Source organism: Fusicatenibacter saccharivorans (genome assembly GCF_027667425.1).
Classification (GTDB): Bacteria; Bacillota; Clostridia; order Lachnospirales; family Lachnospiraceae; genus Fusicatenibacter; species Fusicatenibacter saccharivorans.
Map to the genome: position 1 here is coordinate 115,343 of NZ_JAQEGR010000010.1, position 43,050 is coordinate 158,392.

Sequence of the window (43,050 nt, forward strand, 5' to 3'; positions counted from 1 at the left end):
ATACGGAAGAATATTCTGACGGTTTTTGCTCAAATTTGTTTTTGCCAGTCTGGCATACAGCAGATTATTCATCCCGTTCACCACCCGTCGCAAGAATTGTCAGCGTATCGGAGATCTTCTGATACATTTCATCGCGCCCTAAAGAACCGCGATACAGCTGGTGGAAGACCTCGCCATCCTTGATGAACAGCACACGCTTCGCCGAGCAGGCCGCCTTCACACTGTGCGTTACCATAACAATCGTCTGGCCCTCCTCGTTGATCTCCCCGAACAGTTTCATGAGGCCATCCGCTGCATGGGAATCGAGCGCGCCGGAAGGCTCATCCGCAAGAACCAGCTCCGGATTGGTAATCAGCGCACGCGCAACGGCTGCACGCTGCTTCTGTCCGCCGGACACCTCATATGGGTATTTATTGAGGATCTGGGTGATGCCGAGTTTTTTCGCAATCGGCTCTGCCCGAAGACTCATCTCCTCGTATTTTTTTCCTTCCAGCACGAGCGGCAGATAAATGTTGTCACGCAGGGAAAAGGTATCGAGCAGGTTGAAGTCCTGGAACACGAAACCTAAGTTTTCGCGGCGGAATCCGGCAATCTCCTTCTCTTTTAATTCGCCGAGATTTTTTCCATTTAACCGCACCTGTCCGCCGGTTGGCTTGTCGAGTGCCGCGAGCAGGTTCAGAAGCGTCGTTTTTCCGCTTCCCGATTCGCCCATGATTGCAACAAATTCGCCCCGTTCCACTGTAAAATTAACGTCTTTCAACGCTTCCACCCGGTTGCTGCCAAGGCGCGTGGTATATGTTTTTTTCAGATGTTCTACTTCCAGAATTGCCATGTCACATTTTCCTTTCTGTCTGAACTGTTTTTTTAATTGACAAGGCTTATTATACCCGTCCGCGCTCTCTTCTGCCTTAGGATCATCTTACAAAAAGACCGGCAACCTTACATTTCTGTAAGATTCCCGGCGAAGCTCTCTATGTACTACAGGGATACGGTATCCAGCCCAAGATACACCTTTGTTCCCGCTCCCATCTCCGACTCGATGCGGATGGTATGCGAAAGTTTCTCCATGATCTGGCGGCACAGATACAGTCCGATGCCCGTTGACCGCTTGTCTGCGCGGCCGTTGCAGCCCGTGTAGCCTTTTTCGAAAATCCGCGGCAGATCCTCCGGCGCAATGCCGATGCCGGTGTCCTCAATCACCAGCGTTTTTGGTGCATCCGGTAACAGATAGATGTGAATGCTGCCACTTTTCGTGTATTTCAGCGCATTTGACAGAATCTGCTCCAGCACAAAAACGAGCCATTTTTCATCTGTCAGCACCTCGCAGTGCACCGGCTCGTAGGAAAGGATAATTTTCCGGCGGATAAAAAGCGGAGCATATTTCCGCACAGCCTGGCGGATCAGCGCATCCAAATCGCACCTTGCAAAGACAAGATCCGATGTCATTTTTTCCATGCGCAGGTACTGCAGCGCCATCTGCACATACTGCTCCGTCTGGAAAAGTTCGCTCTGCATTTCACGCGAAAGCGGCGTATCCTCCTCCTGCAGAAGCAGCCGCATTGCCGCAATCGGCGTTTTGATCTGATGGGTCCACATCGTGTAATACTCCATCATATCGCGGTATTTCTGCTCCATCTTAATCTGTTCTTCCTGAAACTGCCGCTCGTAGGATGCGATGATCTGCTGGTAATCCCGCGCCAGAAGCCCGTCCGCCTCCGGAAGCGCTTCTGTTTTGCCCTGCGGTTCGGCGGCAAGGAGTGCTAAGACCAGATGATGTTTCCGGTACTTCCCATAATGAAAGCAAAAACCTGCGGCTCCGACAGCAGCCATCAGCACGATCATATAAACGGTGACATCCTGCGGCACATTGCGCAGAAAACAGAGGAGTGAAAATACTCCTATAAAAGCGGCAATCCGCACGGCCGATGCAAGATGCTCTTTCAAATACCAGTTAAGAAGCATAAACTCCTGCCGGATTCCCTCCTTCTGTTGTTCCATCCTTTTTCTCCTGTTCTGCTTCCGTCATGCGATCAGGTAGCCAACACCCTTTTTCGTCTGGATAAAGTCTGTAAGTCCTGCCTCCTCCAGTTTTTTCCGCAGGCGCGTGACGTTGACGGTCAGCGTGTTGTCATCTATAAAGCTGTCCGACTCCCACAGATGCATCATCAGCATATCGCGGCTGACGGCTTTTCCTTTATTTTCGAGAAGGGACTGCAGAATGCGCCACTCATTTTTTGTCAGCTCAATCCGCTTTCCCCGGTAATTCAGCACACCACTTCCCGTATCGAGCATGGCACCACGGTGCTCGAGGAAATTCGTTTCTCCGGCAAATTCGTAGGTACGGCGGAGCATCGCCTGGACTTTGGCGGTCAGGACACTTAAATCAAACGGCTTCGCGATAAAGTCATCGCCACCCATATTAACGGCCATAATGATGTTCATGTTGTCCGATGCAGAAGAAAGAAAAATTACCGGCACTTTAGAGACTTTTCGAATCTCCTGGCACCAGTGAAATCCGTTAAAAAAGGGAAGATGAATGTCCATCAGCACTAATTGCGGATTTTTCACGGCAAATTCGGCGAGAACGCCGGAAAAATCCTGTACGCAGAACGCATCCATGCCCCAGGAAACCAGGCTCTGCTGCACGGCGCGGGCGATGACTTCATCATCTTCTACAATCATAATTCGATACATGGCTGTTCCTCTGTTGTCTCTAGCAAAGCGGATATTCGCAATCCGCTTCGCTACTTGCTTGATTCGGTTAAAAATATGGACTCCGGGCGGGTGTTTTCAACGCACAGCCGCTCCCGGAGCCGTTTTCGCAGATGATTATACTCTTACAATATAATCTGATTTTCTTTCTTTTGCCTCTGGGTACTCACAGTCGCGATAGCCGAGGATGCAGTGGCCGATTCCAACATAATTTTCGGAAAGTCCCCACTCTTTTAAGAGGGCTTTTCCCTCCGGGCTCGCGAACTCTTCTTTTGCACGATGGATCCAGCAGGAATCCACACCAACGGCATGTGCTGCCAGCATCAGATTTCCCATGACAAGAGAGCCGTCCTCCACATAAGTTCCGCGCTCCGGGTCAGCAAGCACGATCAGAACGGTCGGTGCGCCGTAGAACGGATCGGATGTTGTACCCATAACAGCCGCATTCATTCTCGAAAGCTTTGCAATCAGCTCCGGTTTCTGTACCACAACAATCACCGGCGACTGTTTTCCCATGCCGGTTGCCGCATACGTTCCGGCCTCCAGAATTGCATCGAGCTGCTCATCGGTAATCTGCTCCGCTTTGTATTTGCGGATGCTTCTTCTTGTTTTGATTGCATTTAATACTTCGTTGTTCATGGTAAAAATCCTCCTGTTCTTTTATATATGTATTTTATCGCAAACGCCGCAGCTTTGTATACCGGACGCATTGCCTGCCTACATCTGTTTCCGCACAATCCGATACTCGTCGCCGAGCTGGTAGTACGGACAGTTGTAAAATTTATCCTGCAGAAAACGTGCCATCTCATCCTCATCGAGATCCACCTCGCAGGTGTAGCACTCATAATCCTCATCATACACAAAATTACCGCACGACTCACAGCTTGTGGCCATCTGGCGGGAGTGCTTTTTCTTTTGTGCATGGGGTGTTGGTTCTATCATATGGCAATTCCTCCCATTTCTTACACTTTGCTTTTCCGTTTCGGCGCTTCCGGCAGAGGAAGAATTTCTATTTTTCATCCACAACCTGGAAGCTATAAAACTTCAGGTAATAGGACTCATCCGCCGCCCACAGAATTGGGTGATCCGGGGCCTGAGTGCGGTATTCTACCTGACGAAGGCGTTTGTGGACGTTGTGAGCCGCCTGGTTGATGGTTTTCGTGAAGAGTTCGTAGTCCATAAAGTGGGAACACGAACAGGTGCACAGATAGCCGCCGTCTTTGACCAGTTTCATGCCGCGCAGATTGATTTCACGATATCCCTTGATTGCGTTTTTGATAGAGTTTCTTGATTTTGTGAAGGCCGGCGGGTCAAGGATAACGACGTCGAATTTTTCTCCCTCTTTTTCAAGACGCGGCAACAGTTCAAAGACATCCTCGCACACGAAAGATGCTACGTTTTCCAGACCATTTAAGGCTGCGTTTTTCCGTGCCTGCTCTACACCGAGCTCTGATGCATCAACGCCGATAACTTCCTTTGCTCCTGCATATGCCGCATTCAGTGCAAACGACCCGGTATGGGTAAAGCAGTCGAGCACTCTCGCGTCCTTGCAGAGCTTCTGCACAGCCAGACGGTTGTATTTCTGATCCAGGAAGAAACCAGTTTTCTGGCCGTCCTTGACATCGACGAGATAGTGGACACCATTCTCGATGATTTCCACGCTGGTGTCAAACGGCTCGGAGAGAAATCCTTTCACACGCTCCATGCCCTCCTGCTCACGCACTTTTGCATCGCTTCGCTCAAACACGCCGCGGATCTTAACCCCGTCAGCTGCCAGAACCTCCTCCAACAGGCGGATGATCGTCATTTTCATTTTGTCGATACCAAGTGCCAGCGACTGAACGACCAGCACATCGGAGAATTTATCCACTACGAGTCCCGGCAGGAAGTCCGCCTCGCCAAAGATCAGGCGGCAGCTTGATGTGTCTGTCACTTTTTTGCGGTATTCCCAGGCATCCTGCACTCTTTTTCTCAAAAATGCTTCATCGATTTCCTGGTCGATATTTCTTGTCATCATACGGATGCGGATTTTGGAATGCTCGTTGATGAAACCTCGTCCCATCGGGTATCCGTCGAAGTCACGCACCAGTACGATATCTCCGTTTTCATATGCTCCTAAAATCGAAGCGATCTCATTATCAAAAATCCAGGCTCCGCCCTGCTTTAAGGCGCGGCCCTCTCCTTTTTTCAGTGTTACAACTGCGTTGCTCAAAAGTTTTTCCTCCTTAAAACAATATAGTTAGTCATATCTAATCATAGACAAATGTGTTTTGCTTGCATTCACAAAACCGCGCTTCCAGCGCTTTTTGCTGCTGCGTAGCTCCTTTTTGCACGAGTGAACTATAACGTCAGATTCCTCTTCCATCAAACTCCGGAATGAAACTCTCCTCAGCCACCGGGCCTTCCTGTAAAAAGGCGTTGGTGACGCCGAGGGAAAACGTATAGTCCAGCAGACGCTCATACTCCCGCTTTGTCGTTTTCCGGTTCAGCGGACTTATGTTTTCCACCTGCGGAAGCGGCGTGTACTGGCTCATGAGGCTCAGCCAGACGGTATCGCCGTACGTCTCATAGACGTATTTTACCACAGCTTTTGCATTTTTTACAGCACCGGGCAGCAATAAATGGCGCACAATCACACCTTTTTTCATCAGACCATTCTCATCGAATACAGCCCTGCCCGTCTGACGCACCATTTCCGCCAGCGCCCGTTTTGCTGTTTCCGGGTAATCTTCTGCCCGCGAGTACGCTTTTGCAAGCGAGGGAACCATATATTTAAAATCCGTCAGGTAAATATCGATCAGCCCATCAAGGGCCTGCAGGGCTTCCACGCTCTCATACCCACCGCAGTTATAGACAATCGGTACGGTAAGTCCCTTCTCTTTCGCCAGAAGAAGTGCTTCCCGGATCTGCAGCACGTAGTGGCTCGGCGTCACGAGATTGATGTTATTCGCATTCTGTGCCTGCAGCTCCAGAAAAATATCCGAAAGCCGCCCGATCGAAATCACTTTTCCGCTCTCCATCTCCGCAATATGATGGTTCTGACAGTAAACACACCGCAGATTACACCCGGAAAAGAAAACCGTCCCTGACCCCGTCGTCCCGGAAATACACGGCTCCTCCCAGAAATGCAGCGCCGCCCGCGCCGCCGCAACCCCGGAGGGCGCCTTACAATATCCCGTCTTTCCATGCTCCCGGTCCGCTCCGCACTTCCGCGGACAGACCCGGCACCGGCTCATCTCCTATTCCAAATCCTGCATCGTATTTCTCCCTTTTCTCTTTAGAAAAAAGCCGTGTCTCCGGAAAATAGTTCTTCCACAGACACAGCTTTCATATTTCTATGCGTCAATTAATATGCCAGAATTTCATATCCATCTTCTGTTACCGCAACCGTAACCTCCCACTGGGCTGACGGTGCGCCGTCCTCAGTGTAGACAGTCCAGTCGTTGTCGGAGTCGATGAAGATTTCATCGGTTCCGAGATTGATCATAGGCTCAATGGTGAATACCATGCCCGGTACGAGCAGCATTCCGGTATCTCGTCTTGTGACATAGCTGACGAACGGATCCTCGTGGAACTCCAGACCGACGCCATGGCCACCGATGTCACGGACAACTTTATAGCCCTGACTCTGGGCAAATTCATTGATCACCGCGCCGACATTGCCAAGCCGGTTAAACGGACGTACTTCGGAGAGTCCAAGCTGTACGGCTTTTAACGTATCTTCCACCAGCTTCTTTGAAACATCGTCTACCTCACCGATGCAAAACATACGGGAAGAGTCGGAAAAATATCCCTTATAAATAGTAGAAACATCGACGTTGATGATGTCTCCGTCCTGCAGAATTTCCTCCTCATTCGGAATTCCATGGCATACCGCATCGTTGATGGAAGTACACACACTCTTCGGAAATCCTTCATAATTCAGCGGTGCTGCAATTCCGCCGAGTTCTTTTGTCTTTTCTGCGACCAGACGGTCGATGTCTTCCGTACTCATGCCTGCATGAATGTTTTCGGCCACATAATCCAGAACTGCAATATTGACAAGACCGCTTTCACGAATTCCATCGATCTGATCAGGTCTTTTGATAATTTTCTTCGGCGGAATTTTCCATCCCTTTAATTTATAAGAATTGATTTTCTCATCCAGCGCCAGATGGCAGTCTTTGTACTTCTTCCCGCTGCCGCACCAGCAGGGATCATTTCTTCCAATTTTTTTCAGCATAATGTTCTATCCTCTTTCTGAACGCGGAACGACAGATCCGATTTTCTGTCTCCCGCTGAAATTCATATAACTCCTCTACTACTTTACCACACTCCGGCAAAACTGCAAGCAAAAGTTCCCAAATGAATAACTCTCTCAAAAGAGACCATCTGCCCAGATGACAGATCCCGTTTCTCCCAGAATCCCAATCGCCGACTCCGGCCCGTAATGCACCATATCTTTTGTGGTCAGCAAATGCCAGCCTCCTTTCCTGTCGCTGCCGAAATATGGATTCCAGGTAAAATTACAATTCAAATCAGGTATATTTGCCCCGATTTCCGGCAATACTTTTTCATGAAACCACCAAAGAAAGTAAGAAAGGAAGATGCACGATGAGTGGAGATGCAGAGCTTTTAAACTTTATTTACCAGAACTCCCAGATGGGTGTCGACACGATCCGGCAGCTCATTGGAGTCGTTGAGGACAAAGACTTAAAAGAACATCTGAAAACCCAGTTTCAGGGCTATGAGGAATTTCATCAAGCGGCAAAGGAGCTGCTGAATGAACACGGCTACGATGAAAAAGGCCTTGGCATAATGGAAAAAGCACGCACGTATTTTATGATAAACCTGCAGACTATGACGGATCCGTCCGTCTCACACATTGCCAGCATGCTGATTACCGGAAGCAGCATGGGCATCGTCGAGGCAATCCAGAAGTACCGCCAGTATGAGGACGCGGATCCCAAAATCCGGGATCTGATGGATAAGCTGCGAAAATTTGAAGAATACAACATGGAAAAGTTAAAAGATTTCTTATGAAAATCATATTCAGCCAAACTACCCGCATCTGCAGACACGCTCTAGTAGCAGCTTCTTTTAGATGCAAAGGAATCGAGAAACGATCCGGTACCGGCACAAAACAGTGCCGCACCGGATTTTGAGTTGTTTTGACCGTTTTACAAACTTTACATACATTTAACACAAAACTGTTTTTAGATGTGTTATCTTCTAAATGTAGGTTTTTTCTCGAGTAAGACCTGCAAAACGTGTATCTATTGTTAAAACCACGAAAAGAAAAAGAAAATTACGTAAAGGGAGAAATTATGGACATTTTTGGAGTGTTATCCTTTGTCGGTGGCCTTGCCATGTTCTTATACGGCATGAGTGCCATGGGCGATGGCCTGACCAAACTTTCCGGCGGTAAACTGGAATACCTGCTGGAAAAGCTGACCTCAAAGCGGATTATGGCAGTTCTTTTAGGTGCCGGTGTTACCGCAGTTATCCAGTCCTCTTCTGCAACTACTGTTATGGTTGTCGGATTCGTAAACTCCGGCATCATGAAGCTGAACCAGGCAGTCGGCATCATCATGGGCGCCAACATCGGTACCACCATCACTTCCTGGATCTTAAGTCTTACCGGCATTCAGGGCGACAATGTATTCATTAAAATGCTGAACCCGTCGTCCTTTTCCCCCATTCTTGCAATCATCGGCGTTTTTATGCTGATGCTGGCAAAGAGCGATAAAAAGAAAAATGTCGGTACTCTGTTAACCGGTTTTTCCATTCTGATGTTTGGTATGCACACCATGAGCAGCGCTGTATCACCGCTCGCAGATGTACCGGAATTCACGGGACTTCTCGTAAAATTCTCAATTCCGGTGCTCGGTGTTCTTGCCGGAACCATTCTGACCGCCGCGATCCAGAGTTCCTCTGCTTCTGTCGGTATTCTTCAGGCACTCTGCGCAACCGGTTCCGTCAGCTACGCCGTAGCGATCCCGATCATCATGGGACAGAATATCGGTACATGTATCACCGCATTGCTCTCCTCCATCGGTACAAGCCGCAATGCACGCCGTACCGCAATGGTTCACCTTTATTTTAATATCATCGGTACTGTTCTTTTCCTGGTTCTCTTCTATGGAATCAATGCCTTTGTACATTTTCCATTCCTGGAAACCTCGGCAAATGCAGCCGGCATCGCAATCGTTCACTCCGGCTTCAATATTTTCGCAACACTGATCCTGTTCCCGTTTGCAGACGGACTGGTCAAACTTGCGAAACTGACCATTCCGGACGGACCGGAAGAAAAAGCAGACGAAGCTGTTCAGATGCTCGATACCCGTTTCCTCGACAGCCCGGCTTTTGCTCTGCAGCAGTGTAAAGTTGCAGCCGCAAAAATGGCAGAACTGACCGAAACCGGTCTTGTTACTTCTGTTGACCTGATGGCCTCCTACAACGAGGCGGATGCGGAAAATGTAGATATTCTTGAGAAAAAGGTGGATCATTTTGAAGATGCCCTCGGCACATATCTGGTGAAGCTTTCCAGTGAAAAGCTTTCCCCGAAGGACAGCCAGACACTTTCCATGATCCTGCACTGCATCGGCGATTTCGAACGAATTTCCGATCACACCGTCAACATCATGAAAGCTGCAAGAGAAATGCATGACAAGAACCTGCAGTTCTCCGCTGACGGAGCCGCAGAGCTTGCTGTTTATGGAAAAGCAGTCAAAGATATTGTCAGCCTGACCTTCTCCGTTTTCAATAATGAAGATGTGAAAAAAGCAAATGAAGTGGAACCGCTCGAGCAGGTGATTGACAGCCTGAATTCCAGACTGAAGAATCACCACATCGAACGGCTCCAGAGTGGAAAATGCACGATCGAGCTTGGTTTTATCCTTTCCGATGTGATGACCGACTTCGAACGGATTTCCGACCACTGCTCCAACATTGCCGTCTGCGTCAGCCAGATCCACAGCGGATCGTTTGATACACACGAATATCTGCATGCGCTGAAGAAAGAAGAAGAGTTTGAGTCAGAGTACAAAGAACTGAAAAAACAGTATCAGCTGCCAACGCTGAAAGCCTAAAAACAGACTGTACTGTAACCATAAGCTGTACAACCGGGAATTTTTATGGTAAGAATCTTCCCTTCCTTAGGCTGTCACTGTTTTGTTTTATTACCATATCACAGATGCATTACTCAATCTACTATTTTTCTCTGAATTTTTCCAAAAAATACCGACTGCCCATCAATATTGATATATTCTACATTGGCAGTCGGTATTTCTATTTCATTCTATTCTTTTCTTTATACCACCTGATCCTTCGCAATAAATACCGGGAAGGAATCGGTTCCTTTGAGCTGTTTTCCCTCAGATACCGTAACGTATTTATCAGAAACAACGTACTCAATCTCAGCGCCTGCTTCAATCACGGTATCCTGCATCAGGATGCAGTTCTTTACTTTTGCTCCCTTGGCTACCTTGACACCACGGAACAAAATGCTGTTTTCGATTTCGCCTTCGATCACACAGCCGTCTGCTACCATCACGTTTTTCGCTTTTGATCCGTTGATATAACGGGTCGGATTGTCATCGCGGACTTTAGTATAGATCGGGTTTCCCAAGAAGAGGCTATCCAGATTTTCATCTTTTAAAAGCTTCATGTTCTCATCGAAATAGCTCTTCATATCATCAATTCTTGCCTGATAGCCGGTAAACTCATATCCCTGAATGTTCAGCTTCTCAGTTTGGGGTGCCAGGACATCACGCTCAAAGAATTTATTTCCAAGGACAAAGCCTTTTTTGATTTCGTCGATCAGAAGCTGACGCTCCATCACGTAGATATTCATCGATACATTCTGTACTCCGTTTTCCTCCGAGTTTACAAAGATCTTGCTGATCTTCTGTCCTGCCATGGAGAAGGTGTAGTGCAGATAATTGGTTTTCTCGTAAGAGCTTCTGACGCCTTCCGGAATCGGCTGCTTGGTATAAGCTGCAGTAACATCTGCGCCGCTTTCGATATGCTGATTCAGCATCTCTTTGAAATCAAAATTGCAGGCAATGTTGGTGTCCGCCATAACAACATATTTTTCTTTCTGCCATTTCAGGAAATCGAGAACATTTGCCAGTGCTTCCACTCTTCCGGAATACACCTGAATTTTCTTCTCGGAATAAGGCGGAACAATGTTTAAGCCGCCTTTTTTTCTGGCGAGATCCCACTCACGTCCGGAGCCGAGATGATCCATCAGCGAATGGTAATTTTTGCGGACGATAATGGATACATTTCCGATTCCGCAGTTTACCATGCTGGATAAAATAAAGTCCACCATGCGGTAACGGCTGGCAAAAGGAATGGAGGCCATCAGACGCTCGTTTACCAGATCCGGTACCTGCTCATCATAACTGTTTGGGAAAATGATGCCCAGTGCATCTGCATTTGCGTTTACCATTCTTCTTCACCATCCTTTACATTTGCATTTACCATTGCATTTGGTCCTACTTTGGCACGCTCACCGATATGGATTCCGGATCCGATGGTGGCAACACCTTTTTCACCGTCATGCGGCATTTCTCCTACCACGGCATTCTGGCCAATCACAACGTTTTCCGCAACGATACAGTGTTTCACGACTGCTCCGGATTCGATCACGGTTCCTCCCATGATAACGGCATCTTCTACTTCTGCGCCCTCTGCAACCTTTACACCGGAGAACAGAATCGAATGTTTGACATGACCTGCAATACGGCAGCCATCGGTGATCATACAGTTTTCCACAACAGCGGTTTCGGTGATCTTATGGCCTGTTTTTCCGCTGTTTCGGCTGTAAATCTTCCAGTTATTGTCAAACAGGTTGATTCCGCTGTGTTCCGGATCGAGGATTTCCATATTTGCCTCCCACAAAGAGGAGATGGTTCCTACATCTTTCCAGTATCCGCTGAAATGATAAGCGTACATATTGCGTCCGTCTTTTAAAAGATTCGGGATGATGTTGTTTCCGAAATCGTTCGAAGAATTCGGGTCTGCCTCGTCCTCAATCAGATATTTTTTCAGGATATCCCAGTTGAAAATGTAGATACCCATGGATGCCAGATTGGATTTCGGCTGTTTTGGTTTTTCCTGGAACTCGGTGATTTTGTCATTTTCATCTGCTACCATAAGTCCGAAACGGGATGCCTCCTCCCACGGCACTTCCATAACCGCAACGCTGAATTCTGCGCCCTTTTCCTTATGGAAGCGGAGGAAATCGCTGTAGTCCTGTTTGCAGATCTGGTCTCCGGAAAGGATGATGACGTACTCCGGATCGTAGCTCTCGATGAATGGAATGTTCTGGTAGATGGCATTTGCAGTTCCTTTATACCAGTCAGAACCTGAGGCTTTCTGATAAGGAGGCAGCACGTGAACACCTCCATGGAGGCGGTCCAGATCCCACGGCTGGCCGTTTCCTATGTACTCATTTAACACCATTGGCTGATACTGTGTCAGAATACCTACGGTATCAATTCCGGAATTTACGCAGTTAGAAAGTGGGAAATCGATGATTCTATATTTTCCGCCAAATGGAACTGCCGGTTTTGCAAGCTTCTCGGTCAGCGCATAAAGGCGAGATCCCTGACCTCCGGCAAGAAGCATTGCTATCATTTCTTTTGCCATAATCTATCCCCCTGTTTTAATAGATGCATTCATTATAACACACTATTTGCTCTATGGACAATCTTTTTGTGCATTTTTCACTATTTTTTATTTTTTTACCGATTTTATTCTGTATTTTTCTCCAGTTTTACAGTTCTTTCGTGAGCTTTTTACATTTTATGCCACCAAGCTGGGCTTGCAGATTGCGGAAATCGCTTATCTCTTGCAGTCACAGCCTTGCTCCTTTGACCGTACAAAAAGCAGCCCCGCAAAGCCTTATGGTAAAGGTCTGCGGGGCTGCTTCTATGTTTTTTTGATTTTTTATGCTTTTGTAACGGTAACTGCCTCTTCGAGATCGAACTGATCACCATATGGTTTGCAGTCATCATAGGCGAGGGACTGCAGAACAACATTCAGAATACGGTACGCACAGGTCTGAAGCTGTCCAAGCGGCAGAGTTCCGTCTGCAACAGATGCTACAATTTCCTGACGGTTTCCTTGCTGGCCAGGCATCTGCAGATCGTTTCCTGCAAGAACACACTCTCTTGAAGTGGAATGTCCGTATTTCAGGTTATATTTGTAAGCGAACAATCCGCTCATGTCCTCTGAGGTTCCCCAGTCGGTCATGACATAACCTGCGAAGCCCCACTCATCTCTTGCTGCTGCGGTCAGAAGGTCGTGGCTGTTGGCAGTATGTACACCGTTTACCAGGTTGTAGGAAGACATGATCGTCATCGGCTGTGCTGTCTTGACTGCGATTTCAAAGCCCTTCAGATAGATTTCACGCATTGCGCGCTCGCTGATGTGCTCATTGACGTACATACGGTTGTCTTCCTGGTTGTTGGCTGCAAAGTGCTTGATACTGGTTCCGATTCCGGCATGGGACTGGATTCCTCTGGTATCGGCTGCGGCGCACATACCTGCCACCAGCGGATCTTCCGAGTAGTACTCGAAATTTCTTCCGCAAAGCGGATTTCTGTGAATGTTCATGCCAGGTGCCAGCCATACAGAAATGTGGAATTCTTCCATCTCTTTTCCGACGATATCACCACATTTCCGGATCAGATCCATGTTCCACGATTGCGCAAGAAGCGCTGCTACCGGGATTGCGGTGCAGTACTGGAAATACTCCGTGCCGCCTTCCGGAACTTCGATTTCATTTTTGTTAAACGCATCTTCCAGAGGATTTCCGGAGGATACCATCTTTCCGTCTGCATCAACGACAAAGTGCGGAATCAGACGAAGACCGGCCGGACCGTCTGCAAGAATCGTATTGTAAATACCTCTGTCCTCCAGAAGAATGGAAGTTGTATCTCCCGCTGCTCCAGGCGCCATATCGGAAGAAGATCCGATAAAGCCTTCCTGTCCGAGGCCGTCTGCCGTACCATTGCAAACGGCAGCCATCTCTTCTACGGTCAGCTGCGATACGAGATCTTTTAACGTCGCTTTTCCGCTCTTTACATCTGCCGCAGTCAGCTTTTCTCCCTCATAAACCGGGAATGCTTCCGGTGTTCCACTGTAGATAACGGTCTCTGTCTTGATGCATTTACTACAAATCTCAATCTGTTTTGCAGCTGCTTTTTCTTCTGCCTCACCTTCATAGCTGTATGGTGTTACGCCTGCTTTGGAGAGTTCCTGTGGAGCGTCATCTGCCGGGAAAAGATTCTTTCCCTGAACCGTAACAACGGTCTCTTTGAGATTCAGGGCTGCTGCTACTTTCGTTGTTCTGGAGCTGTTGCCGACACGGATGTAATACGTTCCTGCCTCGAGTACCCATGCTGCTTTTTTCTCATCGTAGGAAGCCATAGATTTTGTCGGGAAGGAAATGGTAATCGTCTGGGACTCACCCGGCGAGAGCAGATCGGATTTTCCGAAGCCGCCAAGCTCCTGATACGGTTTCTCAATCGTGCCATCCGGTGCGGAATAGTAAACCTGTACGACTTCTTTTCCGGCGAATGTATCACCAATATTCTTTACGGATGCGGTAACGGTAACGTTCTTGGCATCTGCCTCCACGTCCCTTACTTCCGTCTCAAAATCAGTATAACCTTTGCCATAGCCGAAGCAGTAGTTCGGGGTTACGTTGAAGGTGTCAAAATAACGGTAGCCGACATAAATGCCGTCGCTGTAATACTCATCGTTGGTGTCACCGTTGTTGTGGCTGAAATTTTTTGAGGACGGATAGTCTTCATAGGAAGCAGCCCATGTATCAGTCAGCTTTCCGGATGGGATGCTCTTTCCGAGAACAACGTCTGCAACGATGTTTCCGGTTGCATTTCCGGCCTGTCCTGCAAGAAGAATTGCATTCAGTCCTTTGATTTTCTTTAACTCTGTGGTGTCTACAAGGTTCGCAATATTCAAAATTAAAACTGTTTTCTCATAATGCTCTGCCAGATAGGCAATGTCAGCGAGCTCGTTTTCGCCGAGCAGATAATCGCATGCTCTGTTATAGCGGTCTGCACCTTCACCGGAGTTTCTTGACAGAACATAGATAGCGGTATCGGTGTCCTCTTTTTCGGTAATTACCGGCACATCAGGCTGTGCAAATACTTCCGAGAACATAACAGCAAAAATCGGAACGTGAAGCTCCTCTGCTTTTTTTGCCAGCTCTGCCTGATATGCAGCCTGCGCATCTGCAAGCACTTTGTCATATTCATCGAGCCATTTACCAGTCAGAATTTCAAAGCCGGCCTCTTTTAAGCCCTGTTCGATCGTAACAACCGTTCTTGTGTTAACGTCTCCGGAACCGGTACCCCCTTTTACCGTGTGGCGGACGCCGTTACCATAAACTGCGACTTTTCCTGCACCGGCAAGCGGCAGGGTTCCGTCGTTTTCAAGAAGTGTCATGCACTCACCGGCCAGTTCACGTACCAGCGCGGAATGTTCTTTTTCTCTAGCAGATACTTCTCCTGTTTTTGATGCATAAAATGTTGCCATAATTCTAATACCTCCCAATAATAAATTCACATATAGCGCTTATATTGTAGCGCATTTTTCGTCATTATGCAAAAGTTTTTTCACCCGTTTTCTCATATTTTATTTGTATTTTGTGCATTTTCTCTTATTATCCGACTTTTCTGTCTTTTTTTCGCTCATTGATTTCTTTTTTTATTTCTTTATATTGATGCTTTTATTCTATTGATTTTCTGTAAACGATACGCTTTTTTACCTTTTTTTCGTCTTCTTTTACAAAATTCGTTGACGCGTTTGATTTTGGCAGTATAATGGAATCAGAGATCAATTTTAGGAGGCCCCCATTATGTTAAAACAACTTTCTATTTTCGCAGAAAATAAAAAAGGCACGATGCAGCAGATCACACAGATTCTGTTTGAAAACGACGTCAATATTTTAGGTTCTGTCAACAACGACAGCGCAGAGTACGGCATTGTCCGCATGGTCGTTTCCGATCCGGATAAAGCAGAGCAGGCGCTTCAGGCTGCCGGTTACATGACACGCCAGACGGATGTACTCGGTGTTGAAGTCGTCGATCAGCCGGGCAACTTAAATTCCCTTCTGAAAACACTGCTTGAGACAAATATCAGCATCGACTATATCTATCTCTCCTTCAACCGTGAGTCCGGCTGCCCGATCATGGTGTTCCATGTACCGGATGTGTACGAGACAGAAGCAAGCTTAAAGAGCAAAGGATATACCGTTCTTTAAAACTTTTGCACTATCCTTTTACGGTCTGATCATACCAGTTTCCGATCCGTTATGCTATAACCATTCTGACTTTCCGCTGTTGTTTCTTTGACTCTTGCAGCACAGTTAGAGCGTGTTTGAAAAAGACATCTGGCGAAGTGATTTTTCATCCCTGCAGATGTCTTTTTTCTATATCATCTATTCTTTTTCTTCATCCTCAAACAGGTGATCCCGCGTAATGTTTTTTGCCCACAGTCCGCTCTTATACCGTTTCAGAACCCACGGCCATTTTACAAACTCGTCTGTACACAGCAGGAAATAAACCACAAGGACAGGAAGCTTGAAGACAAACGCTGCAATAAATCCAAGCGGCACCGCGTAGCACCACATATCAATCGTATCGCAGACCAGTCCGAACTTTGTGTCACCTCCGGCACGGAATACTCCGGCAATCAGCGTTGTGTTGACGGCAGTCCCCATAATATAATAGGTGTTAATCAGCAGCATATATTTCAGATAATGCATCGCGGTCTCATTTAAAGAAGCAAACTTCAGTACAAACGGCGTGATACCCAGTACAACCAGTCCGCCCACAGCTCCGGTAACAACCGTCAGCTTCAGCAGTTTCGATGCATATTCCTTCGCCTTTTCCAGATTTCCTTCTCCCATAACATTTCCAAGCAGAATACCGCCTGCACTTGCCACACCAAAGCACAGCACGGTTCCGATATTTCTTACAACGACAACGAGCGAGTTTGCCGCTACCGCATCGCTTCCCAGATGGCCCAGGATCACAGAATACATCGAAAATGCAACGCCCCAGGAAAGATCATTTCCAAGCGCCGGAAGTGACAGCTTCACAAAATCGGAAAACAGCAGCTTGTTGCGGATGAACATGTACCGCAGATCGAGCTTGATATCCTTACTCATAATTGATACAATCACGCAGCCGATCAGTTCAATGACACGCGACATCGCCGTTGCGATTGCAACGCCGGTTGCTCCAAGCTTCGGAAATCCGAAGAGACCAAAAATGAAGCATGCGTTGAAAAATACGTTCAGTGCGAATGCCATCATATTCATCGCCATGCTGATCGTCACACGGCCGAGGCTTCGAAGCACCGCAAGATAGATCTCCGTAATGCCCCAGCACAGGTAGGTCACACCCATGACGCGCAGATACGAAGCACCGATCCGGATCAGTTCCGCATTATCTGTAAACAGACGCATCATCATCTGTGGCATGGTAAAAGCAATTCCTGCCACAACGACGGAGATGATGACGGAGAATCGAAGTGCGATTCCCTCGACAGTCTGAATTGCTCGCATATTGCCTTTTCCAAAGTACTGGGCACACAGAAGTGTTGCTCCTGTTCCCAGTCCGTAATAAACCATAAATAATACATTTGCATAGTTGGATGCCAGGGATACCGCGGAAATAGCGGACTGTCCCACGTAGTTCAGCATCACGACATCGGCAGAGTTGACTGCCGCGCTTAAAAGATTCTGAATCACAATCGGCAGAACCAGCTTAAAAATCTGGCTGTAAAAGCCCTGCTCTTTTGTTGTTGCCCTCATGTTTCTTCTCCATTTCTCTTCTTTATTTGTCTTCTTTCTTTTCCTGTTTTGCCTTCACATACGGGTATCGGACCTGCGTGTAAACAAACATCACCAGAATATAGATGCCGCATGCGATCGCCGCGGGAACCGTAAGATCCGACAGATTGACATACGAGGTTCCGATCATCAGAATGCCGATGAAAAACAGCAGAATGTGAAGTGTCCGCTTTTTCATACAAAACGCAGATTTCTGATACTCTTCCGGGAAGATATCCGGCAGACGCCAGCAGGCCAGGAGTACCATAAATTCCGTCACCATATCGGTTCCGACACCCATGTTTGAAATCAATGTCAGATCCATTCCCGTAAGAATCGGAATAGCGCCCATCAGGAAAAAGACCATCAGAAGGATCACCGGAACACCGTTTTTATTCTCCTCCGCGGTTTTTTCCGGCAGCCAGCCCTGTTTTGCGGCAGCCTGCAGTCCTCTTGTCACCCAGCTCAAGGTTCCGTTCAGGGTGGTAAGCAGCGCAAATACGGCACCACCGAACACGAAAAACAGGTACATCCAGGTTGGAAAAATCTCCTGTGCGACAAGCGTCAGATTCTGAAATGCAACCGTTTCGACCGGAAGCACGCCGCCTGCCACGATACCGATCAGCACATAGAATACAGCAACGATACTCGTGGAAAGCACGATAACCTTTGGAATCGTGCGGGACGGCTCCACAATATCGTCTCCGTTCTCCGCAACGAATTTTGCGCCTCCGCACGCAAAACTCAAAAGTGCCACGCCTGTGAAAAAGTTCTTCGGACCGTTCGGCATCAGGTTGGATACCGTCGGTGTCAGGGCATCCCAGCTTACTTTGGGCAACCCGAATACAATAAATAAGAACAGGCTTAAAAGCAGCAGCACAACCATGCCCTTTTGCACCAGTGCGCTCGATTTCAGTCCGATGAGATTGACAGCGGTACAGATTACAAGTGCTGCCATTGCGACAGCCGACTCGCCAAACTGCGGAAAAATCGAGCAGAAATAGCTTGCAAAGCCTTTCGCGTACGTTGCGATCAGAACCTGGCTTAAGACAAACATCGCAATGTACATAAAGCCGGCTTTTTCACCCATCAATCGTCGGATGTAAGTAAAGCCGGCGCCTGATGACGGGATTGCGGACGTCAGGATGATGAACGGTACACAGGTGATAATGGCAAGCACGGCACCTAAAATAAACGCTGCGGCAATGCCGTGTCCTGTCAGACCGATGACGATTCCTGTCAATACCATGATGCCTGAACCGATGATCTGTCCGATCGCAAGTCCCATACAGTCGGAAATATTCAATTTTTTATGACCTTCCCCCATACATTTTCCTCCCTTTTTCTCCCAATGTACTCTCGTTTCTGTTGGCGGATCCCAACAGAAACGCATAACATCCTATTTTTTTATTCTACCGAAATCTCATCGTTTGTCAATTTGCAAAATGCGCAAGGTTTAACGCTTTACCTGTACAGAATAGACAATATTATAATTGAACTTGTTTCGCTTTAATTTTGAACTTTTCAACATTTTTACAATTTTCAGTTTTTCTATTGAACTTTTTTCTTGTCCATGCTACAATAAGCACAGTTTTGAACTTTTTTTTATTTTGTATTCTATCTTAAGGAGATTTTCTATGACAAATGAAACCTTTTCCGACCGTCTGAAACTGGCCATGCAGGCGAAACAGTTCAAGCAGGTCGATTTGATCCGAGCGGCCCAGCGGCGCGGTGTGAAGCTTGGAAAAAGCCATGTCAGCCAGTATGTCAGCGGAAAAACGGTTCCGCGCTCCGACATTCTTCACTTTCTGGCCGATGTGCTCCAGGTCGATCCCGACTGGCTGCTTGCAAAAGATTCCACAGTAAACTATACGGCAGATACGGTTTCTGATTCGACAGAATCTTGTTCTGATCCATCTGCTGCTTCTCTTTCCCAGAAAAAAACAGGAGGTTCCCCTATGCGAGAATTTAAAAAATCATCAAAACTCGACAATGTCTTATATGATGTCCGCGGACCTGTCGTAGAAGAAGCCAACCGCATGGAAGCGTGCGGCACGCAGGTTCTGAAGCTGAACATTGGAAATCCGGCTCCTTTTGGTTTCCGTACCCCGGATGAGGTCATCTACGACATGAGTCATCAGCTTACCGACTGTGAGGGCTACTCTCCTTCCCAGGGACTTTTCTCCGCAAGAAAAGCAATCATGCAATACGCACAGTTAAAGAAACTGCCAAATGTTTCTATTGATGATATTTATACAGGAAACGGCGTCAGTGAGCTGATCAACCTCTGTATGTCCGCTCTTCTGGATGACGGGGATGAAATCCTCATCCCATCCCCGGATTACCCTCTCTGGACTGCCTGCGCAACGCTGGCCGGCGGAAAAGCCGTCCACTACATCTGCGACGAACAGTCCGAATGGTATCCGGACATCGATGATATGCGAAAGAAGATCACCGACCGCACAAAAGCGATTGTTATCATCAATCCGAATAACCCGACCGGTGCACTCTATCCGAAAGAGGTACTGCAGCAGATTGTCGAGCTTGCCAGAGAACATCAGCTGATCATCTTTTCCGATGAAATTTATGACCGGCTCGTCATGGACGGTCTCGAGCATGTTTCTATTGCATCCCTCGCACCGGATCTGTTCTGTGTCACCTTCAGTGGTCTTTCCAAATCGCACATGATCGCAGGCTTCCGTATCGGCTGGATGATCTTAAGTGGAAATAAAGCTATCGCAAAGGACTATATTGAAGGGCTCAAAATGCTCTCCAACATGCGTCTCTGCTCCAATGTTCCGGCACAGTCCGTTGTCCAGACCGCTCTTGGCGGCCACCAGAGTGTCAACGACTACATCATTCCGGGCGGACGGATTTACGAGCAGCGCGAATACGTTTACAAGGCATTCTGCGATATTCCGGGTATCACCGCAGTCAAACCAAAAGCTGCGTTCTACATGTTCCCGAAAATTGACACGAAAAAGTTCAATATCACAAACGACGAAAAATTTGCTCTCGATCTGCTGCGCGACAAAAAACTTCTGATCGTCCACGGCGGCGGCTTCAACTGGGGACAGCCGGATCACTTCCGCGTTGTTTACCTGCCGCGAATTGAAGTTTTAAAGGATGCGGTTGAAAAGATCACCGACTTCCTCTCTTATTATCATCAGTAAAATTCTGATCACTTTTTTCACAGAGCTCCACCGGAAATACCACCTTTTTTTCCGGCGGAGCTTTTTTCCTTTACCGGATTCTTTCCTGCTGCATTACACTTCACCGGTACCCGGCAAACAACAGGTAACTTTTCGTTACTGTTCACTCAGCAGTGAAACACTTGCTGTTTCGCTGCGTAAGAAAGTGATTCAGGCGTGAGCAGCCCTCCTTTTGCGAAGCAAAACTTTAAATGAGGGCTGCGAATGTTACAGTTCGCTGGGAACCAGTGAACTGTAACAACTTTTCTGTTCCACGGCTTAATTTCGATTGCGGCTCCTGTTCCTTTATGTTATAATTCTTTCAAATCAAGTCACAACCTTTCTTTTGAGTTCTGTTCTCGCTGTATCGCTTCTTGGCGGATGCCGCGCCTCCGACAAACCCGTTACGCTGACCGTATGGACGTATTACAACGGAGATCAGTTAGCTTCCTTTGAACGTCTTGTTGAGGAATTCAATACAACGATCGGAAAAAAAGAGCATATTACGGTCGAAGCCTCCAGTCAGGGCAGCATCAATGACCTGGGAAAAAATGTTCTCGATGCCGCCAAAGGAAGGATTGGTGCCCTTGCCATGCCAAATATTTTTTCCGCCTACGCCGATACCGCCTATACGCTTGAGCAGATGGGACAGGTCGTTGATCTTTCCCCTTATCTTACAGAGAAAGAAAAGGCTGCCTATCTTCCCAATTACCTGGAAGAAGATGACTTTTCCGATGACGGCAGTATCCACATTATTCTGACAACCTCCACAAAATTCCTGCGTATCATGGAAATGGCAAGTATTGAACTGGGTGGCTATGAGATGCGTTTTGATCTCAACACGGTCTATGTCACAAAGAACTTTTTTCCCATGCTCAACCTTCCATCTGAAGATGTCTCCGGGCTTTCCACCCGGTATTTCCAGCAGATGCTGCGTGAATTTGACCAGACACATTCTCATACCGTATGGGTCGGGCATTCTAAGGTGTATGAAATTTCATTTTCTGACGGAACAATCCGCTACATCCGTATGGAGACCTCCCGCGAGGGCTATGCGCAGATCGGACTTGTCGAAGATTTTACCTCCGTTATGCTGGAACGGCAGCGCATAGAGCACGAGCGTGATTACGATGCATTGACCGGTCTCTACAATCGACGCGCGTTTCAACGGGAAAGTGAAGCTCTTTTTGAGCATTCGGAAGTTCTCGGTCACGCTGCCCTTCTGATGATCGACCTTGACAATCTAAAACGCACCAACGACACCTTCGGCCACGACTGGGGCGATGCCTATATCCGGCAGGCAGGACAGTGTTTTATCTCCTCTGTGCCGGCTAAAACGCTCTGTGCCCGTATTTCCGGCGATGAATTTAATCTTCTGTTCTACGGCTACCAATCGCAGGAAGAAATTCGAGCACTTCTGCAGAATCTTTCCCTTGCGGTTTCAAATACAGCCCTGGAGCTGCCAAGTGGTCGTAAACTGCCCCTTCGCCTTTCCGGCGGAGTTTCCTGGTATCCGGAAAACAGTACAGATCTGTCTACGCTGAAAAAATATGCGGATTTCGCAATGTACCAGGTAAAGAAAGCAGAAAAAGGGTACATTACCGAATTCGATCCGGAGCTTTTTACAAAAAACGCAAAGGAAACCGAGATGCGCCGCCTGTTCCATAAAATGTTGAATGAAGAGCTGTTTACGTATTACTTCCAGCCAATTGTTTCCGCTGCGGACGGCAGTATCTACGCCTACGAGGCGCTGATGCGCGGAAATCTCCCGGCACTTACTCGTCCGGATCAGATCCTGCAGCTGGCTCACGAGGAAGAGTGCCTGCATGAAATAGAACGTCTGACTATGTTTCTCTCTGCAAAATCCTATGCCACATTCCTCTCCACCCATCAGATACGCGGTGATGAGCTTCTCTTTGTCAATTCGATTGCAAGCCAATACATGAATCACGATGAGTCAGTGGCTTACGTCGAACAATACAGCTTTCTTCAGGATCGGATTGTCATCGAGATCACAGAGGAGGATTCACCGGATCTTACAGCTCTGTTGAAAAAACGTGAGATGCCGGGATTTTCCGGTGTATTTGCCCTGGATGACTACGGCAGCGGCTACAGCAATGAAAAAACGCTTCTGGAGCTTGCACCGGCGTATATCAAGCTGGATCTTTCCATCATCCGCGATATCGACTCCGATCCGGACAAGCAGCAGATCGTAGAAAATATTGTTTCCTATGCACATCAAAGAGGCATGAAAATCATTGCCGAGGGTCTGGAAACTCCAGCTGAACTTTTGAAGGTACTGGAACTGGATGTTGATCTCCTGCAGGGCTATTTTCTTGCAAAACCGTCCGCTGTTCCGAAACCTGTCAGTGCAGAATCCGTTGCTGTCATAGAACACTTCCGGAAATATCATGCTTAAATCCACCTCTTCCTGCCCGGTGAATGTTTCAAATCACAAAATCTATGACTGATCTGAAGAATCCTGCCTGGCAGGATTCTTTTTTATACTTTTTTCATATTTTTCTCCTGTTCGTTCCTCCGCTTCTGTGCTATGATACCTTACAGCAATGACAAATCATCCATCGAAAGGAGTTTTTCTATGTGTACAGCAGCAACCTATCAAACACGCGACTTTTATATGGGCCGCACACTCGATTATGAATTTTCCTATGGCGACCAGATCACCGTCACACCTCGCAATTACCCGTTTTCCTTTCTTCATATGCCGTCCCTTTCCCATCACTATGCAATGATCGGCATGGCGTGTGTGATGGATGATTACCCGCTCTATTATGAGGCGTTCAATGAAAAAGGGCTTGGTATCGCCGGCCTTAATTTTGTAGGAAATGCCGTTTATTTCGATCCGAAACCGGAGAAAGACAATATCGCGCAGTTCGAGCTGATCCCGTGGATTCTCGGTACATGTGCTTCGCTTGCGGAAGCAAAAGAATCCCTCTCCCGTATCAATCTCATCAGCACACCTTTTAAAAAGAATCTTCCGCTCGCACAGCTTCACTGGATCATCGCAGATGCATCGGGTGCCATCACCGTGGAATCCACGGCGGACGGTCTGCATGTCTACGACAATCCGGTCGGCGTTCTGACAAACAATCCGCCGTTTCCAATGCAGATGTTCTCACTGAACAATTACCTGCATCTGTCACCAAAACAGCCGGCCAACACGTTTTCCAACCAGCTCGATCTTTCTACGTACAGCCGTGGCATGGGCGGTCTTGGACTGCCGGGCGACCTCTCGTCTGCTTCCCGCTTTGCACGCGTGGCGTTTGTAAAGCAGAACTCGATCTCGGGAAACAGCGAAACGGAGAGTGTCAGCCAGTTTTTCCATATTTTAAATTCTGTCGACCAGCAGAGAGGATGCTGCGAGGTGGCGGACGGAAAGTATGAGATCACGCTCTATACTTCCTGCTGCAATGCGACGCAGGGAATTTACTATTATACGACGTATGACAATCATCAGATTTCTGCGGTTGATATGCACCGCGAGAATCTCGATGGCGAAACGCTTCGCTGCTTTGCGCCGGTGACGGGCGAGCAGATTCATATGCAGAATTAGAAAAATCCGGTACAGAAATCTTTGAGGACCCCTCAAAAAAAGATTCTGTATCGGATTTTTTCTACATCTCATCACACATTGTAAAACAGACGTCGCACCGGCTTCTTCTTTTAACCTCTTACTTGTTTAGTAGATATTATTTTACTTTCATTTTTTTCTGTCCCTTCCGGCAGTTTTATGATACACTTTTCGTATTGGAAAACCGATTTTTTTGAAAGGATTTTATCATCATGCAATTTTATCTCGCCCCGATGGAAGGGCTGACCGGATATGTGTACCGGAGCGCCTACCACAAATATTTTCCGGCGGCTGACCGTTATTTCACGCCATTTATTACAAATAAAAAGATGAGCTCCCGCGAGCGCAATGACATTCTCCCGGAGCATAACGAAGGGATGACGGTGATCCCGCAGATTCTCACAAACCAGGCGGAGGACTTTCTTTCTCTGACAAAAGAACTGAAGGAGTACGGCTACGATACCGTCAATCTGAACCTTGGCTGTCCGTCCGGCACGGTTGTCGCCAAGCGGCGCGGCTCCGGATTGCTTGCGTGGCCGCATACACTCGATGCATTTCTCGATGAAATCTTTTCGTCCTGCGACTGCCGGATTTCCATCAAGACAAGACTTGGCACAACCGACACCGATGAGTGGGAGACGCTGCTTGCGATTTATGACAAATATCCGCTGGAAGAGCTGATTATTCATCCGCGGATTCAGAAAGATTTCTACAAATATACGCCGCGCATGGAGTGTTATCGGACAACATATGAGACGAGCCGCCACTCGCTGTGCTACAATGGGGATCTTTTCTCAACCGCTGATTTTCAGAAGCTCTGCCATGATTTTCCCTTGACGGAAAAGGTCATGCTCGGCCGCGGGGTGCTGCAGAACCCCTGGTTGATCGGGATGCTGCGCAGTACAGATCCTGCCAGCAGTGAAAATTTAGCTCCGGCAGATAAGGAGCTGCTGCGCGCATTCTGCGAAGATCTCTGTGCCGGCTATGCGCGCGTTATTTCCGGGGATAAAAATGTGCTGTTTAAATTAAAGGCACTGTGGATTTACCTCGGAACATCGTTTACGAATCCCCAGAAGTATCTGAAAAAGATCAAAAAAGCAAATCGCCTTGCCGAGTATGAAGAGGCCGTTGATTCGCTCTTTCGGGAACAGGAGCTGATTTTTTAACCGAATCGAGCCGCGCAAGCCGCTTATGAACCTTCGCTTGATTTTTCCATCCTGTTCCGCACAGATAAAATTGAACCGCGTCTGATCAACGAAAACACAGCTCTCATCCTTTTCTCTTACCACACCGAATGCATCCGCCGTGAGGATGGCACTTCGTACGGCATCCGCGGACTCGAGACACAGGTCGCCGTCAAAGAGGACGAGAAATGGAAATTGCAGCATATTCATTATTCGAAAGAAGCATGAGCAAAAATACGCCGCAGATCTGATCACTAGACCTGCGGCGTATTTTTATGCTCTTTTTCTCCAACTCCCAAATCCGTTCTCTATTTCATCGGCAGCATTGCAAGCGTATCGCACTCTTCCTCTTCTGCTTCCTCTGCAATCAGATTCCGGATATTCTGCATACGGTTATCCAGCTCCGCGCTCTGTCTTGCGCAGTCGTAGAGTTCATCCTGCAGATATTTGACATGATTTTCGGGAATATTTTTCTTGTAGCGCATCTTGTGCTCCAGACTCGCCCAGAAATCCATCGCGATCGTACGGAACTGTACTTCCACGTAAACCAGTTTCTTTGTATCCTGTAAAAAGATCGGCACCTGAACGATCAGATGAAGACTGCGGTAGCCGCTCTCCTTCGGATGCTGAATATAGTCCTTCCGCTCAATCAGCGTAATGTCATCCTGTTTCAGAAAACTGTCTGCCAGCTTATAAATATCGCTTGGAAAAGAACAGATCACGCGCACACCGGCGATATCGCGGATATTTTCCTCGATAGACTCCAGTGTGACCGGGATGTCTTTCACGCGGATTTTCCGCATAATGCTCTCATACGATTTGACCCTTGTTTTGATTCCTTCGATCGGGTTCTGGTCATAGGAAAGCGAGTATTCCTGATTCAGCACCCGGAACTTTGTCTCGATTTCCATAATGGCGCACTGATAATACGACATCAGAAGATCGAACGGCTTTTTGTTCTTCTGCATCATCTCAATAAACTCATCCGATAAAAGATTCTGCTTTACAAATTCATCCCGTTTTGTCCCAATCAGGTTTTTTCCCTGTTTTTTTATTTCCTCCAGTACTTCGAGGTTTTTCATCATCCGTTTTTTCGTCCTCCCAAAACTGCGTTCTCTGTCCTTTATGCTATCATTTTAGGCCTGTAAAGTCAAATTTTTTCTTCTTTTACTCTACCTTCAGCATCCGGTAGCCAACCCCGATATGCGTCTGAATATACTGCGTCTGCTCTCCGTTCTTTTCCAGCTTTTTCCGAAGCGTCGCCATGAAAACACGGAGGGAAGCGATATCATTCTCCCAGCTGCTTCCCCAGATTTTCTGTGTGATAAACGTATGCGTCAGCACCTTCCCTGCATTCTGCGACAGCAGGCAGAGCAGCTTGTATTCGATTGGGGTCAGATGAAGTTCCTCTCCGTCAAGATATGCGCACCCCGCTGCGTACTCGATCCGCAGTGCGCCATTTTCAAAGACAGCCGACTGGACTCCATTTTCTGCCTGCATCTGGGACAGACGGCGCTGTGTGACTCGAAGGCGGGCCAGCAGTTCCTCCACAGAAAACGGTTTCGTCAGATAATCATCCGCTCCTGCGTCCAATGCCTCGATTTTATCGCTGTCCTCACTTCTTGCACTGATTACGATAATCGGCATATTCGACCAGCTTCGAATCTTTTCAATCACCTCTACGCCATCAATATCCGGCAGGCCAAGGTCGAGCAGAACAATGTCGGGATTATGTGTGGATGCCTCCATAATGGCACCCGCACCGTTCTTTGCAGAAATATACTTATAATCGTGTGTTTTTAACGTCGTAGTAATCAGGTTGTGAACCGGCGTATCATCTTCCACAACCAGAATTAATGTCTTATTCATTCAAATTCACCTCGCTGAGCGGCAGGTTAAATCAAAAGCAGCAGCCCTGTGGATCGCAGTCATAAAGTGCTATCTCCCCGCCGTGCGCATTTACAATCGAACGGCAGAGTGCCCGTCCAAGGCCAAGGCTTCTGCGGCTGTCGCTTACTTTATTTTTCCCGGAATAGAACATCTCAAACACATGCTCTCTGGACTCTTTTGGAATCCCGGGGCCGTTGTCCTCCACCGCGATCCAGATATTTTTCTCCTCTTTTCTGGCTGTCGAGAACCCACTGAATGATTTCCTGTTCCCTTGGGTCAAAGATTTTTTCCGTCTTTCCTCCTGTCTGCGCGCTGTAAAGTGTTCCGCGGACAATTCTGCTCTCCTGTGCCCCTGCCGGTGCGGCCGTCAGATCCCTTCCCAGCAGTTTTACAAGCTTTGTCGCTGTAATATCAAAAATCTCCGACGCATCCTCTGCCTTCTGCAGAAGCTGGCTGGTATTGAAAAGAAGGTTCTGTCAGGAAGTAGTTAAACAGCACTACACTGATCACAGAACTGATTACGCTGCAGGTATAACCGCTGGTCAGAATGGATGTCATCATAACGCCGACCAGATATATGGTAATGATATTGGAATCCGGAATGATATGGATTTCCAAATCCGGCACCAGATCGGTCAGCCGTTCGGTCCATCCCCTTCTCTTTCGAAAAAATCCCTGATCCATCATGCTTTTTCCAATGACAATCCGCGTTACTTCGGAAATTCTCGCATATTCTGCAATCTGCAGGGCAATGTCCTCGCTGTGCGTCGTTACAATCTCCGCCCCGCTCTGTTCTGCCAGGCGGATATGCTTCTGCAGCCTTGCCTGATCCTCCGGCGTTTTCTCTGCCGGTTCCGCGGTCTGCACATACAGTGCTGTAAAATTAGCACCAAATGCCCGGGCCATCTGTGCCGCAGTCCGGATAAACACTCAAAAAGGACACCTTTTATTGTATAATTATGTTACCCCACAAACATACGAAAGAAGGTGTCCTTAATGAAAAATTAGCATTGAAGAAACTGCTAACTTATATGAAAAGTGTATACAAAATTCCACAAAAAATCAAGGGTTTATCCGATGAAAGAAAAAGAAAATCCATCCCGTTGTTTAATATCGTTATGCCAGTGCTGATTTTCCTGATGCTTCAGTATGAAAGTTTTCACACCATTTTTTCAGCGCCGGAAAGCATGGAGAAACAACTGAAAAACTGTATCCGTGGAAAAATCCCAAAAGTTGATGCAGTCAGGGATCTTCTTTCCCGGATTGATCCAAAAGAAATCGAGGAAATTCACGCGCAGACGATTGATGTTCTGAAACGCAACCGCGTATTTCGGGAAGGAACCATAGGCGGATATGTTGCGGCAGGTATTGATGGGATGGAATTATTCAGCAGTACAAAAAAGTCCTGTACAGACTGCCTGAGCCGGAAGAACGGGACGGGGAAGACAAAATACTTTCATCGAAGTGTGGTATGTATGACGGTAGGAAAATCGCCGCATGTGATCTTTGGGCAGGAAATGCTGAAACCCAGAGATGGTTCAGAAAAAGATGAAGGGGAACTGACAGGAGCGAAAAGGCTCATCCGGCATTTAAAGAAAAGGCATGGTCATTTCGCAGATGTGATTGTGGCGGATGCGCTGTACCTGAATGCCCCGTTTATCAATACTTTGAAAGAATGCGGTTTAGAAACGGTAATCCGTCTGAAAGATGAAAGAAGGCTTCTGTTTCAGGATGCGGAAAGCATGTTTCAGCGGGACGAGGGGAGAAAAAGGAGCTTCAGGAAGGAAAAAAAGAGTATTGAAGTCTGGGATCTTTCCGGATTTGAGATAGACCTGGACGATATCTTAAGCGGACTGAAATACGAGGATGGCCACTACGATCTCGTGAGTCTTTCCGACAAGGATTATCAGAAAAAACTGGATGTCCAGATTGCCTGCTGGGATAAACTGAAAAATGAAATTCAGAAGGTCGGATCCGGAGAAAACGGAACGGCGGGTCTGGTAGACATGAGAGAGACGTATTTCCAGATGGCAGATGAAACGGTTGCCGCAGTCAAAGTTTCCCGTGCCAACCGCCAGCTGGAACAGAAAGCCTACATCGACCTTCACACGGGACTGCCGAACAAGAGCAAGTGCGAAGAGCTGTTCCACAATGTGGAATTCATCAAAACTCCTACCGCCTGTATCGTCTTTGACATGAACAACCTGAAACGCGTCAACGACAGCCTCGGCCACTCCATTGGCGACCAGCTGATTCTGAACTTTGCCCGGCTGCTGCGAAACTCGATTCCCGCGAAGCATTTCGTAGGAAGATACGGCGGCGATGAATTATGGCGGTCATCTATGATGCAACCCGCGAAAGCATCACAGAAATCCTCACAGAGCTTCAGAACGAAGTCGAACAGTTCAACAGCTACGGAACCCAGTTCCGCATCAGCTATTCCCACCGCTTGGCACTTTCCACCGATTACAACGAATGTACGCTCCGCATGCTGTTTGACAAAGCAGATAAGTATATGTATGAAAACAAGCAGGGACGCCAGGACTAAAGAAACGCCGGAACCGGAAATATCTTATCGCCGGTTCTGGCGTTTTTTCTTGCTGTTTCTCTTTTATTTTTTTGCAAACGCTTCTATCTGCGCATATCCCGCTGAAAAATCAATGGGTTCCTCCCGCAGCTTCTTTCTGACCGCATCGCGTCCTTCCTGATCTGCCAGCACTTTCTGGATTTTATCGGCAAACTGCATCACATCCAGCGGACAGAGATATCCGTTTTCCCCATCTCGGATCTGCTCGCGCATGGACGGAATATCGGAAGCGATGATGACCTTCTGCAGGCTTCTCGCCTCTACAATCGTAATCGGATAGCCTTCGTGACGGGACGGCTGGAGATACAGGTCGCAGGATTTTACGTACGGCGCAGGATTTTCGCGCATTCCGAGAAAAATAATTTCCTGCTCCACCTGATATTCCTTTGCCATGGTCCGCAGCTTGTTCAGATCTCTTCCATCACCGATGATGAACCATTTGAAGCGAAGTCCCCGTTTTTTCAGCTCCGCCGTAATCTGCACCGCAATATCATATCCTTTTTCTTCCGAAGCTCTTCCCACCGTCAGAAATTTCAGCTCTCCTGTGTACTGCGGATCGCTAAGCGGCTCCTCACTCCGTCTCTGCACCTGTTTGATGTCAATGAAATTCAGCAGAACCTCTGTCCGGTCCGCGAGTTCCGGAAAACGGGCAATGACCTGTTTTCGGACAGGCTCGGAAACACAGTAAATTTTATCATACTCCGGAATAAAGTCCCTGGTCCGGAACAGCCACCAGAGATTTTCTCCGTGGAACCAGACCGCTTTTTTCCGCGCATTCGTCTTTCTGGCTCCGAATGCGGTTGTGAACGCACCGAATCCGAAAAAGTCGAAAACAAGATCGTATTGTTTTGTTTCCGGCTCCACACACTCCAGAATCCGTTCATACAGTTTTCCATACCGTTTCTTTCCATACACGACGCGCATCAGAAATACGCCCATTCCTCTGGCATAGAAAGACCGTTCTGCCGGTGTCTCCCGTTTTCCCACAATCCGTTCCAAAGCCGGATGCGGTTTTTTGTTCCAGATCATCTGGCGCACTTCCACTTCCTTCGGAATCCGCTCCAGCAGAACGCCTCTTTTTTCGACCAGAAGAAGCGTTACATCTTCTTTTTTCTCCACCAGTTTCTGCAGCAGCGCTGCCATGGCAACTTCCGTTCCGCCCATGTCCATGGTACGTCCCAGCACCAGTATTTTACTCATTGCTTACCTCTCATCTGCTTTTTTCTCTGTTCTAACGCCAGTAGGCATCTCCCACATGCGCAGGATGACGCTGATCCTCCGGCGGAAGCTGATGGTAATCGCCGTACAGGGTGTGAAGATACGTCTCATATCCCGCCGGGGCATTGATCAGATGGCCTTCAAACGGAAGGCGCACGATCTCTTCGATCGCTGTTTTGGGAATCGCGTCCGACTTGCGGTAACCGCCGCACTGGCAGGCCACCCACTTTGAGTCCTCCGCGCGGTACTTTCTGCACTCTTTTTCCATCTCGCGCAGAATCCGCTCTTTTCCATAGCATTTCCGGATCGCCCATTTGCACCATTTTGCGAAGCTTCCTTTGTTTCCTTTTAAGGTCTGGCGGTAGGTGCGGAATGCATTCATCCGCTGGCTTTCCAGAAACAGCAGCTTTTTCCAGTGACGGTCGTACTCCGGTGTATCTTTTTCCGGCAGTCCGTCAAACGGGAAAATGTCGACGAAAAGACCGGTATCCACAGCTCCTGCCACGTGCTCCACAAGACTCGTTCCGGTGTGTACCAGCTTTCCGTATGCCAGTGTGAAACCCTTTGTATTATGAAAATTCATGACGCGGTACGGTGTATCCGTTTCGCTGTTTACAATCTGTTCCAGTTTTTCATAATCCGCTCTCGGCATCCAGACATCCACATCATCATCCCACGGAATGAACCCCTGATGCCGGATCAGCCCGAGCAGAGTTCCATCTGCTGCAAAATAGATCAGGTGATGTTTCCGGCAGACTTCATCCAGATACAGTAATATTCCAAGCGCAATCTCCTGTTTTTCTTTTAATTCTGTAATTTTACGCATAACGGCATTGCCTTTCTGTTTTGTTTTTCCCATCCATTATAAACACTCTGCCGGATTTTTTCAATTTAAAGTTCCTGCCGCTCCGGCGCCCGTCTGAAGATTCCACACTGTTTTTATCAGTACCTTCATATCCACCGGTTTTACTATGTGTGCGTTCATGCCCGCATTGAAGGCATTCTGCACATCTTCTGAAAATGCGTTGGCTGTCATCGCAAGAATCGGGATTTTCTTTGCCAGCGGGTGGCTGCTGTTCCGGAATTTCGTCACAAAGAGAACCGATGCCAGGATCAGAAGCAGAATTACTGCCAGAATCCTCAGCTCCTCGACAGCGGTATCCTCGAACATCTTCGTTCCGTTGCTGTCCACCACATACGTCGTGCTCTGGTTGCTGAATGCACTGCTTCTGAAATACGGTGCCATCTCCTCCATCGAACGGATCAGAATAAAGTGTGTGATGATACTGCCGTCGACCACCAGCTGGCTCTGCAGTTTTCTGGCAAATACCATCTGGTTTTCATTGGTGATCCAGTCCGATGTCAGAAAGCTTTTGATATCCGCATCCTGCAGATCTTTAGATCCGTACCACACGCCCTGCAGACCCTCATCGGAATAATAGTATCCTTCCTGGTTCACGGCAATAAACTGGAGGTTTTCATGCGTGGAGCTTAATTCTTCCTCACGTTTTTTCAGAAATTCACACAACCGGCGTTTTACTTGATTGCAATCAGATTCGGGTTCTTTGGGCTTCATCAACATCCGCAAACTGCATATTGCAAATATGCTGTTTTTATTTTTCTTTCATATAATCCATACAATTTCTCGCATTCCATGCATATCCATCCTGCTTCGCCTGTATATAGCGGATATTTTCGTTTCTTACAATATTCTGTTTCATAATTTCCTACTAATTCCACAAGGTTATTGATATCCCTCATCTGCGCAGCAGCCATTCCTGTCATTGCCCACAAAAAGCCAGTTCTTTTTTTATTCAGTTTCTGCCACTGAAACCTTTCCGTAAACTGATCATATAATACCTTTTGCTTTTTCTTCTCTTTTACCGGAAATTCATAAATCAGCGGATAAATCTGAGCAACACCATCCGGATAAAATTCTGTCTGATGATACCGATCACTGTTTCCGATAATTCTCCATCTTTGATTCGCATCATCCCAGAATATCTTTTCTATCTGTTTCTGTATCTTTTTACGAATTTCACTGATCGCCTGCGTATCTTCCAGTCCTGCAAGTTCCAATTCGTACAGGCCTTTCCACACTTCCAGATTATCCATCAGATAAACTGTTGTGTTTTCTTCTGAAACCTGTGTAATTCCATCCTGCATCAGGCTTTGAATCTTTTTTAATGCAAGGCTGATTCCATTTTTCCAGGATTCCGGCAGGTCTGTACTTTCTGTCTTTTCCAGATATTTTCCCATAAGAAAAAGGTACATACCAAGATATCCGTCTTCGGAATCAGCCTTTTCTTTATAAATAAGTTCCCCACCCTCTTTCCTGTAGATTCCCATTTTTCCATCTGTTTCCAGCAAAACCCCAGTATGCCAGTCCAGATACCTGCCAACAGCTTTTTGCTCTGTTTCAGTCATGGGGCAATTCTTTGTTTCTGCCAGAAGCCCCAGTGCAGCCATACATGCAAAGTATGGATTAACATCTCCGGCTTTACTTCCATTCATATAGATTTCGCCTTCAGGGCCCTGATTCTCAAGGATCCACTTTTTTTCTCTGGTCAGGACGGTTTCCAGCCATTCCTGCCGGACAGATATTTCTTTTCTCAGGTTCTGATAATAAGCAAACATAAACACAATGCACACAGTTATGCAAAATATAATAAGTCCCATCACATTCTTTCGATGTTTCACTTTTCTTTTGCATTGGCTCTGCTTATGCTTATGCATCTATATCCTCCAGGATTTTTCTGATTTTGATACTTGCAGTCCCATCACCATAAGGGTTTCTAGCCTCACTCATTTTTCTGTATGTCTCCGGCTCTGTAAGAAGCCGCCTGCATTCTCTGTAAATATCCTCCATCTTCGTGCCTACAAGCTTTAAGGTTCCTGCTTCCACACCTTCCGGACGCTCTGTTGTATCCCGCATGACCAGTACCGGTTTTCCCAGTGCAGGAGCTTCTTCCTGAATTCCGCCGCTGTCTGTCATGATCAGATAACTGACTTTCATCAGGTTATGGAATTCCACCACATCCAGTGGTTCGATCAGGTGTATTCTCTCGCATCCACAAAATTCCTCATCTGCGATCTTCCTGACCTGCGGATTCAAATGTACAGGATAAATAACCTTCACATCTGTAAATTCTTCCACGATCCTGCGTATAGCCCGGAACATATCACGCATGGGCTCTCCCAGATTCTCCCTTCTGTGTGCTGTTACAGCAATCAGTCTGCTGCCTTTTGCCCATTCTGTTTCCGGATGATAAAAATCACTTCGCACCGTATAGTGCAAAGCATCAATTCCTGTATTTCCTGTGATAAAGATCCGCTCTGGATCTTTCTTGGGCAGATGTGGAAACAGGAAAAACAACTAAACATATCATTGTGCAAAATATAAAATAACAAGATTTGAAATTTCTTATATTCTGTACTAATTTGCACTTCTTCATCTTTCTCCCACCCTCCGGGCTACAGTTGCTTGCTTGCTTGCTTGCTTGCTTGCTTGCTTGCTTGCTTGCTTGCTTGCTTGCTTGCTTGCTTGCTTGCTTGCTTGCTTGCTTGCTTGCTTGCTTGCTTGCTTGCTTGCTTGCTTGCTTGCTTGCTTGCTTGCTTGCTTGCTTGCTTGCTTGCTTGCTTGCTTGCTTGCTTGCTTGCTTGCTTGCTTGCTTGCTTGCTTGCTTGCTTGCTTGCTTGCTTGCTTGCTTGCTTGCTTGCTTGCTTGCTTGCTTGCTTGCTTGCTTGCTTGCTTGCTTGCTTGCTTGCTTGCTTGCTTGCTTGCTTGCTTGCTTGCTTGCTTGCTTGCTTGCTTGCTTGCTTGCTTGCTTGCTTGCTTGCTTGCTTGCTTGCTTGCTTGCTTGCTTGCTTGCTTGCTTGCTTGCTTGCTTGCTTGCTTGCTTGCTTGCTTGCTTGCTTGCTTGCTTGCTTGCTTGCTTGCTTGCTTGCTTGCTTGCTTGCTTGCTTGCTTGCTTGCTTGCTTGCTTGCTTGCTTGCTTGCTTGCTTGCTTGCTTGCTTGCTTGCTTGCTTGCTTGCTTGCTTGCTTGCTTGCTTGCTTGCTTGCTTGCTTGCTTGCTTGCTTGCTTGCTTGCTTGCTTGCTTGCTTGCTTGCTTGCTTGCTTGCTTGCTTGCTTGCTTGCTTGCTTGCTTGCTTGCTTGCTTGCTTGCTTGCTTCCAGATTTTAATTTTACATTCATTAATGTTCAATACCCCCACAACATTTTTATAAATATCTTTGCGACAGCTTCTGCTGTACTTTTACTATAATTATACTCTACAGCCAACTTGTGTCAATTTACTAACAGACGGTCAAAGGAAAGATTCTGACACACCCCTTTCAATGTGTGCGCACTGCGGAAAGCATCTTCATAATTTTTATTTTCCAATGCCTGTTTTAACTGTAGATAACTCTGGTCTTCAAGGAACTTTAATGTAAATCTCTGAATCAGTGCTTCGCTGTGAAGGCGTCCCAAAACAGCCTCATAATTTCCTCCGATAGCTTTATAGCACTCCTGCATTGTCATCTTTTAGCCCTCCTGTCAATTGTATTCCACTAATTCATGAACCTCTGCTAATCATTATGAACATACCTTAAAATCGTTTTTATAACTTCCTCAATCACAATCGGCTTTGACAAATGTGCGTTCATTCCTGCATCCAGTGATGCCTGAACATCTTCTGCAAATGAATTGGCTGTCATTGCTATAATAGGAATGTTTTTTCCATCCGGTCTGTCATTCATCGCCCTGATTGCTTTTGCCGCTTCATAACCATTCATTTCAGGCATCATGATATCCATCAGGATTACATCAAATGTGCCTTTCGGATGATTTCTGAAAATCTCAACAGCATTCTTTCCATCCACAGCTCTTTCTACATTCATCCCGAACTCTTCCAACTGCACGGCAGCAATCTCTGCATTCAGTTCATTATCCTCTGCAATAAGAACATTCACACCTGTAAGATTTACCTTTTCAGAAAAACCTGTGTCTGACTTATTACATTCCTTATCTGTAATTTCCAGAGGAATATCCACAGTAAAAGTAGTTCCCTCATGCTTTTTACTCCGCACGGAAATGGTTCCACCCATCATATCTACATACTTCTTTACGATAGCCATCCCCAGTCCAGCTCCATGGTACTGCGTTCTCACATCGGAATCTTCCTGTGCAAATTCCTCAAAAACTTCTTTTGTAAATTCCTCACTCATGCCAATACCAGTATCCGAAATGCGGTAATGCATATTTATATATCCATCCCCGCCCTTTTCCTGACACCGGGCTTCAAATGTAATCGTCCCTCCATCCGGAGTGAACTTCACGGCATTGCTCAGAATATTAACCAGCACATCTCGCAGACGTACAGGATCCACAAGTACATTTGGGATCTTTGCTTCTTCACGCTGGATCTTAAAGCTGATATCCCTGTTCGTAAGAAAGCCTTTTGTAATATCCAGTGCAGAATCTGTGATACTTTTCAAATCTGCCGGTGCCGGATTGTATTTCACTTTTCCACTTTCCACGCGAGTCAGATCTAATACATCATTGATCAGCGACAGTAAATACTCTGAACTTTCATCAATCTTTTCCAGACAATTTTTCACTTCGTCTGACGGATTATTTTTCATTGCAATACCGGTAAATCCCATGATTGCATTCATCGGTGTTCTCATATCATGGGACATATGTGACAGAAATGCTGTTTTTGCCTTGTTTGCAGCCTGCGCATGCTCTGCCAGTTCCGCCATTTCCTCAGCCGTCTCCTGGGCTGCCTTCTGAGCTTTTTTTCTTGCACTGAGACGCATTGCTATCACAGCCATAGTAGTCAGCAGCCATCCGAAAATAAGAAGAACCCAAACAGTAACAACAGGATGCAGACGGATCCAGTCAACAAATGTCAGATCTGCTGCTTTGTATGTGGTATACCGTGCTGCTAGATCTTCGACAAGATTTTGGGGCATGGCATACATTGCTTTCGTCAGAATACCAGCCAGCGCATGGTTCTCTGTTGACGAAACTACCATGCGGTAGGTGAATGTAGGCTGTTCCAGCAGCGTATATGTCATGGTGCCCGTAGTGTCACTATTCACAAACGCCTGTGCCATGTAATAGTAGACGAAGGCAGCATCGGCTTTACCCTTACGGACAGCTTCCATCATTTCCTGCCGGGTACTGCACATCAGCTTTTCTGCACCAGGTGCCATTGCATCTGCAATTGAATTTGATGCTGTCTGGTCAACCGTAGTAACAACATTGATTTCTCCATCAAAGTCACGCCGTGTCACCCTTGCCAGCTGCATTGTAATGAAAGGTGCAGTAATCCCCCATTTTTTCGTCTCAGCATAGTTATCTGTTTCCAGGCGTGCATCGATACTCATATCTGTGGTTTCCGTATTTTTCTGATAAGCAATATACTCATCTCTGGTGGCAGGTGTAAGAAACTCATAGGAAATCCCGGCATAGTCTGCAATTTTCCGGAAGTAATCCGGGATAATACCCTTCATCTCACCATTTTCATTATAAGAATATGGATAACGGGTCGGATCACACAGAACATGAAGCGGGTTGTCCTTGGAATATTGTGCAATAATACTTTTTTCTTGCTCCGTATATTCCAGATTCTTAGTTTCTATGCTTTCATAATTTTTATTGTAAAGCGTCGTTTTCCAGTCACCCTCAACCGCATTCATCTGATCGATCGCATAATTGATCTCATTCAGCAATTCTGTATTGCCCTTTTTAACAATGACATAGAAATCGCTGCTGCCAAATTTATCCACGATTCGCTCATTGTTTGTTTTTCTCAGAGAACTGGTAACAATCGCATCAACTTTTTCGCTCTGAAGGGCTTCCTCCATCTCTGCGGTCGTATCAAAATAAGATGGAACATATGTAAATTCTTTGTTGTCTGCAAAATCCGCAAACTCTTCATTCCGGGTGTTTCCGTTCAAAAGCGCCACACGCATACCGTTGTAAGTGCTGTAATCGCCGTCCACAATCGTGCTGTTGTCACTGCGGACGGTCAGCATCCCATAATTGGTTCCGATCGGACGTGAAAAATCAAACTTTTCTTCTCTGTCCGGTGTTTTGCGGGCAGATGTTACCATGTCAATCTCGCCATCTTCAAGCATCTGCTGCATATCATCCCAGCTCTGATCATATCCGACATATTCGTAATCTACATCCCAATAACGGGCCATCAGCCGAAGAAAATCATAGCCATACCCACTGCGGTTGCCTTCTTCATCCATCACATGATAACCATCCATGGCAAAGAAACCGACTTTGACAGTTTCATGCTGCGAACTGTCCTCGGCTGCATATGCAGTCTGGGGAGAAAATATCATACACACGCATACAAAAGCCAGTAATACTGCCACATATTTCTTTGCTCTCGAAATCATATTAAATCTCCTGTCTGTCTGTCTGTCTGTCTGTCTGTCTGTCTGTCTGTCTGTCTGTCAAATATATTTCTCTATACATCTCTTTGTCAACCTTCTGATTTAATAAAATTACACTACTGTATCAAAACCATTTGTCACTGTTCAATGCCCTGCGGTTCGGTGCCCCCCCCCGCCGGATTTTATGCTTCTGATTGTCTTTTCCAGTACTTTCATCTCAACTGGTTTTGAAACGTGTGCATTCATACTAGCTGCCAGGGAATGTTGAATATCCTCGGAAAATGCATTCGCAGTCATGGCAATGATCGGAATCGTCTTTGCCAGTTCATGGGAGCTTTTGCGGATTGCCTTTGTTGCCTCATAACCATTCATAACAGGCATCTGCACATCCATCAGGATCATGTCATAATCCCCCGGAGCAGACTGTTCAAATGCTTTCAAAACCTCTTCACCATTTTCACAGATGGTACATTCTGCTCATCTGTGTCTTCTTGTGCCGCCAGAGCAACTGTTCTATCCTCTGCAATTCTCAGCTCTATGAGAACCTCAAAACAACTTCCCTGTCCCAGTTCACTCTCCACATCAATGGTACCTCCCATTGCTTCAACCAGATTTCTGGTAATAGCCATTCCAAGACCGGTTCCCTGGATCTTATTCGTCACAGAATTTTCGGCACGGGTAAAAGCATCAAAGATTTTATCTTTGAAATCTGCTGACATTCCTATTCCATTATCCCTGACTAAGAAACGGTACTTTGCATAGACGGATGAATTTGTTTCACATTCTTCTACCAGAAACTGAATTTCTCCACCTTCCTGCGTGTACTTCACTGCATTAGAAAGCAGGTTGTTGAAAATCTGCATCAGGTGAAGCTGATCCCCGTTCACCCACTCATGTCGGATATTTTTCTTTGTTGTAAGAGTCTGTTTCTTTTCATCTATCTGTGAATGAAATAAATTATTGATTTTCTGTATAAAATTCAGAATAGAGAAATCATCGTATTTAAAAACTGTTTTTTCTGCCTCAATTTTGCTCATATCCAGAATATCATTAATAATCCCTAACAGATGCTGGGATGAAATATCTATTTTATCTGCATACTCTATTACTTTATCTTTATTTCCTGCATCATGTCTTATTAATGACGTCATACCAATAACTGCATTCATAGGAGTACGTATATCATGTGACATATTAAACAGAAAATTAGATTTTTCAACACTGGCTGTTTTCGCCTGCTCCAATGCTTTCTGCAGTTTTTTATTTAATTTCACTACTGTGTTTTCCGATTCCTGTGTCCTGTGCAGTAACATAATCATAAAAACAAATCCAGTTAAAAGCAAAACAATCAGTAAACCGCAGCCCCATAGTCTATATAACTTTTCATTGCTATTCCATCCGTTTTCAGGCATCACTTCCAGAACCCATTGACTGTCACCTAATTCGAAAGTATATGTGACAGGATCAATCATTTCCACAACTGAGCCATACACTTCTTCGTATGTTTCATCCCACGGTGCAATACTTTTAGACAACTTATATTCATAGCTAAAATCGGTAAGTGACTTTATAGAATCAGCGAATATATCCGGTACACGAATAATTACAATTGTAAATCCCCAAAATGTCCTTTCGCCATTTTTCTGCTCCACATACACCGGATTTCTTACAGCAATCCCCGTTCCACCCTGTTTCAAAGAAAATGGTCCCTGCATGGTTATCACATCATTGTCTCTGGCATAACAAGATATCTTTCCTCGTTCTTTATCATAAATAAGATCTATCTTTCCAGCCTCATTTCCGTCTTCCGGATAAATCTCAGTCACTACGCCGTCTGGTGCGATCTGAATACTCTGGATATAATCTGCCATCATATGCAAATTCCGGCTCATCTGACCACGCATTCCGCTAAGAGCTGATCAGTCTTTCCGGATGTAACTGAACGCGTTTCCGCTTCAGCTGATCAATAAGTTTTCAACGTGTTATAGTTCTTTCGTAGTCATCAAATGATTACGAAAGGAGGCATAACTATGCAAGACTACAACACGATTATCGGCTCCATCCAGATGCGTTTGAATGGATGCAAGACCAGGTCCGTTATGGACCGTTACAAGATTGGCTCAGGTACATTAAATCTGATCATGAGCCGATACCATGCCAACGGAATCCCAATCGAGGAACTCCGAATGATGGCACCTAAGGAAGTTGAGAACCTTTTCTATCCGCAGAAAAATCTACAGAGGAAAGATGTCCCACTTCCAGATTTCCAGTATTACTATGACAGAATCCATGCACCAGGGAGCCGCATGAACATTTCGTTCTGTTGGCTGGATTATAAAGAAAAGAATCCTGATGGTTATGAGAAATCACAGTTTTACGAATACTTCAACCGATTCATGGCAGAAAACTATGGTGGCCAGAAGGTATCAATGGCCGTAAACCGAATCCCGGGTGAAAAGATGTATATCGACTGGGTCGGTGATCAGCCGGAACTGTTAACAGATACCGAAACGGGCGAGATCAAAAAAGTCCATATCTTTGCGACCACTCTTGGAGTCAGCAGTCTGATCTATGCAGAAGCTTTTCCAAATGAGAAGCTCCCATGTTTTATAGAAGGCTGTGCCCATGCTGTTTCATTTTATGGTGCTGTTACGAAATACTTTGTGCCCGATAACCTGCGAACTGCTGTAACCAAGCACACAAAGGATGAACTTATCCTGCAGTCTACCTTTGCAGATCTGGAAGATTTCTATGAAACTATAGTTCTTCCACCACCCGCTAGAAAGCCGAAAGGCAAGCCTACAGTTGAAAATCATGTACGTTATCTTGAAATACACCTGGTTGAGAAACTGAAAGAAAAGATATATGTATCATTTGAAGACCTAAATGCTGAAATCAAAAAAATAGTAGCAGTCCTCAATAAACGATCTTTTCAAGGCAAGGACTTCTCAAGACAGGATGCTTTCGAAAAGTATGACAAACCATGTATGAAACCACTGCCAGGCGGATGTTACACGGCTTGCGACTATAAAGCGGTCCTAAAAGTTCCCAACAACTACCACATCGAGTATGACGGCCACTACTACTCCGTATTGTACTCTTACTGTGGCAAGCCTGCAATCCTGAAGGCAACCGCTTCAGAGATCAGGATCTGTGATCAGTATAATCGGCTGATCTGTACACATAAGCGGTCTTATAGAGAGTTTCCGCTGTATATCACGGTAGATGAACATATGCCGCCAGAACACCTTTATTACAAAGAAGTCAATTCAAAGGATGGTAATTATTACCGCCGCTGGGCTTCTGCCATTGGTCCTGCGATGTCAGAACTGATTGACAGACTCCTTAAATCATCAAAACATGAAGAGCAGTCCTATAATGCCTGTGCAGGTATCCTGCATAAAGTAAAAACAATCCCGAAAGGTGCTGCTGAAGAAGTTGCCCGTAAATGTATAGAGATCAATTCCTGTAAGTATTTTACCTTCAAGCAGATGCTGAAAAAGATGGATGTGAAGGAACTCCCCGAGCATTCACCAGGAACACTGCCCAATCATGAAAATATCAGAGGAAAGGACTACTATAAGTAAGGGTGACGTACTATGGCATACAGATTAAAAGACTATCTTTATAACGATAAACTCACAAAGGAACAGAACATACTCATGGATCGGCTGTATAAACTTCGCATGTCCGGTATGGCTGAAGCATTTGAAAAGCAGCTTTTGGAACCAAACACAGGTCTCGAACCATTTGAAGTCCGCTTTGCTGCTATTGTAAATCAGGAGTGGGATCAGCGTGAGAGTAAAAAGTTTAAACGTCTCATGAAGAAAGCGACCCTGAAATATCCTGCAGCTGATCTTGACAGTTCAATCTATGATCCAGAACGTCAGCTGAATACACACGTCATAGAACTTCTGGCCAAGTGTGATTGGATCGATGAGCCGAATAACCTGCTGATGACCGGAGGGGCCGGTGCTGGGAAAACGCACATCGCCTGCGCCTTATGTATCACAGCAATGCATCAGAACCGTACTGTTAAATACATACGTGCGAACACACTCTTAAAGGAATCAGATCATGCCAGGCAGGAAGGTACTTACTTTGAGTATTCGAATGAAATGGCAGCTTATGATCTCATGGTGATAGATGATTTCGGCTTAATGGATCTGGACATCGAGAAATGCCGCGATTTATTTGAAATCATCGAGTCCAGAGACTGCCGCAAGGCAACTATTATTATCTCACAGATTCCAGTATCCGGATGGTATCAGCTTTTTGGGGATTCCACCTACGCAGATGCCTGCTTAAGTCGAATGACATCTAAGGCATATCGCCTTGAATTTCCTGGCAGGGATCGCAGAATAACCAATAGTAATTAATCAACCTGCTGAGCTTTGCTCAGTTTGAAGCGGAATGGCGCTC

At 46.4% G+C, this 43,050-nt stretch carries 37 protein-coding genes and 1 pseudogene (1 of these 38 running past the window's edge); 10 read left to right on the forward strand and 28 right to left on the reverse strand.

Features of this window, described 5'->3' with window-relative positions; translation table 11 throughout:
* From PGS38_RS10955 to PGS38_RS10995, 9 genes are all read right to left on the reverse strand, one after another.
* Window positions 1-72: the 5' end (the start) of an ABC transporter permease gene (locus PGS38_RS10955; RefSeq protein WP_117801744.1), read on the reverse strand. Its footprint begins 1,929 nt before the window's first position; only the first 72 of its 2,001 coding nucleotides appear in the window; its start codon is at window positions 70-72; the stop codon falls past the left edge of the window.
* Window positions 65-832 (reverse strand): ABC transporter ATP-binding protein, encoded by a 768-nt coding sequence (locus tag PGS38_RS10960; RefSeq protein ID WP_055219485.1) that lies wholly within the window; start codon window positions 830-832, stop codon window positions 65-67. The genes PGS38_RS10955 and PGS38_RS10960 overlap by 8 nt, the downstream gene beginning before the upstream one ends.
* A 146-nt stretch (window positions 833-978) precedes the next feature.
* Window positions 979-1,998 carry a sensor histidine kinase gene (locus PGS38_RS10965; RefSeq protein WP_243104842.1) on the reverse strand — a complete coding sequence of 340 codons (1,020 nt, stop codon included), beginning with the start codon at window positions 1,996-1,998 and terminating at the stop codon, window positions 979-981.
* 24 nt (window positions 1,999-2,022) lie between these two features.
* Window positions 2,023-2,694: a response regulator transcription factor gene (locus PGS38_RS10970; protein ID WP_022461380.1), complete on the reverse strand. Its 672-nt coding sequence runs from the start codon at window positions 2,692-2,694 to the stop codon at window positions 2,023-2,025.
* Between the two features lie 135 nt (window positions 2,695-2,829).
* Window positions 2,830-3,351, reverse strand: a complete 522-nt coding sequence (locus PGS38_RS10975) for a nitroreductase family protein (RefSeq protein WP_117804356.1) — start codon at window positions 3,349-3,351, stop codon at window positions 2,830-2,832.
* A gap of 78 nt (window positions 3,352-3,429) precedes the next feature.
* A complete protein-coding gene (locus PGS38_RS10980) occupies window positions 3,430-3,606 on the reverse strand; it encodes a DUF6472 family protein (protein ID WP_226906373.1) in 177 nt (58 codons plus the stop codon).
* A gap of 115 nt (window positions 3,607-3,721) precedes the next feature.
* Window positions 3,722-4,924, reverse strand: a complete 1,203-nt coding sequence (locus tag PGS38_RS10985) for a class I SAM-dependent rRNA methyltransferase (RefSeq protein ID WP_118640210.1) — start codon at window positions 4,922-4,924, stop codon at window positions 3,722-3,724.
* 136 nt (window positions 4,925-5,060) lie between these two features.
* On the reverse strand, window positions 5,061-5,948 hold the full coding sequence (locus PGS38_RS10990; protein WP_118600587.1) for a radical SAM protein: 888 nt from the start codon (window positions 5,946-5,948) through the stop codon (window positions 5,061-5,063).
* A 110-nt stretch (window positions 5,949-6,058) separates the two neighbouring features.
* Complete coding sequence (locus PGS38_RS10995) at window positions 6,059-6,934, reverse strand: methionyl aminopeptidase (protein WP_022461385.1); 876 nt, start codon at window positions 6,932-6,934, stop codon at window positions 6,059-6,061.
* 371 nt (window positions 6,935-7,305) lie between these two features.
* On the opposite strand from PGS38_RS10995, the gene PGS38_RS11000 reads away from it, so the two are divergent.
* Both PGS38_RS11000 and PGS38_RS11005 read left to right on the forward strand, forming a co-directional pair.
* Window positions 7,306-7,734, forward strand: a complete 429-nt coding sequence (locus PGS38_RS11000) for a hypothetical protein (protein WP_022461386.1) — start codon at window positions 7,306-7,308, stop codon at window positions 7,732-7,734.
* Window positions 7,735-8,018: 284 nt separating this feature from the next.
* Window positions 8,019-9,782: a Na/Pi cotransporter family protein gene (locus PGS38_RS11005; RefSeq protein WP_118640209.1), complete on the forward strand. Its 1,764-nt coding sequence runs from the start codon at window positions 8,019-8,021 to the stop codon at window positions 9,780-9,782.
* Between the two features lie 221 nt (window positions 9,783-10,003).
* Here PGS38_RS11005 and glgD read toward each other — a convergent pair whose 3' ends face one another.
* The 3 genes from glgD to PGS38_RS11020 all read right to left on the reverse strand — a co-directional run bounded on the left by glgD (window position 10,004) and on the right by PGS38_RS11020 (window position 15,264).
* The gene (gene glgD / locus PGS38_RS11010; protein WP_055227642.1) at window positions 10,004-11,146 is read right to left on the reverse strand and encodes a glucose-1-phosphate adenylyltransferase subunit GlgD; all 1,143 of its coding nucleotides are present in this window, start codon (window positions 11,144-11,146) and stop codon (window positions 10,004-10,006) included.
* The gene (locus tag PGS38_RS11015) at window positions 11,140-12,348 is read right to left on the reverse strand and encodes a glucose-1-phosphate adenylyltransferase (protein ID WP_117509275.1); all 1,209 of its coding nucleotides are present in this window, start codon (window positions 12,346-12,348) and stop codon (window positions 11,140-11,142) included. Before PGS38_RS11015 ends, glgD begins: the two co-directional genes overlap by 7 nt.
* Window positions 12,349-12,648: 300 nt before the next feature.
* On the reverse strand, window positions 12,649-15,264 hold the full coding sequence (locus PGS38_RS11020) for a glycoside hydrolase family 3 protein (protein WP_118640208.1): 2,616 nt from the start codon (window positions 15,262-15,264) through the stop codon (window positions 12,649-12,651).
* A 322-nt stretch (window positions 15,265-15,586) separates the two neighbouring features.
* Between PGS38_RS11020 and PGS38_RS11025 the strand changes: the two genes are divergently transcribed.
* On the forward strand, window positions 15,587-15,991 hold the full coding sequence (locus tag PGS38_RS11025) for an amino acid-binding protein (protein ID WP_117801750.1): 405 nt from the start codon (window positions 15,587-15,589) through the stop codon (window positions 15,989-15,991).
* 177 nt (window positions 15,992-16,168) lie between these two features.
* Here PGS38_RS11025 and PGS38_RS11030 read toward each other — a convergent pair whose 3' ends face one another.
* Window positions 16,169-17,548, reverse strand: a complete 1,380-nt coding sequence (locus tag PGS38_RS11030) for an MATE family efflux transporter (RefSeq protein ID WP_117814479.1) — start codon at window positions 17,546-17,548, stop codon at window positions 16,169-16,171.
* Between the two features lie 22 nt (window positions 17,549-17,570).
* Entirely contained in the window at window positions 17,571-18,893 is a 1,323-nt protein-coding gene (locus PGS38_RS11035; RefSeq protein ID WP_158581768.1) for an APC family permease, read from the reverse strand.
* A gap of 310 nt (window positions 18,894-19,203) precedes the next feature.
* On the opposite strand from PGS38_RS11035, the gene PGS38_RS11040 reads away from it, so the two are divergent.
* From PGS38_RS11040 to PGS38_RS11055, 4 genes are all read left to right on the forward strand, one after another.
* Entirely contained in the window at window positions 19,204-20,739 is a 1,536-nt protein-coding gene (locus PGS38_RS11040) for an aminotransferase class I/II-fold pyridoxal phosphate-dependent enzyme (protein WP_118600571.1), read from the forward strand.
* Window positions 20,740-21,103: 364 nt separating this feature from the next.
* Window positions 21,104-23,176: an EAL domain-containing protein gene (locus PGS38_RS11045; RefSeq protein WP_118640206.1), complete on the forward strand. Its 2,073-nt coding sequence runs from the start codon at window positions 21,104-21,106 to the stop codon at window positions 23,174-23,176.
* Window positions 23,177-23,356: 180 nt separating this feature from the next.
* Entirely contained in the window at window positions 23,357-24,331 is a 975-nt protein-coding gene (bsh, locus tag PGS38_RS11050; protein WP_055219508.1) for a choloylglycine hydrolase, read from the forward strand.
* 230 nt (window positions 24,332-24,561) lie between these two features.
* Entirely contained in the window at window positions 24,562-25,515 is a 954-nt protein-coding gene (locus tag PGS38_RS11055) for a tRNA dihydrouridine synthase (RefSeq protein WP_118640205.1), read from the forward strand.
* Between the two features lie 326 nt (window positions 25,516-25,841).
* On the opposite strand, the gene PGS38_RS11060 is transcribed toward PGS38_RS11055, so the two are convergent.
* The 4 genes from PGS38_RS11060 to PGS38_RS11075 form a co-directional block, all read right to left on the reverse strand.
* Complete coding sequence (locus PGS38_RS11060) at window positions 25,842-26,618, reverse strand: GTP pyrophosphokinase (RefSeq protein ID WP_055227650.1); 777 nt, start codon at window positions 26,616-26,618, stop codon at window positions 25,842-25,844.
* 82 nt (window positions 26,619-26,700) lie between these two features.
* Complete coding sequence (locus tag PGS38_RS11065) at window positions 26,701-27,402, reverse strand: response regulator (protein WP_022461465.1); 702 nt, start codon at window positions 27,400-27,402, stop codon at window positions 26,701-26,703.
* A gap of 31 nt (window positions 27,403-27,433) precedes the next feature.
* Window positions 27,434-27,703: a sensor histidine kinase gene (locus tag PGS38_RS11070; protein WP_243104841.1), complete on the reverse strand. Its 270-nt coding sequence runs from the start codon at window positions 27,701-27,703 to the stop codon at window positions 27,434-27,436.
* 131 nt (window positions 27,704-27,834) lie between these two features.
* A complete protein-coding gene (locus PGS38_RS11075; protein ID WP_118640203.1) occupies window positions 27,835-28,353 on the reverse strand; it encodes a DUF4118 domain-containing protein in 519 nt (172 codons plus the stop codon).
* 101 nt (window positions 28,354-28,454) lie between these two features.
* Here PGS38_RS11075 and PGS38_RS11080 point away from each other — a divergent pair, with 101 nt between their 5' ends.
* Window positions 28,455-30,131 carry a diguanylate cyclase gene (locus PGS38_RS11080; protein WP_118640202.1) on the forward strand — a complete coding sequence of 559 codons (1,677 nt, stop codon included), beginning with the start codon at window positions 28,455-28,457 and terminating at the stop codon, window positions 30,129-30,131.
* Here the strand turns inward: PGS38_RS11080 and PGS38_RS11085 are convergent.
* From PGS38_RS11085 to PGS38_RS11130, 10 genes and pseudogenes are all read right to left on the reverse strand, one after another.
* Window positions 30,035-31,210, reverse strand: a complete 1,176-nt coding sequence (locus PGS38_RS11085) for a glycosyltransferase (RefSeq protein ID WP_117760761.1) — start codon at window positions 31,208-31,210, stop codon at window positions 30,035-30,037. The two genes, PGS38_RS11080 and PGS38_RS11085, sit on opposite strands and share 97 nt — an antisense overlap.
* A 31-nt stretch (window positions 31,211-31,241) precedes the next feature.
* On the reverse strand, window positions 31,242-32,054 hold the full coding sequence (locus PGS38_RS11090; protein WP_158579613.1) for a LicD family protein: 813 nt from the start codon (window positions 32,052-32,054) through the stop codon (window positions 31,242-31,244).
* 60 nt (window positions 32,055-32,114) lie between these two features.
* A complete protein-coding gene (locus PGS38_RS17820) occupies window positions 32,115-32,804 on the reverse strand; it encodes a response regulator (RefSeq protein ID WP_158581767.1) in 690 nt (229 codons plus the stop codon).
* Window positions 32,804-33,742: a hypothetical protein gene (locus PGS38_RS11100; protein ID WP_147326095.1), complete on the reverse strand. Its 939-nt coding sequence runs from the start codon at window positions 33,740-33,742 to the stop codon at window positions 32,804-32,806. The genes PGS38_RS17820 and PGS38_RS11100 overlap by 1 nt, the downstream gene beginning before the upstream one ends.
* Window positions 33,743-33,956: 214 nt before the next feature.
* A pseudogene (gene wecB / locus PGS38_RS11105) lies at window positions 33,957-34,574 on the reverse strand (non-hydrolyzing UDP-N-acetylglucosamine 2-epimerase); the annotation flags it as partial.
* Window positions 34,575-34,702: 128 nt separating this feature from the next.
* Window positions 34,703-35,425 (reverse strand): cell envelope integrity TolA family protein, encoded by a 723-nt coding sequence (locus PGS38_RS11110; protein WP_270476256.1) that lies wholly within the window; start codon window positions 35,423-35,425, stop codon window positions 34,703-34,705.
* Window positions 35,426-35,518: 93 nt separating this feature from the next.
* Window positions 35,519-35,752 carry an Hpt domain-containing protein gene (locus PGS38_RS11115; protein ID WP_238061014.1) on the reverse strand — a complete coding sequence of 78 codons (234 nt, stop codon included), beginning with the start codon at window positions 35,750-35,752 and terminating at the stop codon, window positions 35,519-35,521.
* Window positions 35,753-35,799: 47 nt separating this feature from the next.
* The gene (locus PGS38_RS11120; protein ID WP_270476258.1) at window positions 35,800-38,631 is read right to left on the reverse strand and encodes a transporter substrate-binding domain-containing protein; all 2,832 of its coding nucleotides are present in this window, start codon (window positions 38,629-38,631) and stop codon (window positions 35,800-35,802) included.
* A gap of 141 nt (window positions 38,632-38,772) precedes the next feature.
* On the reverse strand, window positions 38,773-39,069 hold the full coding sequence (locus PGS38_RS11125) for a response regulator (RefSeq protein WP_270476260.1): 297 nt from the start codon (window positions 39,067-39,069) through the stop codon (window positions 38,773-38,775).
* Window positions 39,066-40,502: a sensor histidine kinase gene (locus PGS38_RS11130; RefSeq protein WP_243110862.1), complete on the reverse strand. Its 1,437-nt coding sequence runs from the start codon at window positions 40,500-40,502 to the stop codon at window positions 39,066-39,068. The genes PGS38_RS11125 and PGS38_RS11130 overlap by 4 nt, the downstream gene beginning before the upstream one ends.
* Before the next feature lie 156 nt (window positions 40,503-40,658).
* Here PGS38_RS11130 and PGS38_RS11135 point away from each other — a divergent pair, with 156 nt between their 5' ends.
* On the forward strand, window positions 40,659-42,215 hold the full coding sequence (locus tag PGS38_RS11135) for a Mu transposase domain-containing protein (RefSeq protein WP_118641309.1): 1,557 nt from the start codon (window positions 40,659-40,661) through the stop codon (window positions 42,213-42,215).
* Between the two features lie 12 nt (window positions 42,216-42,227).
* Complete coding sequence (locus PGS38_RS11140) at window positions 42,228-43,007, forward strand: ATP-binding protein (protein ID WP_055221200.1); 780 nt, start codon at window positions 42,228-42,230, stop codon at window positions 43,005-43,007.
* Window positions 43,008-43,050: the final 43 nt, after the last annotated feature.

What these genes read in the sequence shown, in the direction of transcription:
- PGS38_RS11140 (WP_055221200.1), top strand. Translation starts at nt 42,228, where the DNA reads ATGGCATACAGATTAAAAGACTATCTTTATAACGATAAACTCACAAAG.
- PGS38_RS10990 (WP_118600587.1), bottom strand. Translation starts at nt 5,948, where the DNA reads ATGAGCCGGTGCCGGGTCTGTCCGCGGAAGTGCGGAGCGGACCGGGAG.
- PGS38_RS11085 (WP_117760761.1), bottom strand. Translation starts at nt 31,210, where the DNA reads ATGAGTAAAATACTGGTGCTGGGACGTACCATGGACATGGGCGGAACG.
- PGS38_RS11000 (WP_022461386.1), top strand. Translation starts at nt 7,306, where the DNA reads ATGAGTGGAGATGCAGAGCTTTTAAACTTTATTTACCAGAACTCCCAG.
- PGS38_RS11060 (WP_055227650.1), bottom strand. Translation starts at nt 26,618, where the DNA reads ATGATGAAAAACCTCGAAGTACTGGAGGAAATAAAAAAACAGGGAAAA.
- PGS38_RS11135 (WP_118641309.1), top strand. Translation starts at nt 40,659, where the DNA reads ATGCAAGACTACAACACGATTATCGGCTCCATCCAGATGCGTTTGAAT.
- PGS38_RS11065 (WP_022461465.1), bottom strand. Translation starts at nt 27,402, where the DNA reads ATGAATAAGACATTAATTCTGGTTGTGGAAGATGATACGCCGGTTCAC.
- PGS38_RS10995 (WP_022461385.1), bottom strand. Translation starts at nt 6,934, where the DNA reads ATGCTGAAAAAAATTGGAAGAAATGATCCCTGCTGGTGCGGCAGCGGG.
- PGS38_RS11040 (WP_118600571.1), top strand. Translation starts at nt 19,204, where the DNA reads ATGACAAATGAAACCTTTTCCGACCGTCTGAAACTGGCCATGCAGGCG.
- PGS38_RS11100 (WP_147326095.1), bottom strand. Translation starts at nt 33,742, where the DNA reads ATGAATGGAAGTAAAGCCGGAGATGTTAATCCATACTTTGCATGTATG.
- PGS38_RS11015 (WP_117509275.1), bottom strand. Translation starts at nt 12,348, where the DNA reads ATGGCAAAAGAAATGATAGCAATGCTTCTTGCCGGAGGTCAGGGATCT.
- bsh (WP_055219508.1), top strand. Translation starts at nt 23,357, where the DNA reads ATGTGTACAGCAGCAACCTATCAAACACGCGACTTTTATATGGGCCGC.
- glgD (WP_055227642.1), bottom strand. Translation starts at nt 11,146, where the DNA reads ATGGTAAACGCAAATGCAGATGCACTGGGCATCATTTTCCCAAACAGT.
- PGS38_RS11030 (WP_117814479.1), bottom strand. Translation starts at nt 17,548, where the DNA reads ATGAGGGCAACAACAAAAGAGCAGGGCTTTTACAGCCAGATTTTTAAG.
- PGS38_RS10965 (WP_243104842.1), bottom strand. Translation starts at nt 1,998, where the DNA reads ATGGAACAACAGAAGGAGGGAATCCGGCAGGAGTTTATGCTTCTTAAC.
- PGS38_RS11120 (WP_270476258.1), bottom strand. Translation starts at nt 38,631, where the DNA reads ATGATTTCGAGAGCAAAGAAATATGTGGCAGTATTACTGGCTTTTGTA.
- PGS38_RS11005 (WP_118640209.1), top strand. Translation starts at nt 8,019, where the DNA reads ATGGACATTTTTGGAGTGTTATCCTTTGTCGGTGGCCTTGCCATGTTC.
- PGS38_RS11020 (WP_118640208.1), bottom strand. Translation starts at nt 15,264, where the DNA reads ATGGCAACATTTTATGCATCAAAAACAGGAGAAGTATCTGCTAGAGAA.
- PGS38_RS10980 (WP_226906373.1), bottom strand. Translation starts at nt 3,606, where the DNA reads ATGGCCACAAGCTGTGAGTCGTGCGGTAATTTTGTGTATGATGAGGAT.
- PGS38_RS17820 (WP_158581767.1), bottom strand. Translation starts at nt 32,804, where the DNA reads ATGAAGCCCAAAGAACCCGAATCTGATTGCAATCAAGTAAAACGCCGG.
- PGS38_RS11055 (WP_118640205.1), top strand. Translation starts at nt 24,562, where the DNA reads ATGCAATTTTATCTCGCCCCGATGGAAGGGCTGACCGGATATGTGTAC.
- PGS38_RS10960 (WP_055219485.1), bottom strand. Translation starts at nt 832, where the DNA reads ATGGCAATTCTGGAAGTAGAACATCTGAAAAAAACATATACCACGCGC.
- PGS38_RS10975 (WP_117804356.1), bottom strand. Translation starts at nt 3,351, where the DNA reads ATGAACAACGAAGTATTAAATGCAATCAAAACAAGAAGAAGCATCCGC.
- PGS38_RS11110 (WP_270476256.1), bottom strand. Translation starts at nt 35,425, where the DNA reads ATGAATGTAAAATTAAAATCTGGAAGCAAGCAAGCAAGCAAGCAAGCA.
- PGS38_RS11090 (WP_158579613.1), bottom strand. Translation starts at nt 32,054, where the DNA reads ATGCGTAAAATTACAGAATTAAAAGAAAAACAGGAGATTGCGCTTGGA.
- PGS38_RS11130 (WP_243110862.1), bottom strand. Translation starts at nt 40,502, where the DNA reads ATGATGGCAGATTATATCCAGAGTATTCAGATCGCACCAGACGGCGTA.
- PGS38_RS11080 (WP_118640202.1), top strand. Translation starts at nt 28,455, where the DNA reads ATGAAAAGTGTATACAAAATTCCACAAAAAATCAAGGGTTTATCCGAT.
- PGS38_RS11035 (WP_158581768.1), bottom strand. Translation starts at nt 18,893, where the DNA reads ATGGGGGAAGGTCATAAAAAATTGAATATTTCCGACTGTATGGGACTT.
- PGS38_RS11025 (WP_117801750.1), top strand. Translation starts at nt 15,587, where the DNA reads ATGTTAAAACAACTTTCTATTTTCGCAGAAAATAAAAAAGGCACGATG.
- PGS38_RS11115 (WP_238061014.1), bottom strand. Translation starts at nt 35,752, where the DNA reads ATGACAATGCAGGAGTGCTATAAAGCTATCGGAGGAAATTATGAGGCT.
- PGS38_RS10970 (WP_022461380.1), bottom strand. Translation starts at nt 2,694, where the DNA reads ATGTATCGAATTATGATTGTAGAAGATGATGAAGTCATCGCCCGCGCC.